Origin of the sequence: Mesorhizobium sp. M0808, assembly GCF_040320025.1 — a bacterium.
Lineage (GTDB): Bacteria > Pseudomonadota > Alphaproteobacteria > Rhizobiales > Rhizobiaceae > Mesorhizobium.
Genome location: NZ_JAMYOX010000036.1, coordinates 1 through 57,234, shown reverse-complemented (window position 1 = coordinate 57,234; position 57,234 = coordinate 1). Strand labels below are relative to the sequence as shown.

Here is a 57,234-nt window from a genome sequence, read left to right as displayed (position 1 = left end):
GTAGAAATTGAGATGGTACGGGACCACTGACCTTTTGAATTCCGCGTCGAGTTTCTCTTGGCTTTCGGGCTTTAGGCTGTCAAACAGCTTCACGAGGTTGTGCGATTTGACAACTTTTGGATCATCGTGGTCGAAAACGAACCACGCTTTGAGTGCCAACTCCATCGATAGAGCTAAAAGCATCGGTTCAACACCGACGTGTTCGCGTTCGCTCGTATCTGCAAGCTCTCTGAATTCTGGGCCTGGAAAGCTCTGTGTTTTTCGGAGAATCGCCTTTGCGGCTTCCCCTATCCGAATGGCCGTCGATAGCCGTGCACTCATTTGAGGTCCATTGGATTGATGTAGACTGGCTCAGGAACCTAAGCCGAGACGCTGCAAGAATTTATGGCTTGGAGCCAGGTGGCGCGGATTTACTATATCATTCGGACGAACTCGCTGGGCTATGTCAACTCGTCTGAGCTCGATGCGGGCGTCGGGCTGCTGAGCAGTCCGTCCGCTTTCAGGAATTCCTTTAAAGTGGATGAACGGCTGGAACGGAGGCGTGTTGCCGACTTGCCAACGTTGTAATAGCTATCTGCCAGGCTTAAATGTCGCCAGGGTAGCATCCGGAAACATGGAGCAACTCCCAGACGCTCCACCAAGTGCGGGGCGTGACGGTCGAGGACCTGCATCGGCCCGGCATAAGTTGGGCCGATGCGGCCGGGTTTCGACTGATGCGATGTTGGCCGTCACTAAAGGCAGCTGAAAGAACCGGGGATACGGATGACGACCGTAATCGCATGGGTATCGTACGACCCAAAGTTTGCAGCGGCCTACATGGCCAGCGACAGCAGGATCACTTGGGATAGTTCCTCACACCGGCGGTGGGACGCGGGCCGAAAGATTTTTCCAAGCAAGCTTTTTCCGGACATACTAGGCTATGCCGGTGACGTTATCTTTCCGGCACTGGCGTTGAGCCAAATAATTGAGGCGGTCGATCCTGGTCTAATGTTTGCACTTACTTCGACGCCATGGGAGCGGCACAACGCCATTGTAAAATGCCTACGCGCCTCCTTCACTCATCGACATCAGGCAGACGACAAAGACTTCTCCATTTTGCATCTCAGTGGCTTTGATTCATCGGCTTCTCGTACAGTGCACGCTTGGTCAATTGAATATTGCGCAGGCAGCAAGAACTGGACAGATCGTTCATTGGCGATACCACCCACGACCGGTGTAATTGAGCGACTAGGTACAGGACGCGGTGCAGCAAAAGACCATCTAGAGCGGTGGAATAAGAGTAAGCGCTATTTTCGCTGCACGTTGACGCGAGCGCTTTCGACGGATGGCCTTCGAATCGGGAACGGTATCTGGTCTGATCAGGCTGCTGTTGCTTTGGCGAAGTTGAAGGGCAGCAGATCCTCGATGGCTGCGTTCTCGGGGCGCTGAGGTAGTTCAGTGAGGACGTGGCGCAGCCACGCTAACGGCTCGACGCCACAGGCGCGGCAGGTCAACATCAGGCTGTAGATGACGGCGCTGGCCCTGGCTCCGTCGACGGTATCGCTGAACAGCCAACTTTTCCGGCCAGTGGCAAAGATTCTGATGTCACGCTCGAGAAGATTGTTGTCGATCGGCATGCTGCCGTCCTCGGTGTAACGAGTCAGATATCCCCATTGGTTCAGGGTGTAGGAGACGGCGTCGCCGAGCTTGCTGTCCGGCAAGACTTTTGGGGCGATGTCGTCGAGCCATGCCTTGAGAGCATGGAGGATCGGGACACTATGTTGCTGGCGGAAGTGGCGAATGCAGTGATCTCGCGTTTCGCCGTCATCGGGGATTTCGTTCCGCGCCTGCCTTTCAACCCGATAGAGCTGTTCAAAGAACCGGAGCGCCTGTTCCGGCGGGCCGCCGCCTTTCTTCCTCGCCTTTAGGGCATCGACGAAGCGCCGCCTGGAATGGGCCATGCAGCCAAGATGCGTTGCCCCTTCCAGCGTGCGCCAGGCGGAATAACCGTCACTCATCACGATGCCGCGGTAATCGCCCAAGAAGGTCTGCGGGTGTATCTGGCCGCGACCCGGCTGATAATCGAGCAGCACGATCGGCTCGTCACTGTCGTGGCCGCTCCGGTATGCCCACATGTACGAGGTGCTGGTGGCCTCTCTGTCCATTTCCTTCAGCACCTGGACCGTGGTCTCGTCGCCATGGATGAGGGGCTGCGATCTGAGCCGCAGCTTCAGCACGTCATAGATGCGGGCGAGATGCTTTTCGCTCGAGCCGATCACCCAGTGACCCAGAGCGCCACGGCTGACAGGAACGCCCGCGCGCTCGAAGGCCTGCGCCAGGCGGTAGAGCGGTGTGCCGTCGACGTATTTGTGAACGAGCGCGAAGGCCAGCGTCGAAGCCGTGGCGATGCTGCCAGGCAAGGGTTGCGCGGGCATCGGCGCGGTCACGACCGGCGTGTTGATGCCGGTACGGTCGCAATGACGGCAAGCATATTTGAACCGCACATTCTGCAGGACCTTCGCCTTCACCTCGATATGAAGTTGCTCGGTAACGGCCTCGCCCATGCGATGCATCTGGTGACGGCAGCAAGGACAAGCCTTCTGATCGTCGGGAAGGTCATACTCGACGCGCTCGCGCGGCAGGTTTTCCGGCAAGGCCTTGCGGCCGCGCTTCTTTCCCGTCGCCCCTTCGCTCGCCGGCAAGCCCGTGTCCGGCAGGACAACGACGCCGCCATCTTCGTTGTCGGCGGCGTCCTCATCCGCGGCCTGTTCGGCTTCATTGAAGAGGCGGTCAATGTGCTTTTCACTGCGCGGCGCAAAACGATGCAGTCGTGCAAGCGCCAGCTCTTCCTCGAGTTTGACGACGCGTTCGGTGAGTTGACGGTTCTGCGCCTGCAGCGCAGCAATACGCGCCATCAACGCTTCAACAGTCGGTTCGCCGGGTCGATTCATCAGATTCTTGAATCGAAAGCATGCCGCCGCGTCAACCGCTCAATTCGAGAGCCCTCAACCGGCAACCTGATATTGCCGCACCGGATGGCGGACCATCGCATCGATGTCGATGCCGTCGAGGATCCAGTGCAATTGCTCGGTCGTAAGCGTGACCACCGCTGCCTCCCGGCGCGGCCACCGGAACTTGTCCTCGGTCAGCCGCTTCATTACCAGCACAAAGCCCGACCGATCGAAGAACAGGAGCTTCATCCGGTCGCGACGGCGATTGCAGAACGCAAAAACCGCCGGAGCAAACGGATCGAGCGCCATCGTCTCTTGGACCAGAACCGCAAGGCTGTTGATGCCGGCCCGGAAGTCGATCGGCTCGCGGTGCAGGTAGACTTTCAGGTCAGCGCCCAGTCTGAACATGACCCAGTGCTCCGATGGTCGCCGTCAACGCATCCACATCACCGCATTCCAGCGTCAACTTCACGCCGTTCGGCAGCGACGCGCTCACCTTGGCTGGAGAGGAAAAAGGCGCTGTCCTTTTCGATGCCGACCTACGTGCCCCATCGCAAGTCCCCGGCAAATCCACCGCAGCCATGCTGCTCTGTCGCAGCAAGGCCCGATCGGAAGTGCTTTCAATCTGAACCGGGATGAACGCCGATGGTGGGGGCTGTGGGAGGGACTGGGTCTCCGCCCGCTTCTTTATCCACTTCCGAAGAAGGTTCGCATTGACCCCATGTTCGAGCGCAAGCCTCGATACCGACACGCCAGGCTCAAGACAGGCCGAGACAAGACGGTCCTTCGATGCCGGGTCGTATCGGCGTCGCCCGTCCCGACCGACAAGCCTCACCCGCAGTTTCTGCTCATCTTCTTCCATCACAAGGTGTCCACCTATTTTGGTGGACACCTCATGCATCAGAGCACTCAACAGCAAAAGGTGCGGGGAAATTCGCGCTTACGAATAAGATAGCTCCGTACAGCCGTGAAATTTTCTCTAGCTTTTGCGATGCAATTAGCAGCGGGGATGACGGTCTGTCGGGTGGCGCGCCTCAATTAGCCGGTTTCTACCCGAGGGTTCGGCCCGGGCCTTTGGTATCTCAATGGATGGCCAAGCATTCGTCAATGGACTGCCCGTGATGAAGCCCACAGGTAATCCAGATTTTGAGTGGCGCGATAAGCTCTTCCAGAGGATCGATATCGAGACCCATACTCTCGTCGAAGGGGCGCAGGTCCACGTCAGACCTAAAGGTGCCTGATCGCAGTGCACTTTAATGGCGGATTGCGGGGCTATCTGACCTCCACCGCGAATGGCTGGCATGGCGGTGCTAAGCAGACTTCCAAAGTCCGCTTCCGGGTAAATGCGAACTGCACCTGAGAGTCCGAGATGAGGCGCAGAGCCGGCATTGATTCGGGGCAGATCAGCTCGTCTATTGTGCCCTATGTTTCGGCTTGCCGCCGGCAAATTGCTTCAATGCATTTGCCCGCCTAGAAAGGTGCCCCCCTTGGACTCACTGGTCGCTGTCACTTATTCGGACCCTGAAATTGGCTGCCGCCGCGATTTCTCTGACTTGTCGACGACAGGGAGCCCTTCCTTTCTGGCCTTGGCAAACGCTCGATCGCTCTCCAGGAACTCCGCCAGCATGAACGGGATCAGTTCCGCTACCGATTCGGACTCGCCATAGGTCTGACGATAAAGCGCCGCATAGTCCTTCAGTGCTTGGTTCAGGTCTGCACTTAGGCTTAAGGTGATCTTCGAAGGTGTCCGATCCGGAAGTTTGCCGAGTTTCAGATTGGTCATGATGACTCCAGTCAATTCGGGTACGGCCGCAGCACAAGATCCTTGTGCACGATGACGCGCAGTGGCCAACCGGGCCGGACAGTGATGGTGGGTTGGATATTGAGGTTCTTCTCGGTGATGCGCTGGCCAGCTCGACTGACGTTCTGCTGAGCGGATTCGCGGATTGCTTTGACCAGGTCGCTTTCGTCTTGCCCGAGGCTCAGCTCGGTGCCGACCCCTACCAACGTGGCCAGCGCAACGCCTTTGATCAGCTGCCAGGTGTGGAAATCCACCTTGTCCTCAAGCCCGGCATAGCCGGCGGTATCCGTCGCCGGCAGATTGTCGATTTCGATCGAAGAGCCGTCGGGCAGCAGTATCCGTTGCCAGACCAGCAGCGCGCGCCTTTGTCCAAAGGCAACGACGCTGTCATAGGTGCCAATCAGGCGAGAGCCTTGCGGAATGAGCAAGGTGCTGCCGGTGACTGTGTCGTGCACATTCTCGGTGACCTGTGCGACGACGAGGCCGGGCAAGTCGGAATTGATGCCAGTGATCAGGCTCGCTGCGATGACGCTGCCGGCCATCAGCTGATACGGCGAAGCCGGCGTCTGCAGTGCATGCAGATTGTAGATTCCACTTGTGTTCCGCTGGCTGACAAAATCGAGCTTGCGCTGTTGGTTGTTTTGGTCGCCCTCGGCCGGTGCTACGGAAGCTGAATCGCGTGCGGCATCGGATTGTGGAGCCGTTCCATCAAAGGGTGGACGCCCGCCCTGCCCGTTGCCGGCGGCATCCGCTTGCCGGGGTCGATTTTCGATCCGGAAGAAGACTTGCGATTCGCGCGCCTCGATCGCCTGCTGTGCAAGGCGCTGCTCCTCCGCCGAAACCTCCTGGCCCGGCGCGATGCCCAGCTGGCGTTGGTGCTCAAGGATGGGGCGGCCGAGGTCGCCGGGCAGCGGTGGTCCAAGCACCGGAGGCTTGGGCTTGATCCCGGAATAGTCCTTAGGCAGCCTTTCAATTGCCTCCGCGGTTGGCTTCCGCTCAGTGTTGTAAAGCTCTTCAGCCTGCCCTTTGATGCGCAGCGCCGGTCCCTGCAGCGCCATCATGGTGACGCCTAGAACGGTGCCGGAACCAACAGCTGCAATGGCGACAATAATGCCGCGCTTGAAGCGCACAGCGCGGCGAGGCGAGGCCCGCAGCTGCAGCTGTTCAGGATCGAGTTTCGGTGGAGCATCGGAGCGGGAAGTATCCGTCATGGGCCGTCCCTCACCTGCTGGAACGCGAAAAGAGCAATATCCCCCGCGGCGCTTGCCTGCCGTCGGTCCTCGTAATGCGCACCACCTGCTGCTGCTTGGCGCCGAGGCGCAGTTCGGCCGCGGCGAAGAGGCGATCGACGATGTAATAGTTGCCCCGTACGCGGTAGTTGACGAGCTGGTTCTCCCCGTCAGCACCGACGATGAAGAGCGGCGGGGCCTCGCCCTGATCGATGCGGCGCGGGAACTCGATGTAGACCTTGCTGCCATCATCGAACGCGCGCGTCGGCCTCCAGGGCGGCATGTCTCCAGTAATCGAATAGCGGAAGCGAATATTTTCGAGAGCCACATTCGACGCCACTGGCATAGCAGCCTCGGCCTGCGCATTGCGCCGGCGTAGCGCGATGATCTGGTCCTCGCTGTAGGTCCAGGAGATTGCCGCCATGGCGGTCTTATCCGTGCTTTGAAGCTGCAGGTGATAGCTTCGCCGGTCCGTGGTGATCACCAGATTGGTGGCAAGTCCTGGCGCGAAGGGCTTCACCAGCACATGGGTGCGCTGATCATCGCCGGAGCCACTGACGGTGTCGCCAATTACCCAGCGCACTGTATCGCCGGCCGACACGGATTGGAGTTTCTCGCCTGACTGCAGAGCGATATCGCTGACGCGCTCCGGTGCTGCATAGAGCTGGTAGAGCGCGCCTTCGGCAAAGGGGTAAACCTGCACCGCATTCACATAGCCATATTTGGAGGGTTGCTGCGTCGCCGCCTTGTTGGCATCGGCGACACGTTCTTCAGGCGAGCGCCTGTCTTCAGCAGCCTTGCCCGGCTCGGGCTGCAACTGGCCGGGCAGCGGCAGCGGTTTCGGCACTTCCACGACCTTGACGGGCTTCTCCGGCGCCTTCTCGATTGCCGCTGGTTGGAACTTGGCAGCATCATAGGAAATCTGCGGCGGCGGCACCGGCTTCGAGGCACAGGCGGAGATGACCGCAGCCAACGCCGAGAGGATTAGCGCAGTGCGGAGCGACGAGAGTCTATTTATCATTGGCGGGCTCCTTTGGGGGAACGGAAGTCTGCGCGGCACTGTCGAGCTCGCGCGACCAGTCGATGGCATTGATGAAGACGCCGAGCGGGTTTTTGCGCAGCTGATCGGTATTGTTCGGCGGCCGGATCACAATGGTGAGGATCCCGGTCCAACGCGTTGTGCTGGCGAGGCTGCCGCGCTCAAAGACCTGCTCGGTCCATTTGACTTGAAAGGAGCTGTCGGACGCTCGAACCACGCTCGTCACCTGCACCGAGACGCTGCGCGTGCCGATCTTGCCGAACGGGTCGTTGGCCTTAGCGTACTCGTTGAGAAAGAGGGCTCCACGGTCGGTGGCAAAGTCGTAGGCCGAGAGCCAATTCTGCCGCACCAGGACCGCATCGGTGGAAACAGAGCGGACATTCTGGATGAAGCGGCCGAGATGCCAGGCGATCTGGGCATCGGTGGGCTCGTAGTCCCGGATTGCTGGGGCGACGGCGCGCGCCTCGCCGAAACGATCTACCTCGACGACATAGGGCACGACGCGGCCCTGCATCGACTGCCACAAGAGTCCACCAGAGAGCCCGGTGGCCAGAGCGAGGCAGCCGAAGGCCATCAGGCGCCAGTTCCTTGCCTGCACGCGCGCTGTGCCGATGCGCTCGTCCCAAAGTTGGGCGGCCTTCTGGTATGGTGTGACGGGGTGGGGCGTCTTCCCGTAGCGTTGAACAGGTCGCTTGAAGAGCATCTAGTCTTCCTTGTCATTGAGAGAGGGGTTGGCGCCGCTTCCACCCCGATCGCCATCACGGACGGCGTGCGTGGCGGCGTGGCGATGGGCGCGCGCGGTCTGTTCGGAACGCAAGCGCCTCGCCCACGCCGGCGCGGCATTGGCACCTGACGCGGCAGGGTTTCCGGTCATTGATGCGGTCGGCTTGCCGCCCGCCGCGGTCCAGGCGGCATCGCGGCCGGCATCGGCGCTGCGCCGGAATGGTTCTGTTGCAGATCGCATTCCCCGCATCGCGGCGCCGCCAGCTGCGTCGGCAACGCCTTGCAGTCCAGCAGCTACGCCGGAGAGGCCGGACTCGGGCGATGTTGCACGCCCCATCTGCCAAGCTGTGGAAGCAGCCGATCCCATGGCCGTGCCGGCTCGAACGGCGGCGAGACCGCCGCCGGTTGCCATGCGCGCGCCGGCAAGCGCCGCACCTCCGGCAACGAGCGTTGATCCGGCTGCCGCCGCGGTGGTTCCGAGTGCGGCTCCCGCGCCAAGCTGCGGCGCGCCCGAGACAAGACCCGAGGCAATTCCCGGCCCGAAAATGCCGAGCCCAAGCAGCGCCAACGCGCCCAGTACCTGTGACATGGCCGCGGCCAAGTCCGGCTCCTTGCCTTGCAGCGCGGAAGCGAACTCGCCGAAGAGCGTGGAGCCGATGCGGACGATGACAGCAAGCACCATCACCTTAATGCCCGACGAGATCACATTGCCGAGCACGCGCTCGGCCAGAAACGCCGAACGGTTCCAGAGCGCGAAAGGCACCAGAACAAAACCGGCCAATGTGGTGAGTTTGAACTCCAGGATGGTGATGAAGAGCTGAATTGAAAGAATGAAGAAGGCGATGAGGACCAGGAACCAGGCGAGAAGCAGCACGAAGATGGTCAGCGCGTTGCCAAAGATCTCGGGGAAGCCGACTAGCTGGCTCGCTTGATTGAGCAGCGGCCAGGCGCCCTCGAAGCCGGCCGCGGCAATGCGGCCTGGCCGCAGGAGACTGTCGGCGGACAGATTGCCGGCCGATGCGTTGATGCCGAGCCCGGCAAAGGAATGGTAGATGATGTCGGCGAGGTTCTTAAAATTGTTCAGGATGAAGGCGAAGGCGCCGACATAGAGCACTTTTCGGACAAGCCGGCCAAGAACATTGGGCTCGCCGCCGAACGCCCAGACCAGGCCTGCCAGCGTGATGTCGATGCCGATCAGGATGGTGGTGAGAAAGGCGACGTCGCCCGAAAGCAGACCGAACCCGCTATCAATATAGCGGGTAAAAGTCTCCATGAAGCGATCAATGACGCCGAGGTCGTTCATGTCGCCGCCTTCCTCGTTGTCTTGAAGAACTGCTGATCAGTTGCCGGGATAGGCCGTTCCGGTGCCCAGGAAACGCTTCGTCGTCTCGCGGGCGGCTTCCTCGGACTGCGCCTTGCGGGCAGCATCTTCGGCTTCAGCCCGGAACTGGGTCGCGAGCAGCGTCTGGATCTGAATCTGCTGCTTGGTCGAAAGCGCGATCAGCTGATTGGTGGCCTGGCTTGCCTCAAGGGCACCTGCCGCGCCCTGACTGCGGTTGACGAGATCGGTAAGCAGGTCGCCGTCGGCCCGCACGTTCTCCACGATCTGCGACTGCGCGCTCATGGTTTGGCGGAACGCCTGCATGGCGTTTTGCCAGCGCTCGCGCGCGGCGCTCGCCACATCGCTGACCTTGATTGTGGCGTCGTAGCTTTCCGGATATTGCTCACGCCACTGGTTCTGAAGCTTGTCGAGATCGAAGCTCAGGCCGCTGGCCTGGGTCATCAGGCCGTCGATCCGTTGGAGCGAACCTGTGAGCTGCCCGACGGAAGAAAAATCCAGGCGCTGAAGGTTGCGCGCCATGTTCTGCAGCATCGTCGCCTGGTTCTGAAGCGACTGGATCTGGTTGTTTATCTGCTCCAGGGAACGTGCCGCTGTCAGCACGTTCTGCGCATAATTCGACGGATCGAACACGATTAGGGCGTGGGCCGGCTGGACGTAGTCGGCCATCGGTTTTGCGATTAGGGAAACGGTGATCAGGCTGGTGAGAAGGCGGCGCCGCATCATGACGATTGCTCCTTGTCTGGTTGAGGGAATTGCTGGAGAAGCTCGGCAGCCCAATCGAGGCCGCGCGCACCCAGGAACCGGGAGGCAAAGCTGTCCTGTCCGTGCTCCGACAGGACCCTGTCAATCAGGGTCTGCGTGGCCGGGTCGGAGGCTCCGCAAAGCGCAAGCGTGATCGGGCCGAGCCCGAGCTCGAAGAGCCGGTTGCCGCGGCGCGACTGCAGATAGTATTGCCTCTTCGGCGTCGCCCGGGCGACCAGTTCTATCTGCCGCTCGTTCAGACCAAATCGCTCATAGGCCACCCGCGCCTGCGGTTCCACGGCACGGTCATTGGGAAGAAAAATGCGCTGTGGGCAACTCTCGATGATCGCCGGCGCGATGGAAGAGCCAGCGATGTCGGCAAGCGACTGCGTGGCGAAGATCACCGACACGTTCCTCTTTCGCAGCACCTTCAGCCATTCGCGGATGCGGGCGGAAAAGAGCGGGTTGTCGAGATAAACCCAAGCCTCGTCGAGCATAAGCAGAGTCGGCCGCCCGTCGAACCGCTCCTCGAGACGATGGAAGAGATAGGTGAGCACCGGCAGCACAGCGCCTTGGCTGTGCATCAGCTCTTCGGTCTCGAAACACTGCACATCCGACAAAGCCAGCCGATCTTCATCGGCATCGAGCAGCCGGCCGAAGGGACCGTCGAGCGTGTAGGGCATCAACGCGGCCTTGAGCCCATTGGACTGAAGCAGAACCGACAGGCCCGTCAGCGTGCGTTCCTGCGCCGGCGCGGTGGCAAGGCTGGTGAGTGCCGACCAGATTGCCTCCTTCACCTCCGGCGTGACGGTGACATTCTCATGGGCGATGAGGCCGGCGATCCATTCGGCTGCCCAGGTGCGGACAGCCCGGTCGTTGACATTGCGCAGCGGTTGGAAGGCAAGCGCACCGTCCGCACCAAGCCCATGGTGCTCTCCACCCATGGCGAGTGTCGCCGCGCGAGCCGAGTTGCCCTTGTCGAAGACATAAACCTGTGCGCCGGCATAGCGGCGGAACTGCAGAGCGACGAGGGCAAGCAGAACCGACTTGCCGGCACCAGTTGGACCAACGATCAGCATGTGACCGACATCGTCGACATGGGTTGAAAGCCGAAACGGGGTCGACCCGCTGGTCTCGGCAACAAGAAGCGACGGTGCTTCGATCCGGGTGACTTTCGCGAGATGCTCGTTTGTCGCCGGACCGGCCCAAACCGACGATAGCGGCATGAGATGGGCAAGGTTCAATGTATGAATGAGCGGCTGGCGAACGTTGGCATAGACATGGCCGGGCAACGAGCCGAGCCACGCCTCGACCGCATTGACGCTTTCACGGATTGTGGTGAAGCCGAGTCCGTTGACGATGCGCTCGACCGCGCGAAGTTTCTCCGCGGCGGCTTGGCGATCCTCGTCCCACACCGTCACGGTAGTGGTGAGATAGCCGAAGCCGACATGATCGCCGCCCAACGCCTGAAGTGCTTCGTCGGCATCAAGCGCCTTGTTGTCGGCATCGCTGTCGACGAGCGGGACCGGTTCGTTGGTCACAACTTCGCGGAGGATCGCGACGATCGATTTGCGCTTGGCAAACCACTGCCGCCGCGACCGGGTCAGTGTCTTTGTGGCTTCCGTCTTGTCGAGCGGGATGAAGCGCGTCATCCAGCGATAGGCGAAATCCTGGTGATTGAGCGCATCAAGGATTCCTGGCCGGGTGACGTTCGGGAAACCAAGGATGGTGAGGGTGCACAGATGCTGCTCACCCAGCATCGGCTCCAGGCCGCCGGTAAGCGGCGCGTCAACCAGAACACCGTCGAGATACATTGGCGTTTCCGGCATGGCGACCGGATGGCGGTAGGTCGAGATTGTGCCGTGCAGATAGGTTAGCGTCTCGGCATCATCGAGGGCGCGCACTTCCGGCATGAAGCCGGACAGCAAATCCAGGACGCGGTCGGTCCCGTCGCGAAACCACGCCACCTCCTGGCGCCAGTCTCTAGCCCCTCCCGAGCGGTGCGAGTCGACCAGTGCGCTTTCCGCCCGCGCCTGGCCATCTGGCGCCGGCATGAAGACCAAGGTCAGATGATAGACGCTCTCGAAATGCGCGACCTTGCCCTCGAAGGCGGCGCGCCGCTCCTCATCGACCAGCCATGAGGCGGCGTCGGGAAACCTCGAACTCGGATAGCCAAGCGCTTCGATCCGCTCAGCCTCGAAGAACAATGCCCAACCGGAGCCGAGGCGTCTGAGCGCATTGTTTGCTCGCGCGCAAATGCCGATGAGCTCAGCTTCCGTCGCACTTTCAAGGTCGGGGCCACGAAACCGCAACGTCCGCTGGAAGCTGCCGTCCTTGTTGAGCACGATGCCAGGCGCAACGAGTGCTGCCCAAGGCAGATGGTCGGCAAGCCGGTCGGCTTTGCCGCGATACTCCGAAAGCCTCAGCATGCAAGCCAGCCCTTCTGCCGTAGATGGCGGACAAGCACGCTGGCAAAGTCCGGGTCGCGTCTTGCCGCAAAGACCGCGAGCGTGTGGCCGGCGATCCAGAGCGCCAGTCCGGCGATCCACTGCTGCAGGCCAAGGCCTATTGCCGCGGCCACCGTGCCGTTGAGGATCGCCACCGCTCGCGGCGCGCCGCCCAGCAGGATCGGCTCAGTCAATGCCCTGTGAACGGGGACTTCGAAACCCTCGATATGCTGATCTCCGGTGGCCATCAGACGAGTGCCCCGCCGCCGAAGGAGAAGAACGAGAGAAAGAAGCTCGATGCCGCGAAGGCGATCGACAGGCCGAAGACAATCTGGATCAGCCGGCGAAAACCGCCTGCCGTGTCACCGAAAGCAAGGGTCAGGCCGGTGGTGATGATGATGATCACCGCGACGATCTTGGCGACCGGCCCCTGCACCGACTCCAGGATCTGTTGCAGCGGCTGTTCCCAGGGCATGCCGGAGCCGGCCGCATACGCCGGTGCGGTGAGAACAAACGCGAGCGCGGCGGACGAAAGAAAGCGAATCTTCTTGCGCATGAAGTGACCTCTCAAAACTGCTGGAGTTGCGGAAGCGTGAGTTGGGTGAGGGCGTAGTCGCCGCCGCCATCGAGACCAGTGACCTCGGCGATCGCGTCGATGCGACGCGAGGATCCGCGTCCGGCGATAAAGACGATCAGATCTATCGCCTCGGCGATGAGGCGGCGAGGCACGGTGACGACGGCCTCTTGGGCGAGCTGCTCGATGCGATAGAGGGCCGAGCGCGCTGAGTTGGCGTGTACCGTGGCGATGCCGCCAGGATGCCCGGTGTTCCATGCCTTCAGCATGTCGAGGGCTTCAGCACCTCTCACTTCGCCGACGATGATACGGTCGGGTCTAAGTCGCAATGTCGAGCGCACGAGGTCGGCAAGCGTGACCGAGCCCCGCCTCGTCCTCAAGGCAACGCAGTCCTTCGCCGCGCATTGCAGCTCGCGCGTGTCCTCGATCAGGATCACCCGCTCGTCGCACTCAGCGACTTCCGCCAGCAGCGCATTGGCAAGCGTGGTCTTGCCCGACGATGTGCCGCCGGCGACCAGGATGTTGCGCCGCTCGCGGACTGCCTTCTTCAGAGCGTCGGCCTGAAGTGGCAGCATGATGCGGTCGGCGACATAGTTGGCCAGCGTGTAGAGTTTTGCTGCCGGCTTGCGAATGGCGAAACACGGGGCCAGAACGACAGGCGGCAGCAATCCCTCGAAGCGCTCGCCTGACGGCAGTTCGGCACTGACGATCGGATTGCCGGCATGGGCCTCGGCGCGCACGTGGGAGGCAACCAGCCGGATGATGCGCTCGGCCTCGGAAGGGTGCATGTGCACGCCGGTTTCGACCCGGCCTTCGCCCAACCGGTCGAGCCTCAGCGCGCCATCGGGATTGACCATCACCTCGATGACGGTCGGATCGGCGAGCGCCTCGGTGATCGCCGGCCCCATGGCGGTGCGCAGCATGGCGCGGCGGCGGTGGTCGGCCTCTGGATGAAAACTCATCCTTCCCCTCCCCCGTCGTTCTTGTTGCCAAGCGCACCCTTCCCGGAAGCAATCTGGCGCCCGACCTGCTCGACGAACTTGTCGAAGCGCTCCTGGGCAATCGCCTGGGTTGCCTTGTCGGGAATTGGCGTGTGCGCATGAAGCGTGATCGAAAAGCGGATAAAGAGCGCCAGGCTCTCCAGGATCATCTCGACATCGCGCCTGACATGGCCGAGGTCGCGGGAAAGACGGTCGAGCCTCACACCGTAGCGCTGATCGAGCTCGTTCTCACCGCGCCGCTCGATGAAGGCCTCGACCGCCTTTGCCACGATCGCGGATTTGGTGGTCGAGGGATCACGACTGAGTTTATCCAGCCTCTTGCTCAACTCGAGTTCGAGCAGAAACTGGTGGCGAATGCGGTGGGGCTTCATGAAGCTCGTTCCAACTGACCGACGCTGATGCGCCAGCGGCAGGAACAAGCATCGGCCAGACACCCCAAATTGCTTATGGCCGTTATCTACGCTGAGATGCGCTCTGCCTTTGAGCGCCGTTCAGAAGCCGGGAATGATGTCCTTGTCGTCGCCCATTCCCTCGTTGAGGCCGTACGCACGTGCTGCGATGGAAATCCGGTCCATCACGCGTTGGTCGGCAGCCGCCTCGCTATCATCGTCAGCAGGCTTGAGCAAATCCTCCTGATCAGGCTCTTGGGCAAGGAGGGGATGGTCTTCGGGCAGACCTGGATGACGCTGCTGCTGGAGACCGCCGTCCTCTTCGATTGCTGCGCCGGTACTGTCGCCCTCGGCAGCAAGACGGCGGTCAACGCCGCGCACCTGTCCGACCCAATCGTCCGGGCGTGACGCAGGGGAGTCCGCGTAGGGACCCTCGCGTAGCGCCGGCGAAGGCAGCACCCGTTCGGTGAAATTCTGATCCTGGTAATAGCGCAGTTTCTTCGCGCGGATCGGCGGCAACCCCGAAACCAGTATCAATTCGTCTTCCTGCGGCAGCTGCATCACCTCGCCCGGCGTCAGCAACGGCCGTGCGGTTTCCTGGCGGCTCACCATGACGTGCGAAAGCCAGGGCGCCAGCCGATGGCCGGCATAGTTGCGCATGGATCTGAGCTCCGTCGCCGTACCGAGCGCGTCCGAGATACGCTTGGCCGTGCGCTCGTCATTGGAGGAAAAGGCAATCCGCACATGGCAATTGTCGAGAATGGCGTTGTTCTCGCCATAGGCCTTGGAGATTTGGTTCAACGATTGCGCGATCAGATAAGCGCGGATGCCGTAGCCTGCCATGAAGGCGAGCGCAGTCTCGAAGAAGTCGAGCCGACCGAGCGCCGGGAATTCATCCAGCATCATCAGGAGCTGATGCTTGCGGCTCTTCTTTGCATCGCCCTCCAGCCGCTCGGTCAGCCGCCGGCCGATTTGATTGAGCACCAATCGCACCAGTGGCTTGGTGCGCGAGATATCCGACGGCGGCACGACCAGATAGAGCGACATCGGTCGCTCGGCATCCACAAGGTCGGCAATGCGCCAGTCGCAGGCCGATGTTGCCGCGGCCACGGTTGGATCACGATAGAGCCCGAGAAACGACATGGCGGTCGAGAGAACGCCTGAACGCTCGTTCTCTGATTTGTTCAGCACCTCACGGGCCGCCGACGCCACAACGGGATGGGCCTCAGGCTTGTCCGCCGCGCCGAGGTGGTTGGTCATCATCATCTGCTGCAGTGTCGCGACAAATGAGCGTTGTGGGTTCGACAGGAAGGTGGCGACGCGGGCAAGCGTCTTTTCCTCTTCGGCGTAGAGCACGTGCAAGATGGCGCCAACTAGGAGTGAATGACTGGTCTTCTCCCAATGGTTCCGCCGCTCCAGCGCGCCTTCCGGATCGACGAGAATGTCTGCGATGTTCTGAACGTCGCGGACCTCATCTGGACCTTTGCGCACTTCCAGCAGCGGGTTGTACCGCGCCGATCTCGGATCGGTGGGATTGAACAAAAGGGAGTACGAGAACTTCGACCGCCAGCCGGAGGTCAGCTGCCAGTTCTCGCCTTTGATGTCGTGAATGACGGCCGAGCCGGTCCAGGAAAGAAGGGTTGGAACAACGAGTCCGACGCCCTTGCCCGAACGTGTCGGCGCAAAGGCCATGACGTGTTCCGGTCCGTCATGGCGCAGATAGCGATCCTTCAGTTCGCCAAGCAAAACGCCGGCCGGCTGAAACAGCCCTGCCTTCTCGATCTCCCGAGTCGCGGCCCACCGTGAGGAACCATAGGTGGTGACCAATCCGCGCTGCCGCGCGCGCCAGAGGGAGCCAGCTATCGCGGCGGCACAGCCTAGGAACCCACTGGCTCCAGCAAGCATGCCGGCCTTGTCGAAAACCTCAGGCGCATAGGCGTCGAATTGAAACCACCATTCGAACAGTTTCCACGGCTTGTAGACCGGCCAGGCCGCCGCGACAAACCATGGCGCGCCGAGTGGCGGCTGATAGGAGAGCATGTGGGCGCACCACTGGGTTGCAGTCCACACGCCAAGAATGACAATTGCGAATACGACAGCGATCTGCCCAATCAGCAACTTCGTGGGTGTCAATGGCTTGCTCCGCTCTTCTGGGCGTACGGACCAAACATCGCGCCGAGCGATGAGAATTCGAACGGCCTCTACGTGCGACTAGGTGCGATGACAAGGTTGATAGGTATTGTTCAGCTGCGAACAGCGAAAATCCGCCGCAGCAACCTATCGGCGTGCCAGGTACGCGGTTTGGTTGCAGAAATGTTGGCATCTGCGCGGGGCACATTGAAGAAGGCTGTGTGTGGTGAGGAAGGCGCATCCGGGCCACGATGATGCCAAGCGTCAGGGGACTGGCACCCGGTGCTTGATGCCGTCCGGCGTCGGGGACAGGCCATCTGGCAGGCCTTGCCGCTAGCCGAGCAACGCCGCGTGGTGCGTCATCTTCGTGCGCTGTGGGATGTGCATCGCTTCCGCATCGCGCCACAGATCGCGGCCGTGCTCGATCGCCGCGTTGCCGAGGGCAGGCTTGCCTATCGCGCCGCATCGATTGTCGGCGCCGAACAGGCACACGGATGCATTCGCGTGCGGCAGCGGCTGCGTGGCCAACGCAGCCTCGTTGTCGATGCTTTCGACAGTGTGATCGTGACGACCGGACCGGCGCACGCCGATGTCTTGCGGACCAACACAGCGATTGCGGCGCTCGAGCGGATGGGATTGGTCCGGCTCGACCCGATTGGTCTTGGTTTGGAGACCGACAGTCAAGGCCGTGCGGTCGGCACATCCGGGCGCCCGACCGACAGCATTTTCGTCAGCGGGCCACTGGCGCGCGGCAGCGTTGGCGAATTGATGGGAATTCCCGAAGTCACCGCGCATGCCGAGCGCATCGCCGCTGAAATCGACGAATGGCTTGGATATCAAACGGCGTTGCGCCACAAGGTGTCATGAAGCTGCAAACACGATAAGGCTATCCAGATGACACTGACCGAACGCGTTCCCCCAGTGGAAACCCGGATTCCCCTGAAATTTGCGATGCGACACTTGGCCGGAGCTGTCTCCGTGGTGACCGCAGGTGTTGGCGACGAACGGACGGGCGCAACCGTTACCACCGCCCATTCCCTATCGGTCGAACCAGAGGTGATGGTTGTGAGCATCAACCTGAACTCGTCTACCTGGGCAGCCATCAGCCGGCATGGGCATTTCTGCGTGAATGTGCTGCGTGCCGACCAGATGGCGATTGCCGACCGTTTCGCCGGACGCGGTGACCTGAGGGGGGCCGCGCGTTACGAGGGAGCCCGCTGGTCTAGCCTTACAAGCGGCGCATTGGCACTCGACAGCGCGCTCGCCGCGGTCGACTGTACGGTCGAGGACACGATTATTCGCCACAGCCACGCGCTGATCCTCGGCAGCGTCCGGGAGGTGGTGAGCGGAGAGCCAGGCCCGGCGCTGATCTATCATCACGGCGCATACGGATCATCGTGAGCTTGTTGGGTTCGGCTCCTTTCCAAACAGCTTGATTAAGCTAAACCGCGCGAAGCGATGTAAAGCGCCATCAGCCTGGCACTGGGCCACGGCGCCCCATCGCGCGAAGGGCAAGGTCGAAACCTTCGTCCACCGAGTTCACGATCCGGCCACTCAGTTCGTATCCAGGCAGACATCGGGATGGCGGGACAGGAGGCAGGGCAATGCCGTCGTGCATGACCTCGAGGCGACCATCGGGGTAGTCGCAGACGACGACCTTTTTGCGGGCAAGTCGCCTCGCGGTATCGGTCGGATCGAGAATGAGCAGCACCTTGTCGTAGCGCAGTGTCAGGGCCTGAGACAGCGTGCGGACCTCCTTGCGGCACATGGCGCCGACCAGATTCTCGTGATCGGGGCGGCGCATGTCCTTCGGGTTGCGTGGTTCTTTGCGAAAACGTGCGTTAAAGTCCGCCATGAATGCCGGCGCAAAGGCGTTGGCCGCCTCGATGGTGTTGATGCCGCGAAGGCGCAGTTCCTTCATAAGCCGGTCCTGCAGCGTCTGATGGGCGCTTAACACGACCTTTTGCCTGTGGGGAGTTGGCGCAGATGATGTGGATGTTGAGCTCGTAGAGAGCCCGGCCGAACTGCGTCAGGCCACTGCTTCTATCCTTCTCCGAACATGTGTCGTCCGGAAGACGCCATGCTTGTCCCTGTAGAAAGAAAGCGGCTTGCCCCAGCGCCTTGCGGCATGAAAATAGTCGAACGTGTTCTCCGACCCCGCAAAGCGCAGATGCAGCAGCTTGCCGGTCGCGTCGTCTATGAAGACGAGCATGGCGCATTTGGGGCCACGATTCTCGAACCACCAGTGATGCGAGCCGTCGATCTGCACCATCTCGCCGAGACAGTCGCGCCGTCCGCGCGGCTGGTGCACGCGGCGCTTGCGTTCACGGCCCGATGTCCAGATCCCGGCCTCCGTCATCCATTTGCGCAGCGTCTCTGCTGACGGCGATTTGATGCCGCTCGATCACTCTTCGTGGGCAAGCGTCGGACCGAAGTCGACATAGTGTTCGCGGATCAGCTCCAAAGCGAAGTCGCGAATGCCATTGATGATGCGATTGTTGGAGCGTCGCCCCCGCGCCTTTTGTCGAGAGCCGCCGCGCCGTCGCCCAGGAATGTCTTCATCAATCGTTGGACTTGCCGAGCAGTAATTCCCAACACGCTTGCGGCGGCAACGCTCGTCATCCGCCGCTCTATAACATCGACAAGACCTCAATGCGATTTCAGTCCCAAGATGCAATCTCCCCGCTCTCGAAGGCGAGAGAGTGGCAAGGCACAAGCAGGAGCGACATTCCTATTTTGCCAGATCAGGACATCTTAAAAAGTTGCAACGCATATTATGGAACTCGGTGGCGGTTTTCTAGCTGTTGCTTTTTCTCTCCTGCCGCAGCTTACGAAGTTGTGGAATCTCTCAGTAAACTGCGGGGGTTTGACCATGGTGTCAGAGTCGGAAACGACAGCACATCGCGATGCCGTTGGGGGGGCGTCCACCGCATCGAGTAGGGCTGAGCATGAGGGGGAAGGCGGATAGCCGAAGCGTGACAGTGCGATGACCCGAAAGCCCTCGCCAACAGGGCGGCCGCAGGAGCACCGGCATACCGTCAGGCGCGATGCGGACCGACAGCCCCCCGGCGAAGGGCGCTGATTGATCGATCGAATTTGAATTCGGGTCGTTTTATCAGCTGACATAATCCAAATCGAATTCCTCACGATATTTCAGCACGCGCCTGGATTTTTCTGCATTTGGCTCCGGCGAAGACCCCGGTGGTGCGGTGTAAGCGCACCTCCGGCATCTTGGACTTGTTTTCATTAGCCATCCAGGACTGCTGCATTGCCGCAGCGATGGTTCCAACCTGCTAGGCGTCGCCAAACCGCGCATCGTTGGGTTGGATGCCGGATCCCCGTGGGCGACGTTGCCGGATCCATACCAACCATGGCCGCGACCAGAGTTGCCACGTCGGAATGGCCAAGCACCTTGCCGTCGCCGGACTTGATGGTTTCGCCGACATTGCCCGGCCCGGCGAACAGTCATTGATCAGCCCTTGTCGGTGGTGCCCAGTACGCTGGCTGAAACCGATCACGATCAGGAAAAGTCGATACTTGAACAACAGGATCGAGCAGGACCATCGGCGCATTCAATCGCCGTGTGCGGCCGATGCTGGCCTTCAAGTCGCCGGCCACCGCCAGCATCATCCTGTCCGGGATCGAAATGCTTCACATGATGCGCAAGCGACAGGCAAGTACGCATTCAATCCAAATCCCTCCCTGGCCGAGCAGTTCGCCATGCTGGCGGCATGACAGCGGCCGGTCTCGACCACCTTCATGACGCAGAAAAAACTTTGGGACCGAGCAGGGAGATTTTGCAGAAAGACAGGAAGCAGAGAGCGGTTGCTCATGGCATACTCATGCAATCGGTCAATCCCATTCCGGCGTCCACGGCACCTTGTTCTTGTCCACGCACCTGAAGTTCGTGCATGTGAGAGCGTCGATCCGCTTCATGTCGACGCTAGATAGAACGAAATCCATGACGTCGAAGTTCGACCGCATGTTTTCCGGCTTGGTTGACATTGTATTGACGCCGACGCCTTTCTGCAGAATCCATCTCAACACCACCTGCGCAGCCGACTTTCCGTAGGCTATGCCGATCTGGCCAAATTGCGGATATTTGAAAACCTCCCCCCTCGCGACCGAAGAGAACGAAGCCAGCGGAACGCCCGTCTGAAAGGACATGTCGAGCAGAATTGACTGATCGAGAAGCGGGTGGAATTCAACCTGGTTGATCGCGATTTCGCCATTGGTGAATGATTGCGCGTCCCGCATCATTGAGGCCGTGAAATTAGAGACGCCGATCTCGGTCGCGAGTCCCTTACGCTTCGCGTCCCGAAGTAGGGCGAGAGACTTGCGATTGTCCCCGGACGGATCCGGCCAATGAAGGAGCAGAAGGGCGACCTTCGACACGCCAAGAGCGTTCAGACTCGCCTCCACCGATTTCAGGAACTGTTCCTCGGTGTAGTTCTCGGGATGCACTTTCGTGGTGATGAGAAGGTCGTCTGTCGAGACGTTAGCCTGGCGGATGGCCGCGCCCAAGTCGGCCTCGTTTCCGTACAGTTGAGCTGTGTCGAATGATCGATAGCCGACCTCGTACGCAGCGGCAAATGCCTTCTCCAAATCCTCGCCCTTGAGCGGATATGTTCCAAACGAACGTTCATGTCCCGGCCGAAAGCAGATCGACATTTTCCTTTCCTTTCCCAGGCGCCGTAGCGAACCGTGTGCACATTGAGCTGCTATAGATGGATGCTGTCCCAAACCACGGCGCGATCGATCGACTGGATCACCTTCCTCTCTGCCACGGCCATTCTCCGACTGACGCCCTTTCATAATGCAGTGGTCAACCTCCGTTGTGGATGGAGCCGACGTCAATCATGCGATCCAGCGAACGGATGAAGCTCCAAAGCTAGCCACATGCAATCCGTATCCGCGTAATACTGATGCCATGGGTAGAGAAACCCGCCAATACTATCGCTTGTGCAATCGAAGAATGGCTGGGCGAAGCCCGGAGCCATCAGGATTTCTTCGGTCAGTGTTTCCCGCTGCTGCGTCTGAAACCTCTGCATCCGTCCCACTCCCATGATCTGCACATGGGTCTCGATGAATGGATGCAGATTGTGGATCAGGCAGTCCGTCGCTTCCGGAGCAAACCAAAGATTGGCTTTCGCGGCAAAAGTCATGCCGTCGGTCTCCGGGTTCCCGGCAAGCATTGCCGCTGCACCGCTCAGACGAATTTCAATAAGGTCGTCCTGCGATGAGCGGTAGAGCGGCAGTCCGAGAATTTCCGCGGTCGGGTCGGTGATCGTCTCCGCATATCGCGGCCACCCTAGAGTGCTCGCCCTGGCGCCTACTGTCTCGAGAACACGGATCACAATCATTGCCTGTGCGTTCTCGATGACCGCGTCGATGAGCGTGGTCGATGAAAATGGCTGGATTGTTTGCCGAGGCTTACCAGCGATCTCAACGACGGTATCACCGATGTTGAAGACGATATTGCGCCCGTGAAGTGCGAATGACGAAGCGCCCTCAATCAGTTCGGCGTCAACCACAGCGTTGGAGAAATTGAGATCTCGCCGGTTGTTAGGCCTAGCCATGAGCTTCCTCTCTTGCCATCGTCGCCCGGTCCGGTCCGTCCGACAGGGACATGGTGGTGTTCGTGGGAGGGCGTGGATCGCAGCGAAATCCAAAGATCGGTGCGCGCCACGCCGCTGACATCTGGGCCCATCAGCTGGCCAGCCGCGCCTCGCGTGCCGTCTGTGCAGCGAAATATCTCGCGATTGCATCGATAACCCGAGTTGTCGCCTTTCCATCGCCGTAGGCGTCCACGGGCCGGGCCATTCGTGAATATTCGTCCGGATCGCGCAGCAGTCGGGTCGCTTCACTCACGATCCGGGCGGTGCTGCGGCCCACAAGGCGCGCTGTGCCAGCTTCGACAGCCTCCGGCCGCTCGGTGATGTCCCTTAAAACAAGCGTCGGTTTGCCGAGTGAAGGGCCTTCTTCCTCTGCGCCGCTGCTGTCCGAGATGATGATGTCCGAGCGCAGCATAAGGCTGCAGAAATTCCGGTACGGTAGCGGATCCACCACCGTAATATTCGCCTGGTTGCTCAGATAGGGCAACATGACTTCGCGCACTGCCAGGTTCTTGTGCAATGGGATGATGACACGCACGTTCTCCTGGGATGATAGCTGCACCAGAGCTCTTGCGATCTCGTGCATCGGTGCACCCCACGACTCGCGTCGATGTGCTGAGGCGACCACGATTCGCCGCGTATCGTTCTTGAGGTCGGCAAGTGCGGGCTCGGCGAAGGCGGGAGCATTTTCGGCCGCCCAATGAAGTGCATCGACGACCGTGTTGCCGGTGACCGTGATACGATCCTCACGGGCACCTTCGCGGATAAGGTTCTCGCTGCTCCGGATGGTCGGCGCCAGGTGGAGATCCGTTATCTGGGCAACGAGGCGCCGATTGGCCTCCTCTGGATATGGTGATGCAATGTTGCCGCTGCGTAAGCCCGCCTCGAGATGGATGATGGGGATACGGTGCTGGAAGGCGGCCAGGGCGCCTGCCAGGGTGCTCGCGGTATCGCCATGAACGATCACCGCGTCCATTCCCCATTGTTCCATTTGCACGGAGAGCATTTCCAGTATTCGATGTGTGACCTGCGACAAGGTCTGGCGAGGTTGCATGACGTTTAGTTCGATGTCCGGTCGAATACCGAATTCCGGTAAAGTGATATCAAGCATCTCGCGATGCTGCCCCGTGGAAACAACGAGTGGCTCGAACCTGCGGTCGAGCTTCATTGCGTTGATGACTGGGGCGCATTTAATCGCCTCAGGACGAGTACCGAAAATGAATGCCACTTTGGACATGATCGTCTCTCCAGAAGAATCTGAGGGGTCGCCGGCGACCGCAGTTGCCAAGGACTTGCATAGGGGGGCCATCCATCAGGGCCTAAGCGAACCACGTGTTGGCCAATCACAGCGGACAACGAGAATCCTCTAGCCGAGGTCGACTGGAATGCGAGCGTCGCTTTCTGGTGGACGGCGATGCGCCCTTCCCACAGAATGCCGTCTGACGCAGATCTCCTTCTTGTTTCATCCATCGCGGCTAACCGCGCCATCAATGCTGGTCGGCAGTTGCTGCCGCCACTCCTCAACGAAGAGACACAAAACTCGTGCCAATTTGGCTGATCGAGCTGAAGAAAAAACTTTGTGTTGCTTTACAGCTATTTAGCCAAAGACAAAGGATCGGCTAAACAAGACTGTGTGTGACGGATCCGACAAAGAGACTGTGTGTCACGGACCCGACAAGGCCGACAGAAGGCGCGGATCTGGTGCAACGAAGAAAAAATTGGCCGCGTTGGTCCACGTTGGCGTTGGACCGCCCCTCAAAGCGTCGCTGACTCTTCACTCTTTCCCTGATCGCCCACCACAGTCCCGGCAGTGATTGGCGGAGAATGGCTGTGGGGTTCTGGATTGGCTTTTCGGTCGAAAAGCGAAGGGGATTTCGGGCTGACAGAATGGGAACTCTCGGAACGAGGTAACCCGATGATGGTCTATCGCAACAGAGGACTAACCATCTTTCCGTGCTGGTCGCCGGTGGCGACACCGATCACCGCGCCCTCGTCGTTGTAGAGCACTTCGGTTGCGGCAAAGCCGGGATAGATCTCGACGCCGAGCTCTTCCGCCTTGGTCGCCAGTCAGCGACAGACATTGCCGAGCGATACGATGTAGTTGCCATGATTGTTCATCAAGGGCGGCATGGCGAAGTTCGGCAGGCGGATCGAGCCGGCCGGGCCGAGCAGCAAGAAATGGTCGTCCGTCACCGTGGTCTTGAACGGATGGCTATCGTCCACGCACCAGTCAGGCAGCAGGCGGTCGATGCCGATGGGATCGACAACGGCGCCCGACAGGATATGGGCGCCGACTTCCGAGCCCTTTTCCAGCACGAGGACGGTGAGATTAGGATTGACCTGCTTCAACCGGATCGCGGCCGACAGGCCCGCAGGCCCCGCGCCGACGATCACGACGTCGAATTCCATGCTCTCGCGTTCGGAGAGTTCGATCGTCATCGAAGCAGCTAAGTCCTCAAAGCGCCTTTTCGAGTTCCGGCAGGGCCTCGAAGAGATCCGCAACGAGACCGTAGTCGGCAACTTGGAAAATAGGCGCCTCCTCGTCCTTATTGATCGCGACGATGACCTTCGAATCCTTCATGCCGGCCAGATGCTGGATGGCCCCGGAGATGCCGCAGGCGATGTAAAGGTCCGGGGCGACCACCTTGCCGGTCTGGCCGACCTGCCAGTCGTTGGGTGCATAGCCAGCATCGACGGCCGCACGCGACGCACCGACGGCGGCGCCAAGCTTGTCCGCAACGGGAAGGATGACTTCTTTGAATTTCTCCGACGAGCCGAGCGCCCGACCGCCGGAGATGATGATCTTCGCCGAGGTCAGCTCCGGTCGGTCCGAGGTCGAAAGTGCGTTCGACACAAAGGTCGAAAGCTCTGAAGAAAAGGCTGCCGTCGAGATTTCCTCGACGACAGCAGATGGGCCTTGGGAGGCGTGGGAAAAGGACGCCGAGCGTACGGTGATCACCTTCTTGGCGTCAGTCGACTGCACCACCTGGATGGCATTGCCGGCATAGATCGGCCGTTTGAACGTGTCGGCAGAGACGACCTCGACGATTTCCGAGATCTGCGCGACATCGAGCAGCGCAGCAACGCGCGGCAGGATGTTTTTGCCGACCGAGGTCGCGGCCGAGACGACCGCATCGTAATTGCCGGCGATCGACACGATGAGCGCCGCCAGCGGTTCTGCGAGATTGTTGGCAAGACTGGCGTCGTCGGCAAGCAGCACCTTGGAAACGCCGGAGAGTTTTGCAGCCGCATCGGCCGCAGCCTTGACGCCGGAGCCGGCGACGAGCACATGCACGTCGGAACCGATCTTCGACGCGGCCGTCAGCGCCTTTGCGGTCTGGTCGGAAAGGGTTTCATTGTCGTGATCTGCCAGAAGAAGAATGGCCATGGTTTAGTCTCCCTTTCCCACCTTAGAGCACGCCGGCTTCGGTCTTGAGCTTTTCAACCAGTTCGGCGACCGACTTAACCTTGACGCCTGCCTTGCGGCCGAACGGTTCCTGGGTCTTCAGCACCTTGAGGCGCGGGGCGGTGTCGACGCCGAAGTCGACCGGTGTCTTCTTGTCGAGCGGCTTTTTTTTGGCCTTCATGATGTTCGGCAGCGACGCATAACGCGGCTCGTTGAGGCGAAGGTCGGTCGTAACGACGGCCGGAAGCTTCACGTCGATCGTCTGGAGACCACCGTCGACTTCGCGCGTCACCCTGGCTGTGCCCTCTGGTGCCTTGCCGTCGTCGATCTCGACCTTGGAAGCAAACGTCGCCTGCGCCCAACCAAGAAGGGCCGAGAGCATCTGGCCGGTCTGGCTGCTGTCGTCGTCGATCGCCTGCTTGCCGACGATGACGAGGCCGGGCTGTTCGGCCTCGGTGACACCCTTGAGGATCTTGGCGACGGCGAGCGGCTCGACGGCGTCGTCCGTCTCGACCAGCAAGGCGCGATCGGCGCCCATGGCAAGCGCGGTGCGCAGCGTCTCTTCGGCTTTCGCAGGACCGATCGACACCACAACCACTTCCTCAGCCTTGCCGGCTTCCCTGAGGCGTAGCGCTTCCTCAACCGAAATCTCGTCAAACGGGTTCATCGACATCTTGACATTCGTAAGCTCGACACCGGAGCCATCCGCCTTCACGCGGATCTTTACGTTGTAATCAACAACGCGCTTGACTGGGACCAAGATCTTCATGGCTCGACTCCAAAATTCGTCAGCAGAGGGCGTGGAAACGTTCGACCATGACGTCAAGCACCTCGCCGGGATCACGCTTCCACCAATTGTTAGCGGAGAAAATCTCGACCTCGCAGGGACCGGTGTAGCCGGTGCCTTCGACACTCGCGCGGATCGTCTTCAGATCGGCAACACCGTCGCCCATCATACCGCGGTCCAGCAGCACGTCGCGCGTGTCGGCAAGCCAATCGCAAAGGTGATAGCCCAAAATCCTGTCCTTGCCGGCGCGCTGCAACTGGGTGTCAAGATCGCAGTCCCACCAGACATGGTAGACGTCAACGGCAATGCCAAGGTTCGGCGCATCAACCGCCTCGCAGATATCGACAGCGTCACGCACGGTCGTCAGGCAGGAGCGGTTCCCGGCGTAGACGGGATTGAGAGGTTCCAGCGCCAGCTTGACATTGCGGTCCGCCGCATAGAGTGCGAGGTCGGCAACACGTTCAGCGACAATCTTCAAGCTCTCGGCAGTGCCCTTGGTGCCGGGATGTACGCCGCCCACCACAATCGTCAGCACAGTGGCACCCAGACCGGCAGCCATATCGATGGACGCCCTCGCCTCATCGAGAACCGCTGTCCTGTCGATCGCTTCGCTACCGACAAGGAACGGTGTGCGGCAAAGTCCGGCGACGGAAAGGCCTGCCGAGCGCACCCGCTCGCCAATCTCGTTCGCCCGCGCACCGACTTCGCGGCGCCAGAAGACGATCGAGCCGAAACGACGGGCAGCACACGCATCAATCACCCGCTCCGGTGACCAGCCTGCACCGTGGCCATCCAAGTTGTGTCCGAGGCTGGCGGTGTTGAGCGCGAGCGCCAAATGGTCCGTCGAGAAATCGCGCATAGCCTACGCCCCGTAAACAGCGAGCAACTTCTTCATGCGCTCGACGGCGCGGTTGGGATCGCGCAGCAGGCCGCACTGGTCCGCCTGACGGAACACCTCGACGAAATACGGCAGCGGCCGCATCGCCTGGGCGCCGTTCAGCATCACGAAGTGATCCTGGAAGCCGTTCAGCCAGGCGAGGAAGACGACGCCGGTCTTGTAGTATTGGGTGGGCGCGCGGAAGATCAGGCGAGCGAGCGGCACGGTCGGGTCGAGCGTTGCACGGAAGCCCGCCTTGTCGCCGTCGCCCAGCCGCTCCACCGCATAGGCGGCGGCCGGCGCGAGCGGGTCGAAGATGCCGAGAAGGGCGTGCGAAAAGCCCTCGCTGTCACCTTCGATGAGTTCCGGATAGTTGAAGTCGTCGCCCGTATACATTTTCACGCCGGCGGGCAGACGACGGCGCATGACGGCCTCCTTTTCCTTGTCGAGAAGGGAGATCTTGATGCCGTCAACCTTGGCCGTGTTCGCTTCGATGACGGCGAGCGCCGTCTGCATGGCGGGGTCAAACGCCGCGTCGCCCCAATAGACGGCAAGCTGCGGATCAAACATATCGCCGAGCCAATGCAGGATCACCGGCTGGTCGCAGGCGGCGAGCACATCGGAATAGATCTTGACGTAGTCTTCCGGCTTTTTTGCGACGCGCACCAGAGCACGGGAGGCCATGAGGATGAGGCGGCCGCCGAGCTTCTGAATGGCTTCCGCCTGTTCCAGATAGGCCCGGCGCACATCGTCCAGACTCGCCACTGCCGCGGGGTCGAGATGATCCGTGCCGCAGCCATTGGCGACCACCGCATCCGGGAGTTCCTCGCGGGTGCGGCGGATCAGCTCCAGTGCGCCCGGCCAGTCGAGACCCATGCCGCGCTGCGCCGTATCCATCGCCTCGGCAATGCCGAGGCCGAGGCCGGCGAGATAGCGGCGAAACTCCATCGTCTTGGCCCAGTCGACCGTAGCGCGACCCGACGGATCGTTCGCAGTGAAGGGATCGGCGACGACGTGGGCGGCCGAGTAGACTGTTCGCGCCGGGTTCCTGCCAAGCGTGGCGGCGGCGATTGGCTTTCCGGTCAGGGCATAGTGCGCAAGGCGGCCAGCGGTATCGGGAAGGGCGATTTTCATGAAAAACCTCAGAAGCGCGGGACGAGCATGCCGGCATCGGCTGGGATCGACAGTCCGGTTGTGTACGGAAGCCTGCCAGTCGCAAGCGAGGCAATCAGCGCACCGACCTCCTCCGGCTCGCCGACACGCGGGAAAAGCGTGAGGCCCTGCGCGGCCCGTTCGCGATAGGCCTCGATAACCGGCGCGGTCATCTCGGTGGCAATCAGGCCCGGCTGGACGTCATAGACGGCAATGTTCTCGCGCCCGAGACGGACGGCGAGAGTCTTGGAGACCATGGCGGCGGCGGCCTTCGAGGCGCAGTATTCCGAGCGCTGCTCCGCCACCGCGACCGCATTCGAAGACGTGACATTGACGATCGAACGGAAGAGTGGCGGCCGCGCGCGTGCAAGCAGACGACGCGCGAATGCCTGGCTCAGGAAGAACATAGCCTTCGTGTTGACGGCAAAACACCGGTCCCAGCTCTCCTCGGAGACCTCCATCATGTCTCCGCGCTTGAGCACGCCGACACCGGCATTGTTGACGAGCGTGGTAAGCGGCCCGAGCTTTTCCTCGACCGCATCGATCGCCGCACCGTGACCGCCGATCGCAGCGACATCGAACGCGGCGGCGACGACGGGGACGCCATGGGCGGCGACGCGCTCGACCGCGGCGGCAAGTTCGGCGTCCTCAGCCGGCCCGTTGACGGCGACCGCAAATCCTTCCTTCGCCAGAGCTTCAGCAACGGCAAGGCCGATGCCGCGCGAGGAGCCGGTGACGAGCGCGACCGGCCGGGCGGACGCGGCGCTCATGCCCTAGCGCCTTTCTTCAGGAGTTCGCGCGCGATGATCATGCGCTGGATCTGGTTCGTGCCTTCATAGATCTGCGTGATCTTTGCATCGCGGTAGAGCCGCTCCACCTCGAAGCCGCGGATATAGCCGGAGCCGCCAAAGACCTGCACGGCATCGGCGGTACGCTGTACAGCCATGTCGCCGGCAAAGCACTTGGCGATGGAGCAGGCTTTGGTCGCATCCGCGCCGCTGTCGATTTTCGAAGCGGCAGAATGGACGAGCAGGCGTGCGGCCTCGATGTCCTTCGCCATGTCGGCCAGAAGCCATTGCACGCCCTGGAAGTCGGCGATCGCCTTGCCGAACTGTTTGCGCGTCCCGGCATAGTCGAGGGCGGCCTCCAGGCCGGCCTGTGCGATACCGACGGCGAGTGACGCAATGCCGACGCGCCCCTTGTCGAGGACCGCCATCATCATGTGGAAACCGCGCCCCTCGGTGCCGAGCAGGGCATCTGCCCGAAGGCGCACATCGGTGAAGTTCAGCGCGCCGACCTGGCTGGCGCGCTGGCCCATCTTGTGCTCCTTCGGCCCCTTCTCGACGCCGGCCGCATGCAGGTCGACGATGAAGATCGACATGCCGCGATTGCCGGCTTGCTTGTCGGTTCGCGCCAGCACGAAACCGTAGTCGGCCACCGGCGCATTGTGGATCCAGATCTTGCCGCCGTTCAAACGCCAGCCGTCGCCGTCGCGCTCGGCCGTCGTGCGGATGCCCGAAACATCAGTGCCCGCCTCCGGCTCGGTGATGCAGTAGGCGACCTTCGAGCGCATGCCGAGTATTTCCGGCAGCAGGGCCTGCTGGCTTTCAGTGCCGTGGCGCACCAACAGGCTTGAAATCAGTTCGACCAGGCCGCACTGGTCGGCGACGGAAGCATATCCGCGGCTCAACTCCTCCATCACAAGGGCATAGGTCAGCGTGTCGAAGCCCGGCCCGCCGAGGGCTTCCGGCACGCCTATGCCGAATAGGCCGAGCTTTGCCATTTCGTCGTAAAGAGCCGCCGGGAAGCGTTCCTCGCGGTCCAATTCCTCGGCCACGGGCCGGATCATTTCGTCGGCAAAGGCGCGCGCCATCTCTCGCACCTGCTCCTGCGTTTCAGTGAGATACATGGCCCTCGACTCCAACTTAGTAACTATCCGGTTATATACATTCCCCAGTCTCAAGACGTCAAGTCGGAAAAATCTGAGACCGGGAAGAAAGCTGCTTGCACAGGCGTTTGGTCCGTGCTTATTTATTCACCAACTGGTTACTTATGGAGGAGAGGCATGCACCCTGGCGAAAAGAGGAAATTCGGCCGAACAGAACTTGACGTCACGACGTTCGGCTTTGGGACCGCGCCCCTCGGCAACATTTTCCGCGAGATCGACGAAGCCACAGCCGGGGATATGTTCGAACGCGCATGGGCCGCCGGCGTACGGTTCTTCGACACCGCGCCGATGTATGGCCACGGGCTTGCCGAACTGCGCACGAGCCACGCCCTGCGCTGGAAGGAGCGAGACGATTTCGTCCTCTCCTCCAAGGTCGGGCGCCTGCTGCGACCGGCACGGCGCGACACCATCGATTTTGCGCCGTGGACGAATGCTGCGCCCTTCACCATGCATTTCGACTACAGTTACGACGGCACGATGCGCGCCTTCGAGGACAGCCTGCAGCGGCTGGGGTTGGAGCGGATGGACATGTGTTTCATCCATGACATCGACGTTTTCACACGCGGGAGCGAGCAGCCGGAAGTGTTCGAGCAGGCGATGGACGGCGCCTGGCGCGCGCTGGAGCGGCTGCGCTCGGAAAAGGTCGTGAAGGCGATCGGGGTCGGCGTCAACGAATGGCAGGTCTGCCATGAGGCCCTCCGCCGTCACGATTTCGACTGCTTCCTGCTGGCCGGCCGCTACACCCTCCTCGAACAGGACGCGCTCGACGCGTTCCTTCCGCTGTGCGAGGCACGTGGCGCGGCGGTCGTCGTGGGCGGCGGCTTCAATTCGGGAATCCTTGCCACCGGCGCGAAGGAAGGGGCGAAGTACAATTACGCGCCGGCGCCGCGCGACATCCTGGAAAAGGTCGCGAAGATCGAGGTGGTCTGTGCGGCGCATGGCGTGCCGCTGGCCGCCGCCGCACTGCAATTCGTGCTCGCCCATCCTGCCGTACCCTCTTTCATGGCGGGCACGCGCACGGTCGAACAGCTTGACCAGAACCTTGCCTGGTTCTCCCATCCGATCCCGGCAGAGTTCTGGGCGGATCTCAAGAGGCAGGGCCTATTGCGCGAGGACGCACCCGTTCCGGGCTGAGCTCGCATCAGCCCGCGCTGCAACAAGCGGCGCGGGCAACCTCTAACGGATCAGGATTGCCCTGAAGTCATTGACATTGGTTCCTGTCGGGCCGGGCACGAACAGGTCGCCCAAACGATGAAACGCCGTCCAGGCGTCGTTGCCGGCAAGCAGTGCGGCAGGATCCGCCCCCAGTTCCCGCAGGCGCCCCATGCTGGCGCCGTCGGCAAAGGCCCCCGCATTGTCCTCTGAGCCATCGATACCATCCGTATCGGCGGCAAGTGCTGCAAACGGCACACCTTCGCCTGCGAGCGCGAGCGACAACAAAAACTCCGTGTTGCGTCCACCCTTGCCACGTCCTTTGATCGTCACCGTCGTTTCTCCGCCGGAGAGGATGACGACGGGACGCAAGAACGGGCGGTCACGGCTGGCGACCTCGCGAGCGATAGCGGCGTGAACACCCGCGACGTCGCGTGCCTCCCCCTCTATGCAGTCCGATAGAATGACGGCGGGCACGCCGAGCGCCTCCGACCGTTGCGCGGCAGCCTCCAGTGAGAGGCGTGCAGAAGCGATGATGTGGACCTCATGACTGGCAAAGGCTGAGTCATGAGGCGATGGCGGCTGGCCCACGTCTTCATCAAGCCAAGCCAGGATCCGCTCGGGCAGCTTGACACCCCATGTCTTGACCAGTGCGCGCGCCTCTTTGCGATTGCTTGCATCCGGCACGGTCGGTCCACTGGCGACCTGCGCCGGGTCGTCGCCAGGCACATCGGAGACAACGAGCGTCACAACCCTTGCAGGATGACATGCGGCGGCGAGCCGCCCACCCTTAATGCCGGAGACCTGCTTGCGAATAGCGTTCATGACGGAAATCGGCGCACCGCCCGCCAGCAGCGCGCTGTTTAGAGCGGCTTCATCCTTCAGCGTGAGATCGCCGGGCGGGGCTGGGAGCAGGGCGGACCCGCCGCCACAGATCAGCGCCACGACGAGATCATTCTCACCAAGCCCCTTTACAGCGTCGAAAAGCGATTGAGACGCTTCAAGCCCCGCAACGTCCGGAACGGGATGGGCAGCCTCCAGCACACGGATCCTCTGGCAGGCCGCCGAATAGCCATAACGCGTCACCACAACCCCTTCCAGTGGGCCATCCCACAGCCTTTCGAAAGCCGCGGCAAGCTGCGCGGCGCCTTTGCCCGCGCCGATGACGACGGTCTTTCCTTTGGGTCGGGTCGGTAGATAGGTGCTTAAGGCCTTTTCGGGAGCCGCGGCTTCGATCGCTGCGCGAAAGAGTTGTGCGAGAAAATCTTTGTCTTCAGGCTTCATGAGACCGCCAAACGGATCAGGAGTATGGGATGACCGAAAGCTATCTGTCGAAACGCGCCGGCCGCTTCTGCCTGTGGGCCGCCAGCCCTTCCGTGAGATCTTCGGATGCAGCCGCCACCGCGCCGGCCAAGGCCTCTACGACCCGTTCGCTCTCCTCGTGCTCGGCGGCATTGATCAGCATCTTCGTCAATTCTGTCGCCCTTGGAGATCGCTTCAGCACGCGGGCCGCGGCGGCCTGTGCGGCGGCGCCACCCTCGCCCGTGGGCACGACCTGATCAACGAGCCCGAGCGCGATGGCCTCATCAGCTGAGTAGACTTCGCCAAAAAGCGCCATGCGGCGGACAAGCTGCGTGCCGAAGCGGCGCGAGGCGCGCTGCGTGCCGGACCAGCCGGGAATGATGCCGAGGCCGGCCTCCGGCTGGCCGATCTTCACATGCACTTCGGCGATACGCAGGTCCGCGCAGGCAGCAAGCTCCAGCCCGCCGCCGAGCGCGTGGCCGTTCAGCACCGCGATCAGTGGAACCGTGAGGCGGGCCAGCGCATCGAAGGCGCCGTGTCCGTCGCGCAGCCAGCGGCGCGAGAACGTGTCGGCGTCGAGGCTGCTCCACGCCTCGATATCGCCCCCCGCGCAAAAGGACCTGCCGCCCTCTCCCGACAGGATCGCAACTCGGGCATCCGAGCGCTCGATGGTACGGCAGGCCCGCAACAGCGCATCGACCATGTCCTCGTCGATCGCGTTCAGCTTTTCCGGCCGTCGCAGGGTGAGCCGCGCAAGGTGTCCCTCGATTCGGAGTTCGATGCGCGGATCGCTCACAGCGCCAGCCCCATGGTGCCAGCGCGGAATAGCGCATCGTCCATCACCCTGAGCGTCTGCGAGACGCGTAACGGCGTCGCCGCCTGGTCGAGGACGTCACGCTGAAGGTCGAGGCCGGGGGCGATCTCTGTTATCACAAGTCCGTCCGTATCAAGCTCTATTACGCAGCGCTCCGTGACACATGTGATCTCCTGCCCCTGCGCGCGGGCGCGCTTGCCAGAAAAACTGACCTGATCAACTTTTGGCACGAACTTGGCGATGCGGCCCTCCATGTCGATCACCAACCGGCCGTCCTCGATGTGCATCTTGGCGCCTGCATTGAAATTGCCGGAGAAGACGATTTTTTTCGCACGCGACGTGATATCGACAAAACCGCCGGCGCCAGCGGTGCGGTGTGGCGTTGCCGCCAGGCGGCTGACATTGACCGAGCCCTCGGCGTCGATTTCCAGGAAGGACAGGAGCGAGCAGTCGAAGCCGCCCGCCTGGAAGTAACAGAACTGATGGGGCGAGGCGACGAAGGCCTCGGCGTTGGAGGCACAGCCGAACTTGAAATCGAGAAGCGGCACGCCGCCGACGGCGCCCTGCTCGATCACCCAGGTGATTTTGCCGTGCAGCCCCTCCTCGATGAGGATGCGCGGCACGTTGGCCGAAATGCCGAAGCCGATATTGACGGCCCAGCCATCCTGCAGTTCCCGCGCCACGCGGCGGGCGATGACCTTGCCAACATCGAGGGCCGGCAGGCGGAAGGTTTCGAGCGGCCGGAAGAGCTCGCCGGAAATCGCCGGGTCATAGGGCGTCGCCGTCGTCTGCAATTGATCGGGCGCCTCGACGATGACGTCGACGAGGATGCCGGGGACGCGCACGTCATGGGGCCGCAGGGTGCCGCTGGCCGCCACCCGCTTGACCTGCGCTATGACCAGACCGCCGGAATTGCGGGCGGCCAGCGCCATTTCCATAGCGCCGAGAGTCGCACCCTCCTGTTCGAAGGTGAGGTTGCCCTTCTCGTCGGAGGTCGTCGCACGGATGATCGCAACATCGGGGCGAAGCGCCGGGAAATGCAGCCAGTCCTCTCCCGCGAACGAAACCCGCTGAACGATCGGCTCGGCGCGCGCACTCGCATTCATCGCGCAGCCTTCCTGATCGGGATCGACGAAGGTCTCCATGCCGACCTTGGTGAGCACGCCCGGACGCTTGGCGGCGCCCTCCCGGAGCATGTCGAAGACGATGCCGGAGGGCACGTTCCAGGCGGCGAGCTCCTCCTTGAGGATCATCTGCCAGACCAGCGGCGGCTCGGCATTGCTTGGCCCCGAGGGATAGGAGCCGCCGATGATCTTCTTCAGCATGCCCGGCTTGGCGATGTGGTCAACACCACGGGTGCCAAAGAAGTCGCCGGCCGCGATCGGGTGAATGGAGGTGAGACCGCGCGGATGGCCTTCGCGATCAAAGCGTTCGCCTAGCGCCTTGAGAACGGCCTCAGGGCAACACAGGCCCGACGAAGAGTTGACTGCAACGACCGCACCATCCCTGACGAGTTGGGCCGCCTCCTCCGCCGTCTTTACCTTCTTCATCGACTTCACCTCCGTTCCGCATTGCATTAAGTAACTAACTAGTTATAGATTAAACACGGCCTGGGCAATCAGGCAAGCAGGTTTTTCGCGTCGACGCGCATGGCGCCATCGATGCTCCCAGACAGCCAAGGAGGAGGCATGAACATCTATTTCCAGAAGAGCTTTCAGCGCGGCTTCGGCACCTTTCCGCTGAAGGGAAACGACCTCAGACACGCGATCGCTGCCGCCATCGGCGCCGGTTACCGAGCGTTCGATACGGCGCAGATGTACGGCAATGAGGCCGATACGGGTGCGGCACTCGCAGTCTGCAGCGTCGCGCGGGAAGAGCTCTGCATTACCACGAAGGTGCATCCGGACAACTATTCAGAAGAAAAATTCCTGCCCTCGGTCGAGGCCAGCCTGAAGTCATTGCAGATCGATCGCCTCGATGCGCTTGTCCTGCACTGGCCGCCGGCAGACGGTGACGTCGCGCCATCCCTGCGCCTCCTGCAATCCGCCCGGGACAGGGGTCTTACGGATACCATCGGCGTCTCGAACTATACCGCACGCATGATGCATGTGGCGCGCGCCGTGGTCGAAGGACCGCTCGTCACCAACCAAGTGGAGTTTCACCCGCTGGTCAACCAGCAGAAGCTCCTCGCCGCCGCATCGGAGACGGGCATCCCGCTTTCCTCCTACGCGTCCATCGCCCGCGGCGAAGTGTTCAAGCACCGTCTTTTCGCCGAGATCGGCAAAACCTACGGAAAATCTGCTGCACAGGTCGTGCTGCGCTGGACTCTCCAGAAGGGTGTGCCGCTCAACACGATGTCGACGAAGCCGGAAAACATCCGGGGGAATTTCGACATCATGGATTTCACGCTGTCGTCCATCGACATGGACAGGATCGACGCCCTGAACGCGACCGGTTACCGCATTGTCAAGCCGGGGCAACTGCCCTGGGTCCCCCAATGGGACTGACGCAAAAGGGCGGCCGCAAGGCCGCCCTTTTGCTTGAGACGCCTCGATCGATCAGGCATTGCCGCGGATCATGTCCGATGCCTTTTCGCCGATCATGATAGTCACCGCATTGGTATTGGAGCCGACGAGGCTCGGCATGATGGAACTGTCGCAGATGCGGATGCCATCGAGGCCGTGGACGCGCAGTTGCGGGTCGACCACCGACATCTCGTCCCGCCCCATCTTGCAGGTGCAGGTGGGGTGATAGGAGGTACGCCCGTATTGGCGCGCATAGGCGACATAGTCTTCCTGCGTGCGCACGTTTCTATCGGGAAAATGCAACGTTTTGATGCATTTCTGCAGGGAAGGCTGGCCAAAGATTTCCTGACTGATCTTCACGCCTTCAGCGGAAATCCTTACATCGTCGGGGTCGCCGAGGAAGTTCGGATCGATAACGGGCAAGGCGCGCGGATCGGCCGAGCGCAAGGTCACGGTTCCGCGCGACTTCGGCCGAAGCGTATAGGAGTTGAGCGTGATGCCGGACGCGCCCTTCGGCACGCTCGGTACGCCTGCCTCCGCCCCCGCGCCCGCAAGGAAGTGGAACTGCAGGTCCGGGGTCGGGCTCGCCTCGTCGCCATACCAGAACGCCCCACCCTGCACGACGTTGGAGGTGATGCGGCTCGCCTTGTCGCCATACCAGAACGCCCCACCCTCCACGAGGTTGGAGGTGATGGGGCCGGACTTGAAGAGTGTGTACTGAATGCCTGCCCAGATCGACCAGTGCAACTTGTTGTATTTGTCGAGGCTATCGTGGTTCTTCAGTTCCGCGACGATGTCGACGCCAAAATGGTCCTGGAGGTTCTGCCCTACGCCGGCCATGTCCTGCACCACCTCGATGCCGTGGCTGTTGAGCGCATCGGCCGGCCCGACGCCGGAGAGCATCATCAGCTTCGGCGTGCCGATGGCGCCAGAGGTAAGAATCACTTCGCTTTCCGCCCGCGCCGTCGTGCGGTAGCCGCCGGCCTCATAGTCGACGCCCACCGCACGGAGTCCCTCGAAGACAATGCGCAGGACAAGCGCACCGGTGACGACCGTCAGGTTCGGACGCTTCAGGGCCGGACGCAGATAGCCGACGGCCGCCGAGCAGCGCCGGTTGTCGCGCGTCGTCGTCTGGTAGACGCCCGCCCCCTCCTGCACCGGGCCATTGAAATCCGGATTGTAGGGAATGCCGAACTCCTGGCAGCTCTGCACGAAGGCGCGCGTCATGCGTTGCGGCTCGGGGATGTTGGAGACGCCGAGCGGGCCATCCGTTCCATGCCAGGCACCGGAGAGGATCGAATTGCCCTCCGATCGCAGGAAATATTTCTGGATGTCCTTGAAGCCCCACCCTTCCGCGCCTTCCTCGACCCAGCGATCATAATCGGCGGGCACACCACGCGTGAAAACCTCGGCATTGATCGACGACCCGCCCCCGAGCACCTTGGCCTGCGCGTAAAGGATCTCACGGTTGTTGGCGTGCTTCTGGGGCGCGGTCTTCAGGCCCCAAGTGAGCGGCCCCGTCGTCATCTTAGCGAAGCCAACGGGCATGTGGATGAGCGGATTGGTATCGCGCCCGCCCGCCTCGATGAGGCACACTCGCGCGGACGGGTTTTCCGAAAGCCGCGCCGCCAGCACGCACCCGGAGGTACCGCCGCCGACGATCACATAGTCATAGCCAGCGGCCATCATGCGATCCAATGCGTGCGCTTGCCGATCTGGACATGAACGGACTTCACCTGCGTATATTCCTCTACCCCATACATCCCGGCCTCTCGGCCCCAGCCGGACTGCTTGAAGCCGCCGAGCGGCATTTCGGGACCGCCGGCCATGATCGTGTTGACCCAGAAGCGCCCGGCGCGAACCCGGCGGCTCACCATCAGTGCCTTGTCGATATTCTTCGTCCAGACGCTCGCCGCAAGACCGTAAACCGTGTCATTGGCAAGCTTGATCGCTTCTTCCAACGTATCGAAATGCATGGAGCACAGCACGGGGCCGAAAATCTCGTCGCGGGCGATGACCATGTCGCATGAAACGCCGGAGAAGAGCGTCGGCGCGATATACTGGCCGCGACCAAGATTGATCGGCCCGCCGCCGGTGAGAAGTTTTGCGCCCTCGGCCTTGCCCTTCGCGATGTAGTCGAGGATCGTGGCGTTCTGCGCCTCTGTCGTAATGGCCCCGACCTGAGTCGCCTCGTCCAGCGGATCGCCGACGCGGATCTTCTTCATTTTTTCGACGAGCAGCTTTTCGAATTCGGCGGCGATGGAGCGCTCGACGATCAGGCGCGAGGAGGAGACGCAGCATTGCCCGGTGTTAAAGCTGATGCCGAAGGCCGCGCCGTCGGCGGCGTCTTCCAGATCGGCATCGGCGAAGACGATGATGGGGTTCTTGCCGCCAAGCTCCAGGCCGAGCTTCTTGAAGTTGCTGTCGGCTGCCGCGTGGACGCAGGAGCGGCCGACGGCTGTCGAGCCGGTGAAGGACAGCATGTCGACGTCAGGATGCTCGGACAGCGCCTGGCCAATCCTGCGGCCGGCACCGGTGATGACGTTGTAGACACCGGCCGGAAGGCCCGCTTCCGCCAGCACTTCGGCGAGCAGCAGCGTCGTTGCAGCGGTGACTTCCGACGGCTTCACGATCATCGTGCAGCCAGAGGCGAGGATGAAGGGCACGCGCTCGCAGAGGATCAGGAACGGGAAGTTCCAGGGCGTGATGAGGCCGACGACGCCGATCGGCTCGCGCAGCACCATGCCGAAGAGATCGTCGCCGAGCGAGTTGAAGCTGTCTCCGTGCAGCATGCGCGCCGCACCGGCGCCCGTTTGGAAGCAGGCGATGCAGTGATCGATTTCACCTCGCGCTTGGGAGATCGGCTTGCCGTTTTCCAGCGCCTCCCAATAGGCGATTTCGTCGCGACGGCGGCGCAAGATTTCAGCAACGCGCAACAGGACGCTTCCGCGGGCCGCACCCGAAAGGCCAGCCCAGCGGCGATCTTCGAAGGCGCGGCGCGCCGCGGCGACGGCGGCGTTCAGATCATCGACCGTGCAACGAACCGTGCGCGTGACAGGCGTGCCGTGGCCGGGCGACGTGCGTTCGAAGTATTGCGCGCCGTCTTTCCACTCGCCATCGACGAAAAAGCCGAAGGTGCGCGCTGCGGCCGGGGCAGAAAGGAACGGGTTTTTCTGGTCCACGGGATACCTCCACTTCGATAGGTCTTACGCCGCAATGGCGATTTGCGTCTTCAGGTCGTGCGGCCGTTCCCCGAGGGTATCGAAAGCCGCCTGGATATTCTCCAGGGAGTAGCTCGCCTTGGTGAAATCATCCGTGCGGAACCGGCCATGCGATAGAAGGGTCAATGCGTCATGCATATCCTCCCCCATGCCCGCGACGGAGCCCTTGAGGCTCGTCTCCTCCAGAACCGTGCGGAGGATATCGAGGGGGACCGTCTCGCCCCGCGACGTGATGCCGAAGAAGGCGATGTGCCCGCCGCGGCGCGTCAGGTCGAAAGCCTGTTCATAGAGCTTTCTGTTGCCGACGCTTTCGACCACCAGATCCGCGCCGCGTCCGCCGGTCATCCGCAGCACGGTTTTCTTGAGCTCGGCCGGATCGGACACCGCCGCATCCGCGCCGGCTTCGAGAGCCATCCGGGAGCGCTCGGCGGACAGATCGGCGACGATAATGGGGGCCGCGCCGACGAGCCGCATCATCTGCACATGAAGATTGCCGATCGGCCCTGCGCCGAAGATTACGACCGACCGGCCGAAGGTCGCCCTCGCCTTGCGCGCGGCGCGGACGACGCAGGCGACCGGCTCGGTGAGGACGAGAACTTCGTCAGCGATGTTAGCCTCAACGGGGATCGCGAGGCGCGCGGGCACGGCGACGAATTCGGCGAAAGCCCCATCCCTGCCGATGCCGACCTGGGTGACCTCGGCGCAGTTCAACACCTCATTACGCCGGCACCAGAAGCATGTGCCGCAGCCGATATTAATGTCGACGACCACGCGCGTACCAGGCGCCAGATGGCGCACATTGGTGCCCATCTCAGCAATCGTGCCGCAGAACTCATGGCCGGGGATCAGCGGCAATTGGTCAGCGGCGTAGTGGCCGTTGAAGATATGGATATCCGTGCCGCAAATGCCTGTGCGCGTTACCCGCACCAGTACATCATCCGGCCCGACGGACGGCACCGGAACGTCGCGGAGTTCGAAGCGCTTCGGCGCAGTGAGGACAGCGGCGCGCATGGTGCTCATGGCCAGATCCTCACTTCACGGTGCGCAGCTTTGCGCGGTCGATGGTCAGCGCGATGGCGACGATCAGCACGACGCCGAAAACCATCTGCTGGCGCGTCGCGTCGATCTCGAAATAGAGCATCGAGGCGCGGATGACGGCAACAATGAGCGTACCGACCACGGTGTTGACGACACCGCCGACGCCACCTGTCAGCGGCGTACCACCGACGAGCACCGCAACGATGGCCGGCAGCAGGAAGCCGTTGGCGATCGTCGGCGCACCGCCCGAAAGCTTTACAGCAAAGAGGAGGCCGGCAATGGCGGCGAGTGCGCCCGAGATCGCGAAAGCAAGAATCTTGTAGCGGGCGACATTGAGGCCTGAGGCTGCGGCCGCGAGTTCGCCGGCACCGACGGCCTTCAGGGCACGGCCAAGCGTCGTGCGTCGCTCGATGAAGAGGCAGATCGCGACGAGCGCCGCGGCAATCAGCAGCTCATGCGGCACGCCCCAGGTGCGGCCGATCATCCAGCCGAAGGTCTCGTTGCGCTGTGTGGCATCCATGTTGAGTGCGCGCTGGCCGGAGAGCCATTGCGCAATAGAAAAGGCGACACCGCCGACAGCGAGCGTGGAGATGAAGGACGGCACGAAAAGCCGCGTCGTCACATAACCGGAGAGCATGCCGAGCAGGAAGCCGGCAAGCACGCACAGCACGGCGACCCACGCCCCCATGGAGGCGAGATATACCGAGGCGACGACCGTCACCATGTTCGCCATGGACTGGGCCGAAAGATCGATGCCCCCGATATAGATAGCAAAGGTGAGCCCGAGCGCCATGATGAAGAGCGGCACGATATCCCCGGCGATGCCGAGTAGGTTCGAAGGGCGCAGGAAGCCGGGATCGTTGACGCCGACGATCGCGACGAGCACGACCAGCGTGATCCAGGGTAGGTGCGGTTTGAGGCGCTGAATATCCATCTCTTCCCTCAGATCATATGGTGCAGCAGGTCGAAGGGCGTGGGCTTGGCGCCCGGCTTACAGGCGAATTGCTTCTGGATGCGCCCGTCCTTGACGACGATGATGGTGTGCGACAGGCCGATCCCTTCTTCCAGCGTATCGGCGACGAGCACGATGCCGACGCCTGCCTCGCCCATCGCGCGGATCATGTCGTAGACGTCTTCCTTCGCGCCGATGTCGAGGCCGCGCGTCGGGTGGTCGAGCAACATGATGTCGGAGCCGGCGGAACGCCATTTGGCCAGCACGACCTTCTGCTGATTGCCGCCCGAGAGATTGCCGCAATCGGCAAATTCCGAATGTGCCTTGATCGAGAGTTTCTTGATCCAGTCGCGCGCCAGCGCCCGCTCCTCGTTAACGCGCAGTACCCCCCCGCTCGAATGGTTCCGCATCTGCGAGAGCGTCATGTTCTCGTAGACGTTCATGCCGGCGACGATGCCTTCGATCTTGCGTTCGCGCGGCACATAGCCGACCCCATGGGCGACCGACTGGCGCGGCGAATAGCCTGTGGCGTCAGCGCCCTTGATCTTGAGACGGCCGGTCGCCGGCGTCAGCATGCCGTAGATCGTGCGCAGGATCGCCTCGCGCCCGGAACCTTCCGTGCCGACGAGACACAGGACTTCACCGGCATGCACTTTGAACGAGATATCCTGGATGCTGCCCGGCAGTCCGACGGCCGCCATCTCGACCAGCACCTTCGAGCCATCGAACGGCTTCTGCAGGTGTTCTCGGTAATATTGCTTGTCGACGTTGCGGCCGACCATCTTGTGCTGGATGGCCTCCGCCGTCGCGCCGCCCCGCTCTACCACGTCGACCACCTCGCCGTCCTTCATGACATAGATGCGGTCGGAGAGCTCCATCACCTCTTCCATGCGATGCGAAACGAAGATGAAGGAGGCGCGCGTCGTCAGCTCCCGCACAAGCTTGAAGAGCAGCTCGACCTCTTCCTTCGATAGAACCGAGGTCGGCTCGTCGAGCAGGATGACGAGGTCGCCCTTCACCCGCTCCTCCAGTGTCAGAACCTTGGCGAGTTCGACAAGCTGGCGCTGGGCGAAGGAGAGTTTCGAGGTCACCGTCACCGGGTCGATGTCGAGCTTCACCTTGGCGAGCTGCGCCTTGGCCGCGCTCGCCATCGCCTTCCAGTCGACCACGCCGAAGCGGACGAACTGGCGCTCGTAGCCGAGAAAGATGTTCTCCATGACAGAGAGGTTCGGGATCAGGGACTGTTCCTGGAACACCATCCCGATGCCCTTTTCCATCGCCTGGCGCGGATTGGCGAAGCGAACGGACGCGCCGTTGATAAGGACCTGGCCGCCATCCGGCTGGTAGGCGCCGTAGATGACCTTCATCAGCGTGGATTTGCCGGCGCCGTTCTCACCGACGAGACCGACGATCTCACCGCGCTTGATGTGGAAATTGATAGACTTCAGCGCGTGGACGCCGGGGAATTTCTTGTCGACGGCTTTCAGCTCGTACATGGCGCTCCTCACTTAACGAAGGAAACCATCTTGCGGTCGGTGGAAAGCACCACCGCAAGAATGACGAGGAGGCCCAGCACTCCGTCCTGGAGGAAATCGGGCAGACCGATGACGACCATGCCGTTGTCGATGACGTTGACGATAAGAACGCCGACGAGCGCGTTCCACACGCCGCCGATGCCGCCCCAGAGCGCCACGCCGCCGACGACCACAGAGGTGATGGAGACGAACATGAAGTTTGCGCCCGTCACAGATTCCGCCTGCCCGATGCGGGCGACGACGAGGATCGCGGCGATGGCGTAGAAGACGCCGGCGAGCGCAAAGCCGGTGACGCGGACGCGGGTGACGTTGAGGCCCGAGGCGTGAGCGAGGTCCTCGCCGCCGCCGACAGCGTAGAAATTGCGGCCGAGCGTCGTGTGGGTTTGGATGAACCAGCCGACGAACAGGAAGAGGGCCGCGACATAGACCATCAGCGGGAAGCCGAGCCAGCGCACCGTGAGCAGGCCGCGGAAGGTGGCATCGCTGACCTTCACGATATCACCGCCGGTCAGCAGGATCGCGGCACCGGTGCCGACAAAGCCCATGGCGAGGCTTGCCATGAAGGACGGGATCTTCAGTTTCACATGCACCAGCCCGTTCAAGAGCCCGATCATGCCGCCGAGCACGAGCACAAGCGGAATGGCTATCCAGCCGAAGCCGGCGAGCGAGCCGCCAAGCTGGGCGAAGATGAAGGCGAAGGAGACCGCCGTGAGCGAGACCGTTCCCTCCATGGAAAGGTCGATCGAACCCATGACGATGATGAAGGTGACGCCGACGGCGACCATGAGCGCCGGGGCCGCCGCGATCGCGATACGGGCAAAGTTCCGCAAGGAAAAGAAGGTCGGGTTGAGTGCGGTGAAAAAGATCAGCAGCGCGATCAGCACCAGTAGCGGCGCCCACTTGATCAAGGTTTCGCGCGAAAGGCGACGTGTCACGTCAGACACCCCTCTAATGGTTTCGCAGGAGATGTGGCGGCAGCGTACGGCTGCCGCCCTGCCTATGGTCAGGACTTGTACTGGATCTGACCGTTCGACGGGCCCCAGAAGTCCTTCCAGTCGTAGGTCGGCACGGAATCCAGGTACTTCGCCTTGAATTCCGCCGCGTCCTTGGCCGTAACGAGAATCGTCGGGCCATAGAATTCGCGATGCTCCTTCGGCTCCTCGGAAGGTTTGAAGGTGCCGATGGCGGCATGGTAGGCGAGTGCAGCGCTGATGCCGCCGCCCCAATGCGGATTGGTGAAGACGGTGGCGAGTAGCTGACCATCCATGACCATCTGCACGGCTTCCGGATTGCCGTCATAGGCGACGATCGGCATGTTCTCGATGCCCTCGGCACGCAGCGCCTCGATGACGCCGTAGGCTATGTTGTCATTGGCGCAATGCACGCCCTTGATCTTGTCACCGTAGCGCGTCAGGAACGAGGCCATCAGTGCCGCGCCCTTCTGTGTGTCCCAGTCGGCCGGCTCGGCATCGAGCAGCTCGACCTTCGGGAAGTCCTTCAGTGCGTTCTTGAGGCCGTTGAGGCGCTCGACGGCCGGATTGTTGGCTGCGATGCCGCCGAGATGGACCACGCCACCCTCACCGCCCATGGCTTTGAAGAGGATGCGGGCGGTTTCTTCCGCCGGCTTTTCGTCCGACCAGGTCATATGCGAGACGTAGTTGTCGCCAAAATCCCAAGGGTGCAGGTCGTCGGTCTTGTTCCAGATCGTCGACACATAGGCGCCGGCAGCTTGAACGGCCTCGACGACCGGACGGGCATTCGGGCTGTCATTGGCATCGCAGGCAATGGCGCAATTGCCATTGTTCTTGGCAAGGAAGGCCTTGATGTCAGCGAGCGACTTTTCCGTCGAGCCCTCGTTGATAAGGCTGATGAGTGTGCTCTTCGGCTTGCCGAGCGACTCCACGAAGGCCTCGCCGCCGGAGACGACAGAGTTCCAGTATGCCGAGGCGCGGTCGCGGTAGCTCCAGGCAATCGCCGGGTCTGTCAGCGCGGCGCGTGCGATGCCGCCACCGAATAGTCCCGGCACGGCAGCCGCGCCCATGCCGGCCGCAGCTGCGAACAGAAAATTGCGACGGCTGACCGTTTCGCGCTCGATGAAATCCTTGATAAAGGTCGACATTGGTTCCTCCCAATCTTCGATTGAAACGCTTCGCGCGTCACGACTGGCGCTGCTGTCGACAGGAGAGCCTTGCCTTCGGGCGAGGCGCTCCGGCGTGACCTACGCCATTTAACGCACTAACCAGTTACTTCTTTTAGTTTGCCCAAGTCAAGCGGTTTCAGTATGATCAAGACAAGCAATCGCGTCGAACGGCTGTGACGGACGGCGACGCGCGTGTATGAGTTGCAGGGAAGAAATCCCGACCGCGGCAGAGGGCAGGCGCAAAACATGACGGGCGAACAAAACGAAAAACCGGGACGAAAACCGCGCATCCGCGACGCGGAAGCCACCAAAGCGCGCATCCTCGAGGCGGCAAAAAAAGAATTTGCAAAGAAAGGCTTGGGTGGGGCGCGCGTCGACGACATCGCAGAGAAAGCGAAGGCCAACAAGCGCATGATCTACCACTATTTCGAGAGCAAGGAGGGCCTATTCCAGACCATTCTCGAAGAGGCCTATCTCGATATTCGCAACGCCGAGCAGAAGCTGCACCTGGAAAATCTTGACCCGAAGGCAGCGCTCGAAAAACTGGTGCGCTTCACCTGGGAATACTACCTGAAGAACCCGGAATTTCTGACGCTCGTCAACAGCGAAAATCTGCATCGAGCCAAGCACCTGAAAAAGTCGGAGATTGTCAAGGTCTCCAGCAGGAAGCTCGTGAACTTGGTCTCGAGCATCCTTGAGCGCGGGGTGAAGGCGGGCGTCCTCCGCGACGGCATCGATCCCGTGCAGCTCAACATCACCATCGCGGCCGTCGGCTACTACTACCTGACAAACCGCTTCACCGGTTCGATCATCTACGAGCGGGACCTGATGGCTAAGGACGCCCTGGAGCAGCGCATCCAGTTCAATATCGATACGATCATGCGGCTCGTTGCCGCTTGACGTTACCGGCCGGCGGCACATTCCCTGAAACGGTCCGGAATCAAGGAAGTCGCGGCGGTGGCAGGCGTCGGTCGCAACGGCATCTTACGTGCTTTCGGGAACCGGCCGACCCTCCGAAGCGACACGCAAGCAGGTGCTGGCGCGATGCTTCGGCGGCGCGCCTGCGCACCGGAAAATCCAACCTCGTCGGCGTCATCCTCAACAACATCGTCAATCCGTTCTTCAGCGAACTCAAGTGGATGCGGCATGGGAGTTTCCAGGGCTTAGTTTAGATTAGCTTAGGCCGTGAACCCATAAACGCGAACGGCTGAGATGAGGTGGAAAGCGGAACGGCCGCTTTCGTGGCTGGTTTGTCTAGCTTCAAAGCTCCACCTGACGTTCGCCGGGGTAGAAGCGCCGGATGGATGTTAGGATCACACCACCTCACCTTCGAGATCAAGGAGCGTGGCAGTCCACGGCTCGTCTGTTAGGGTTGCAACCATTCCACCCCTGTAGACGAACTGTTTTCTGATGCCAGCTTCGGTGAAGGTTGTCTGATTTAACATTGAGACATAGCCTGAGGACAAAGTGTTTGTGCTCAAGGCAAAGAGGACGAAAAAGCTAACTCGCCGTTGGCGCAGCAATAAATGAGCTTGCGCTATCAATGCGCGAGCAACGCCCCTACGCCTGACGCTGGGAGCGACGGCAACGCCGCCCAGCAGTCCGATTTCAGTTGGTGCACCATCAACCAGCACCGAGCGGACGTAAACCGCCAGGTGTGCGACGACCGCAACGCCTTCTATACCCAACACCAGCTTCCACGGCTTAGTTGAACCATAGAAATTTTCCTGCATGTCGGGGAAAGCTTGCCGTAGAAGGACCGCGATCTGGTTCTGACGACCGATCCCTTCTTCGAATGTCATCGAAAGCAGTTCCATCTTCCATTTTTGCCCCGCAATGACAGCTCTCGCGATCTTAAACGATTTGACTCGATGATTGGAATGGGGTCGTTTGCCGACTTGCTGCTTTCGCATCGCGTCGGATTCCGATTCAGGGCTCAGGAGCGCACGCCGAATTATCGCGAAGCCAATCTCACAGTCGTTCCGCCCCATAAAAGGGACAACAACAGGAACGCCGAAACATGCGTGGCGGCCCTGCACGCCTATCTCAGTGGCGGCGCAGGGCAGCATGCTCGGCAGGCCGGCTCGTTTCAGAAGCTTCCGGTTGACCCAGGCTCTCAGGGGCGGGATGAGCGGCGACAATCAACGGTGGGACTCTCATCCTGATCGGGTTCTTCCGCATACTCATTGTCGGATCCTCGACGATGTAGGACATGAGACACAGCGCTCTATGAGTGATCGTATTGTTTTGAGACGATATCCTCGTTCGGCACGATGCATGCAGGGCTATCCGCAAACGCGCTGAGGCACGGACCGAGGAGACATCAACCATGACCAGGCCGCCCAACATGCGGTCTACCCGCGAAAAGTGAGCTTTCCGAGCCGACGGAAGATTTTGCGCATTACAGCGGCACATCCGGCATCTCTCAACTAGCAGGTGTTTTCAGGCCCCGGCTTTGATTTGTCGTTTTGCCGGATTGAGCCGCGCGGAGAGACAGCCACACCGTGTGGGCGCAGCTCTCGGCGGGAAGGCGGTGACGGCGATAGCACGGCTCGCGGGCAATCGGATACATGCACGCCGCATGCACAAATCCGTCTGCGCAACGAACTCCAACAATGGATTGCCAAATCGAATTGGGAGAAAGACATGCTGATCAACCAAGGAGAACTTGCCAACCTCACGGCTGAATTCTGGTGGGGCCACGCAGCGATTTCGCACGTTCTGTCGAAGTTCGAAGCCGAGACAGGAACCCGCCCTAAATTTCCCTGTATTTTCGGGCAGAACGCGGTCAAACGAGGCAATTTACGCTTCCTCCTCATTCCATACAAATTCGAGACTTCACAATATGACCTTAATGTTTTGGCTTCTGGGCTACGCACCTACATCGCACACACTAATATTCGCTCCATCGACCTAAACCACCATTGCCCACTACTTGTGCTTTTTGAGCCAATAATCACTCTTACAGCCACAGATCATTTCAAGACGGTATTCATAGAAGCGATGCAGTTTCTAGTGGATGAGGATCACGGAACTTGGCCTGCGCACGTATCCAAGGATCCTGCGCATCATACTTGGACGATGTGCTTTGACGGCTGTGAACTTTTCGTGAATGTAAGTCATCCAGGGCATGTTCTTCGTAAAAGTAGAAACCTAGGCCCCGGGCTGGCATTCGTTATAAATCCGCGCAAGATCTTCGACATAGCTGCTCCCGCTGATCGGAAAGGCAGAGCCATAACAGCAACGATCAGGCGCAACATCGACATCTACGACGATGTCGCACACAGCCCGTTGCTGGGGTCTTACCTTCTCGGCGAAGCGCAGTGGCCGCAATACATGATCCCCGACAACAATGAGGAGGCCCCACTCGAGTGCCCTCTGCACTTCAAATGATTGACAGTACACCAGCGGATTCGCCATCCGCTCCGCCTATATTGCGGCTGTCATCTTTAGTTCCGAGTTATACTTGAAGCTGTGCCGCGTCGTGTCTGGACGGTGAGCAGAACCAACAGCTTGAAAGTGAGAGTCCGGCGGCGATACCCCGTACTACATACTCGTGAATGAGATCACTCGTCTCGGTAGGTGGGGGATGCACGTATCTGTGTGACTACTACAGCGAGCCAGGTTACCTTTGCGAGGGTATTATGAAAGATATTATCGATAACGAACTCACGGGACATTTGGGACTCGCCTCAGGGAGTTTGCTTATAGTTACAGTGATCCTTGGATCCGGCATTCTTGTGCTCCCAGGACTAGTGTTCGCAAAAATTGGCGGGGACGGCATCTATGTATGGGTGGCTTGCTCGCTGCTCTCTGCGCCGATCCTCGCCACGATGGTTATCTTAGGCAGTGCATATCCGAGTGCCGGCGGTGTTGCGTACTACGCTAAACTTGCTTTTGGCCAATACCTTGAACTGCTCGTGTCAATGCTCTTTCTTGGAGCAGTAATTTTGGGCTTGCCATCTATCGCGATTGTGGGTTCGGCCTACCTACAAAAGCTAACTTGGCCCGGTGTTGATGTTCATCTGATTGCGGCGCTACTTATTTTGCTTGCTGGCTTTTTCGCCCTGTCCGCCGGTGAGACATTCCGCAGTGGCGTGAAGCTGGTGGGCGGTTGGTCCTTATCGCTTTTGGTAGGCGCTCTCTTTGTGCTAATCGTGCTGGCAATACGGGCCAACGGTGTCCGCTTCGGTCGACCCTCAGATTTCCCGTCGATTGCGAGCCAGATTCCGCTGATCTTCTTCTCCTTCACCGGTTGGGAGATCGCGTCCCATTTGTCCGCGGATTTTAGGAATCCTAAGAGGGATTTTGGCCGAGCAATGGTCTTTGCCTTCATTCTGATCTGCGCCGTCTACGTCGGCAGCGCGGCGCTCGTGCATATCGCTGATATTAAGTCGAACTTCAATGTGCCAATATTCCAGGCTGCGGCGCAAATCGCACCTTCCGCTCCACATTGGCTGGTTCCCGTGCTTGGCGTATCGCTGGTCGCTGCCAATCTCTTCGGGTCAGTTGTGGCCGTCTCACGGCTGGTATTCTACCTCTCCAGACGACACTTCCTTCCCGCCAGTCTCGGTTGCTTGCACAATGGTGCCCCTCGCAACAGTGTCTATTGCGTGGCTGCAGCCCTGATCATAGTCGTCGCCTGTGACCAGATTGGGCTGCTCAATATCGAATTAATGTTCAGCTTGGCCGGAATGAACTTTCTTGCCATTTACGTCGTTTCGGCGATTGCACTGGTCCGACTCAGGCAAGGATTGGTTTCGAGGCTACTCGCTGCTGTGATTGTCATTCCCGCTGTGCTGATCATACTCGGCGCCGGAGTCTCTCTCCCTTATATTGCATTTATCGCCCTCATTGCCATTTTTTTGAACCGCAACAATCGGGCGGAACTAACATGAACCAGTCCTCTATTAATGAGGCGTTCAAGACCATCTCTATCAAGCAGGGACTGCTGCCCGTGAAGGTCACGCCATTCTATGAAATGAAAATCAGGGAAGAAGTTGAGGCGCTAGGCAATCATCTGGGGCCGCTTCATCGAGCGTCCTTTCCAACGCAGGACAAAATCTCATTGAGGGCTCCCAATGAGGTGAACGACTTCGTCGATGACCGATCAAATGCGCTCGGCGATACGAACAAAACGTCCATTATCAGAAAATACGCCGACCGCATCCTGTTCCTACCCACCTCGAAGTGCTTTGGGCATTGCCAGTATTGTTTCCGAACAGACGTGCTTACAGAGAACAATGCCGTTGACCCGCGAAATGGACAGAATGCAGATCTGCGCCAGCTGCTTGAATATCTACGCACCCACCCAGAGGTCACGGAGGTGATCCTATCAGGCGGAGATCCGTTGATCCTGCCAACATCCCGGCTGGAGGTAATCGTAGAGGGGATTCGCTCGGTTCCATCGGTAAAGTCAATCCGTATTCATACAAGAGCTATTGTGTATCAACCGGATGCTTTCACACCAGAGAAAATTGAAATCTTTGCCATGCACAATATCCGCGTTGTTTTTCACATTGTGCATCCGTATGAAATCTGCGCAGATGTATCTGAAAAAATCGAAGAGCTTCGACGGCGCAGAATCAGGCTCTACAATCAATTTCCGTTGTTGCGCAACACAAATGATCATCATTTAGTTCTCAGTCGGCTCCTGGAGAGGCTTGACGAGATTGGCGTACGCAATCTCTCAATCTTCATCCCAGATCCCATCAACTTCTCTGCAGCATTCCGCGTGCGTTTGGGTCGCGTCTGGCAGATCGCTGATCATCTTAACTTCATTTCACCATCATGGATCAATTCGACACGATTTGTGTTCGACTCCAAAGGCGGAAAAATGAGGCGAGAAAACTATGTTGCGACGAATGGCAGCAATGATGTCGCCATCTTCGTCCGCGACGGCAAGCCCATTTCCTTTCCCGATTTTCCGGAGCATCTTGATGTCCCCGGCAAGATCGAATTCATGCTGTGGAAACAGTGGTTGTAGGGCTGAAGGGTACGACATGGCCTGCTGCCGCTTTGGTAGACGCTGAGGCGAAGGTGTTTGACGGAGCTGGAGTATGGGAACGCGAGAGAGAAAGTCAGCCGCGCGCTTAAGCTCAAGTCCGCTGACGGGCTTCGGCGAGATGCCGCGCGATGCGACGTCGATCGCATCATTCGGCCAACTGATGCTTCGATAGTCGCGACGAAAAAGCGGGCAGTTGGCCAGCCTTCCTTGTCGGCCTGTTCGGCGAACCGCGGCAACATGAGCGGCTCTGTCGCAAACCTTTCGGTAAGCGGAGCATGGCATGGAACGCTCGTCAGCTATGGAGGAGCACGTGATATTCAAGGGCCGTCATTTCGACCAGTCGGTGATCCTCCTGTGCGTGCGCTGGTACTTGGCCTACAAATCTGAGCCTGCGCGATCTGGAAGAGATGATGACCGAACGCGGCTTGAAGGTCGACCGCTCCACCGTGCATCGCTTGGTCGTCCACTTCTCGCCGCAGCTGCTGGAGCGCTTCAACCGGCGCAAGCGTACTGTCGGCAGCAAGTGACATATGGACGAGACGTACATCAAGGTCCGCGGCCAATGGATGTATCTCTACCGGGCCATCGACAGCCTTGGCGACACGGTCGAGTTCTTCTTCAGCCAAAACCGCGACCTGGTGGCGACCAAACGCTTCCTCCGCAAGGCGCTGGCGCGCCATGGCCGGCCGGAGCGCGTCGTCATCGACGGCAGCCAGACCAATCACGAGGCTATCCTTTCCTGCAACGCTGAAGCCGCCTGCGGCAGCGATTGCGGCGACCACTGAAGCCGATCATCATCCGCAAAAGCCGGTATCTCAACAATCGGATCGAACAGGATCACCGGCGTATCAAGCGACGCATTCGATCCATGCTCGGCTTCAAGGCACAGGCGAGCGCCGTGGTTATCCTCTCCGGCATCGAGATGATCCATATGATGCGCAAGCGACAGGCGAGGTATGCCTACAATCCCCGTCCGTCGATCGTCGAGCAGTTCGATATCCTCGCAGCCTGACGGACAGGCCGAAATGGCCGTTCACTATCCCATTTCCAAGTTTGCGACAGAACCACGACGCGCTCTGGCTTCAAACCCAACTGCTCGTCCCATGCCGCGGTCTGATGGGTGATATCCGACGGCTGTATCAGGCAGCGAGAGGCCGAAGAGATGACCCTGTGCCAGAGTTCGGTTTAATCGCCGCGCAGTATCTTTGCTTCGAGTGCGGCCGCGACGAAAGCGCGTCGAGCAACTGGCGACCGAGCCTTCCCTTGCAGCACTTGCAGACATACGTCCATTGCTATCCTACTCTTCTCGGTCTGACGACTAATATCCCGCAGCAAGATAGCTGCGGCGTCATTGACGTCGAGCACGATACGCTCGGAGCCATGGCGGCCAACCTGCACAATGACTGGCCTTTCGAACCTGCTCAAGCCGGCCATCTCCCGCCTTGACAGCCAGTCTCCGGCGACAGGCCGCATGCTAAACCGAATGTTACTGCCGCGCGTCACCCTAGTCGCATCGGCGAATAGGATTTAGACTTTTGCGGTGCCTGCTTTGCAGGCTGCAATCCACTGCATCGCAGAGGTCGCATCTTCCAATATGCCAACCTGCTTTGCAAAGTCGTAAAGCGCGTTGCGCGGCGCACCTACAGGCTTGTGCCCATCGTAGGCCTCATGGCACGTCCGAAGGGCAGTTTCGTGGGCACGATCTCTGCGATCTTGCGGCCATTCATCGAGAAGATCGATGGCCTCGGCAAGACTTGCAATCTCTTGCACGATGTAGGTGGAGCGCTTGACGAAAATGGGGCTGCTGAAAGCCTCGGCCTTCATTTTTTCCTCCCGACCTGCTGAACCGCCAGTTCACGTGAGACGGGGCCGCATCGACCCCGCCGATCGTCGCACAATGTGTTGTCGGCGCGATGACGCTTCAAGAGGAAAATGCGGGCGTGATGCCATCGGCCATTGGCCGAAGCATCTCAAGGCGCTCTCAATGGTCAAGCGGCGGCCGGTTCTCTCCGCTTCGTTCGGCATGCTCTCCAATTCGAACGGCAAGTTGACACCCCAGGCGAGGGAAGCTCGAAACCTCGCCTACGTCATTGACGAGCTCAACCCGGTCAGTGATGCAGATTGCATAGAAGAAACTCCGCCCAGTTCGCCGACACAAAACGCCTGCGGTATGCGCACGGTGCCCGCGCCTGGGAATGGATTGAACGAGCCCTGGAATGCTACCAGGCACCCTCGCCCTGTGATCGAAATCACGCATGGAGAGGCGGATGCGGGAAACGAGCACGTCGGGTTCGCAGCGGAGATGAAGAGACCTGGGTGTGAGGCAAGGCGCTTTATCCGTACTCAAGCCAGGCTAAGCGCCGGAGCTGCGGCAGCGGTTGCGTTTGGGATGCGTGCCTGAAGGGGTGAAGACGACCGCAGGCCGGCTTCAGCGAAGCCCGCAGCCCGGCCCCCAGGGAGACGCCCACCTGATCTTTTCCGGCGCCGATCGGCGAGGCGACGACAAGCCAGGCGCGGCATGCGCCCTTCTCATCCGTCGAGAACCACTGCGGTCGCGTCGACGCAGATCCCACTGCCGCAGGTCTTGCTCGGAATTGCGATAGCGATGCCAAGAATGGAGAGTGCCGAAGAATACGATTGTTTGCTCTTTACCAAAACTTCTGCGTGCCATTTTAATTGCATTAATGGAGATTGAAGAACGAAAATACCCAGGAGAGCTAGCCTCCCCGCTGCAGATCCACGAGCTTGCGGAAGAGTACCGCAAGGCGGCAACCCTGCTGCTTCGGCTCGGCCGGCCAGGCAAACCGCTCACTCGAGCGCGTTCAGATTGTCGGCGATCCATGCGATCGAACTCTATCTGACCGCGCTTTTGCTCCACCGTGGGCACAGCCCCAATCAGATCCGCAAAATGCAGCACGATCTTTCGGCGCGCACGGAACTCGCCTTGGAAGCGAGGCTGCGCCTTCGCGCGAAAACCGCCCAACATCTTCACTCCCTCAGCCAGAACCGGGAATATCTCGTGACCCGTTACGGCCCGGAGCTGGCTGCAACCGCCTCGCAGATAAACCGGCTTACCGCTACTCTGGACGAGGTGGCGGCAAAGGAACCATATTGATCGGCTTGTCCTCAACTTTGCCGCAGCCGTCGGTCTTACGCCGAAGACCTCGCCTTGATTCGCGCGATGCTGTCGGGATCCGAGACGAAGTCATCGAGGAAGTCGTTCCACTTTTCGGCCGAGCGGCGAGCATGGGCAAGCATCTGTGTTAGCTCGTCAATGCCGTCGTCGGTGAGAGCGGTTATCGCCTTCTCCGTACCGTCATGGACACTGATGATACTGCCATAGCTGAGATTGTCATCGTTGCTGACGATCGCCTGAAGGAGCTCGAGATCCTCCCCGATCATTTGCGAAACGTGGTCGATTGTGAAGACGTGGGTTATTGTCGCCATCAAGCGGCCTCGGCGTAGGTCACGGTGACAGGTATCCAATTCCAGGGAAGAGTTTCGTCAAGGTGGATGCGATGTCAAAGGTGTCCAGCCGTCTTCTGCCAGTGCGCCACGGCTCTCGGGCCTCTATATAACGTCACCAAACGTCGCTCTATCGGTGCCGCTGGAGACCCCCCATACCGTCCAACCGGGGAAGTTTCCAAAAAGGCACCAAAGTCGTCGCAGACTTTTGCAGGGGGCGCGGCGGCCCGGCGAACCAGTCATCGATCGGCCCTTGTCGGTGGTGCCCAGTAGGAGAAGACGAGGTATTGCCCTGTTGGCAACCACAGCTCGTTGGCGTCGATGCCCGTCCGTGTCCGATCAGTCCTTTATGCGCTCCAACTTCGAGTGCGTGTTTAGTGCGTTCTCCGGCCCTCGCTCGTCGACGACTCGGGTTCTATATACCGACCAATCGAGCGAAGGTAGGCAACGATCTCCGGAGCAGGTGATCACGATCGCCAAACTCTTCTACGATTCTTTTTACCTTGCGCCAGGGTACCTTCCCGCAGCCAGCCTCGATCATCTTGTCAACGAAGGCGGGAATCTCGCTCGCTTTCATTAGTCGAATGTTGTTGGTCATCGCAGAAATCTCCGTTGGTGGTCGGCATGGAAATTGCGCCGACACTCAAACGTGCTTGAATGCGCGCACCTTCGCTACCTGTGCACTTGCACAGGTTGTAGGCAGGCCTGCCGAAAGCGCGGATCGAGTGTTCCTGCGCATTTGTTCATTGTTGGCACCCCGGGCACTCAACCGTGTTGCTAGAACAACCCACCTGCTCCGTTCCAACAGCAGCATTGGCCACCGGAACGCTCCCCTTGCGCGCACTGAAAGGCGATGCCGGCGCTCAGGCAGTCGGAGTCAGTCATGCCGACGGGCCATTACCTTTTCCTCGCAAGTCGCTCGAGCCGCACGCGCTCTTTTCGCCCTGGAGTCCAGTAGGTTGGGTCGCGGTTGGCGCGATCGGGGGTCCGGCGTCTTTCAATTTAGCTATAGGCTAGGAAAAGCTCCTTAGATCCCGCAGTCAGGAGTCCACCAATCGGTCGAGATGGCTGCGAACCGCGTTGCGGGCGGGATTGGGTGCTCCGACGGATCGATACCCAATACCTGCGCCATTTCTTCTTCGATGGCATTGTCGCCCCCCGCGTATAGCTAAGTGGTGTGGACAAACCTGATCCACACGACCGCGCGATTTGGAGCCAACCGGCCTGGGACCTGGCGGCCGGCCTCTCGCTCTACGCCGAAAAAAAACGGGGCCGATTCCGCGCGTCTGCATCGAATAACGGAAGTCAAAGGTGGTCTCGGAACGGGGTGCTCGGCATTTATGATCCGACCGAGCGCCAGCGAGTGATCGTCGGCGGGCTCGACGGCGGCATCATGTCAGGGGACTTCGGCCGCCAGCCGCGCGAGGGAATGCCGAGACCTCGGCGTCGATGTCGACCGGTTCAGTCACCGTGGGTGACATCCTAGCTACTCCCCCGATCATCTCCGATTTAATTCAAATTTGTCTGTAGATATTGACGATTGCGCGACCTTCACCTCGTAGACGGCAATGCGGGCAGTTAGAGAGGGTCCTATGACAAGCGATTTTTCCGCCGCCCGAGTGCATTTAGATCGAGCGTATGACTACCTTTGTGGCGATGACCCGATGAGTCGAAGGGGACGCGAAGCCTTGGACCTGCTAATTGAGGCAGTTGCCGTCGAAGAGTTCAAGCAGCCACGCCAAAACGCGGAGGTGCTAAGGTTTCCGATTGGGCGCCGCTTCTGAGGCAATCTCCACGACCGCCATGTAGCCTCAGGTGAGGCGCTCACCGGACGTATGCGCCGCCACTATGAACCATGGTGAGCAAATCCTCCCAGAACGCCACGCCCCGCATGAGCCGAGGCGGGCAATAGAAAATGGCGGGCCCAAACGCGCGTCCATGAAACAGCGCCGCAGGTAAATTCAGCAGAATGTCCATCCTGGCGCCTTCAGCGGCGATGCGCAGCCAGTTCTTGCGGTGACTATCGGGTGGCCGGAGTCCTGGCGCCCGCGGGCGGCCACACCGTAAAGACCGAGTGGACCGTTAACGCGGGAATCCTGATGGCGCTCACCTCTCATTATATCGGTCGCGCGCAACGTTTGCGGATCATCCGCTGCACCGATCGTGCCAAATGAATAAAGCCTTCAATTACAAATGGTGAGCCGCCTCATCCATGTCCTATCTCCGACGTCGTTCACGTAAAAGGCTCGGTGCTTCCACGCTCGTTTGCTCTTCGCCCGTCCCTCTTCCGTCTTGACTAGCAGGAGCCTACGGCCTATCTCACTGCCGCGTTAGCACTCGCTTCTGGTGAGTGCTAAACACGCTCCGGCAACGGAGAACCGTTCAACATCCGCACCGGAAATCCAAAAATGGCAAAGTCGAATTTCCGGCCGCTGCATGACCGCGTGGTCGTTCGCCGGGTCGAGTCCGAAGCGAAGACCGCCGGCGGGATCATCATCCCCGATACGGCTAAGGAAAAGCCGCAGGAAGGCGAGATCATCGCCATCGGTTCCGGCGCCCGTGACGAGGTCGGCAAGCTCGTCCCGCTGGACGTCAAGGCCGGCGACCGCATCCTGTTCGGCAAGTGGTCGGGCACCGAAGTCAAGCTCAACGGCGAAGACCTTCTGATCATGAAGGAAGCGGACATCATGGGCGTCATCGGCTGACACGCCGCCGCCTTTCATTCCGCACCATCCAATCTGAATTTCGGGCGAAATGCCCAGGAGCTAAAAATGGCTGCCAAAGACGTAAAATTCTCCCGTGACGCTCGTGAGCGCATGCTGCGCGGCGTCAACATCCTCGCCGACGCGGTGAAGGTCACGCTCGGCCCCAAGGGCCGCAACGTCGTCATCGACAAGTCGTTCGGCGCACCGCGCATCACCAAGGACGGCGTCACCGTCGCCAAGGAAATCG

General features: G+C 60.7%; 51 protein-coding genes and 4 pseudogenes (1 of these 55 only partly in view). 14 read left to right on the top strand and 41 right to left on the bottom strand.

Going from position 1 to position 57,234, the window contains the following annotated elements; all coding sequences use genetic code 11:
- The 16 genes from NKI25_RS28570 to NKI25_RS28495 form a co-directional block, all read right to left on the bottom strand.
- A protein-coding gene (locus NKI25_RS28570; RefSeq protein WP_352787245.1) for a hypothetical protein crosses the window boundary here: on the bottom strand, positions 1-321 show its 5' portion. 180 nt of this gene lie to the left of the window's left edge; the window shows 321 of its 501 coding nt (coding positions 1-321); the start codon lies at positions 319-321; the stop codon falls past the left edge of the window.
- Between the two features lie 1,037 nt (positions 322-1,358).
- Positions 1,359-2,930: an IS66 family transposase gene (gene tnpC, locus NKI25_RS28565; RefSeq protein WP_352493672.1), complete on the bottom strand. Its 1,572-nt coding sequence runs from the start codon at positions 2,928-2,930 to the stop codon at positions 1,359-1,361.
- A gap of 54 nt (positions 2,931-2,984) precedes the next feature.
- On the bottom strand, positions 2,985-3,338 hold the full coding sequence (tnpB, locus tag NKI25_RS28560; RefSeq protein WP_352469379.1) for an IS66 family insertion sequence element accessory protein TnpB: 354 nt from the start codon (positions 3,336-3,338) through the stop codon (positions 2,985-2,987).
- Entirely contained in the window at positions 3,319-3,792 is a 474-nt protein-coding gene (gene tnpA / locus NKI25_RS28555) for an IS66-like element accessory protein TnpA (protein WP_352453912.1), read from the bottom strand. The genes tnpB and tnpA overlap by 20 nt, the downstream gene beginning before the upstream one ends.
- Before the next feature lie 648 nt (positions 3,793-4,440).
- Complete coding sequence (locus NKI25_RS28550; protein WP_352787249.1) at positions 4,441-4,713, bottom strand: DUF2274 domain-containing protein; 273 nt, start codon at positions 4,711-4,713, stop codon at positions 4,441-4,443.
- Between the two features lie 11 nt (positions 4,714-4,724).
- Complete coding sequence (locus NKI25_RS28545) at positions 4,725-5,942, bottom strand: TraB/TrbI/VirB10 family type IV secretion system protein (protein ID WP_352824657.1); 1,218 nt, start codon at positions 5,940-5,942, stop codon at positions 4,725-4,727.
- A gap of 10 nt (positions 5,943-5,952) precedes the next feature.
- Positions 5,953-6,981: a P-type conjugative transfer protein TrbG gene (gene trbG / locus NKI25_RS28540; protein WP_352824654.1), complete on the bottom strand. Its 1,029-nt coding sequence runs from the start codon at positions 6,979-6,981 to the stop codon at positions 5,953-5,955.
- Positions 6,971-7,702 carry a conjugal transfer protein TrbF gene (trbF, locus tag NKI25_RS28535; RefSeq protein WP_031212913.1) on the bottom strand — a complete coding sequence of 244 codons (732 nt, stop codon included), beginning with the start codon at positions 7,700-7,702 and terminating at the stop codon, positions 6,971-6,973. Before trbF ends, trbG begins: the two co-directional genes overlap by 11 nt.
- Positions 7,703-9,025, bottom strand: coding sequence for a P-type conjugative transfer protein TrbL (trbL, locus tag NKI25_RS28530; protein ID WP_353000029.1), 1,323 nt, complete (start codon positions 9,023-9,025; stop codon positions 7,703-7,705). It lies immediately after the preceding gene.
- A 36-nt stretch (positions 9,026-9,061) separates the two neighbouring features.
- Positions 9,062-9,787 carry a P-type conjugative transfer protein TrbJ gene (gene trbJ / locus NKI25_RS28525; RefSeq protein ID WP_352824648.1) on the bottom strand — a complete coding sequence of 242 codons (726 nt, stop codon included), beginning with the start codon at positions 9,785-9,787 and terminating at the stop codon, positions 9,062-9,064.
- A complete protein-coding gene (gene trbE, locus NKI25_RS28520; RefSeq protein ID WP_353000027.1) occupies positions 9,784-12,234 on the bottom strand; it encodes a conjugal transfer protein TrbE in 2,451 nt (816 codons plus the stop codon). Before trbE ends, trbJ begins: the two co-directional genes overlap by 4 nt.
- Entirely contained in the window at positions 12,228-12,500 is a 273-nt protein-coding gene (locus tag NKI25_RS28515; RefSeq protein WP_353000025.1) for a VirB3 family type IV secretion system protein, read from the bottom strand. The genes trbE and NKI25_RS28515 overlap by 7 nt, the downstream gene beginning before the upstream one ends.
- On the bottom strand, positions 12,500-12,808 hold the full coding sequence (locus NKI25_RS28510; protein ID WP_352824639.1) for a TrbC/VirB2 family type IV secretion system protein: 309 nt from the start codon (positions 12,806-12,808) through the stop codon (positions 12,500-12,502). Before NKI25_RS28510 ends, NKI25_RS28515 begins: the two co-directional genes overlap by 1 nt.
- A gap of 11 nt (positions 12,809-12,819) precedes the next feature.
- On the bottom strand, positions 12,820-13,788 hold the full coding sequence (gene trbB, locus NKI25_RS28505; RefSeq protein WP_352824636.1) for a P-type conjugative transfer ATPase TrbB: 969 nt from the start codon (positions 13,786-13,788) through the stop codon (positions 12,820-12,822).
- Positions 13,785-14,198, bottom strand: coding sequence for a CopG family transcriptional regulator (locus tag NKI25_RS28500; RefSeq protein ID WP_352824635.1), 414 nt, complete (start codon positions 14,196-14,198; stop codon positions 13,785-13,787). Before NKI25_RS28500 ends, trbB begins: the two co-directional genes overlap by 4 nt.
- A gap of 120 nt (positions 14,199-14,318) precedes the next feature.
- On the bottom strand, positions 14,319-16,349 hold the full coding sequence (locus NKI25_RS28495) for a conjugal transfer protein TraG (protein ID WP_352824633.1): 2,031 nt from the start codon (positions 16,347-16,349) through the stop codon (positions 14,319-14,321).
- A gap of 279 nt (positions 16,350-16,628) precedes the next feature.
- On the opposite strand from NKI25_RS28495, the gene NKI25_RS28490 reads away from it, so the two are divergent.
- The gene (locus NKI25_RS28490; RefSeq protein WP_352787262.1) at positions 16,629-17,213 is read left to right on the top strand and encodes an FAD/NAD(P)-binding protein; all 585 of its coding nucleotides are present in this window, start codon (positions 16,629-16,631) and stop codon (positions 17,211-17,213) included.
- Between the two features lie 27 nt (positions 17,214-17,240).
- Positions 17,241-17,747, top strand: coding sequence for a flavin reductase family protein (locus NKI25_RS28485; RefSeq protein ID WP_352787264.1), 507 nt, complete (start codon positions 17,241-17,243; stop codon positions 17,745-17,747).
- A 193-nt stretch (positions 17,748-17,940) separates the two neighbouring features.
- On the opposite strand, the pseudogene NKI25_RS28480 reads toward NKI25_RS28485, so the two are convergent.
- Positions 17,941-18,980 (bottom strand): annotated as a pseudogene (locus NKI25_RS28480) (ISNCY family transposase); the annotation flags it as partial.
- 873 nt (positions 18,981-19,853) lie between these two features.
- Between NKI25_RS28480 and NKI25_RS28475 the strand changes: the two are divergent.
- Positions 19,854-20,081: pseudogene (locus NKI25_RS28475) on the top strand (DDE-type integrase/transposase/recombinase); the annotation flags it as partial.
- 117 nt (positions 20,082-20,198) lie between these two features.
- On the opposite strand, the gene NKI25_RS28470 reads toward NKI25_RS28475, so the two are convergent.
- The 10 genes and pseudogenes from NKI25_RS28470 to NKI25_RS28425 form a co-directional block, all read right to left on the bottom strand.
- Complete coding sequence (locus NKI25_RS28470; protein WP_352787266.1) at positions 20,199-21,017, bottom strand: aldo/keto reductase; 819 nt, start codon at positions 21,015-21,017, stop codon at positions 20,199-20,201.
- A 182-nt stretch (positions 21,018-21,199) separates the two neighbouring features.
- Complete coding sequence (locus NKI25_RS28465) at positions 21,200-21,925, bottom strand: hypothetical protein (protein ID WP_352787268.1); 726 nt, start codon at positions 21,923-21,925, stop codon at positions 21,200-21,202.
- A gap of 130 nt (positions 21,926-22,055) precedes the next feature.
- A complete protein-coding gene (gene wecB, locus NKI25_RS28460) occupies positions 22,056-23,198 on the bottom strand; it encodes a non-hydrolyzing UDP-N-acetylglucosamine 2-epimerase (RefSeq protein WP_352642338.1) in 1,143 nt (380 codons plus the stop codon).
- A gap of 722 nt (positions 23,199-23,920) precedes the next feature.
- Positions 23,921-24,400: pseudogene (locus NKI25_RS28455) on the bottom strand (NAD(P)/FAD-dependent oxidoreductase); the annotation flags it as partial.
- Between the two features lie 16 nt (positions 24,401-24,416).
- Complete coding sequence (locus NKI25_RS28450) at positions 24,417-25,349, bottom strand: electron transfer flavoprotein subunit alpha/FixB family protein (protein ID WP_352747470.1); 933 nt, start codon at positions 25,347-25,349, stop codon at positions 24,417-24,419.
- 22 nt (positions 25,350-25,371) lie between these two features.
- Positions 25,372-26,136 (bottom strand): electron transfer flavoprotein subunit beta/FixA family protein, encoded by a 765-nt coding sequence (locus NKI25_RS28445; protein ID WP_352496365.1) that lies wholly within the window; start codon positions 26,134-26,136, stop codon positions 25,372-25,374.
- Between the two features lie 19 nt (positions 26,137-26,155).
- Positions 26,156-27,013, bottom strand: coding sequence for a sugar phosphate isomerase/epimerase family protein (locus NKI25_RS28440; RefSeq protein WP_352690713.1), 858 nt, complete (start codon positions 27,011-27,013; stop codon positions 26,156-26,158).
- 3 nt (positions 27,014-27,016) lie between these two features.
- Positions 27,017-28,165, bottom strand: coding sequence for a dihydrodipicolinate synthase family protein (locus NKI25_RS28435; protein ID WP_352783821.1), 1,149 nt, complete (start codon positions 28,163-28,165; stop codon positions 27,017-27,019).
- Positions 28,166-28,173: 8 nt separating this feature from the next.
- Positions 28,174-28,953, bottom strand: coding sequence for a 3-ketoacyl-ACP reductase (locus NKI25_RS28430; RefSeq protein ID WP_352787271.1), 780 nt, complete (start codon positions 28,951-28,953; stop codon positions 28,174-28,176).
- Positions 28,950-30,092 (bottom strand): acyl-CoA dehydrogenase family protein, encoded by a 1,143-nt coding sequence (locus NKI25_RS28425; protein ID WP_352824622.1) that lies wholly within the window; start codon positions 30,090-30,092, stop codon positions 28,950-28,952. Before NKI25_RS28425 ends, NKI25_RS28430 begins: the two co-directional genes overlap by 4 nt.
- A 156-nt stretch (positions 30,093-30,248) precedes the next feature.
- On the opposite strand from NKI25_RS28425, the gene NKI25_RS28420 reads away from it, so the two are divergent.
- A complete protein-coding gene (locus NKI25_RS28420) occupies positions 30,249-31,265 on the top strand; it encodes an aldo/keto reductase (protein ID WP_352578185.1) in 1,017 nt (338 codons plus the stop codon).
- Positions 31,266-31,307: 42 nt separating this feature from the next.
- Here the strand turns inward: NKI25_RS28420 and NKI25_RS28415 are convergent, their stop codons facing one another.
- From NKI25_RS28415 to NKI25_RS28405, 3 genes are read right to left on the bottom strand one after another with little or no spacing between them, the layout of a single operon-like run.
- Positions 31,308-32,567 (bottom strand): glycerate kinase type-2 family protein, encoded by a 1,260-nt coding sequence (locus tag NKI25_RS28415; protein ID WP_352642352.1) that lies wholly within the window; start codon positions 32,565-32,567, stop codon positions 31,308-31,310.
- A gap of 40 nt (positions 32,568-32,607) precedes the next feature.
- Positions 32,608-33,381 carry an enoyl-CoA hydratase/isomerase family protein gene (locus NKI25_RS28410; RefSeq protein ID WP_352690709.1) on the bottom strand — a complete coding sequence of 258 codons (774 nt, stop codon included), beginning with the start codon at positions 33,379-33,381 and terminating at the stop codon, positions 32,608-32,610.
- Positions 33,378-34,949 carry an acyl CoA:acetate/3-ketoacid CoA transferase gene (locus NKI25_RS28405; RefSeq protein WP_352578182.1) on the bottom strand — a complete coding sequence of 524 codons (1,572 nt, stop codon included), beginning with the start codon at positions 34,947-34,949 and terminating at the stop codon, positions 33,378-33,380. The genes NKI25_RS28410 and NKI25_RS28405 overlap by 4 nt, the downstream gene beginning before the upstream one ends.
- 138 nt (positions 34,950-35,087) lie before the next feature.
- Here NKI25_RS28405 and NKI25_RS28400 point away from each other — a divergent pair, with 138 nt between their 5' ends.
- Positions 35,088-35,906, top strand: a complete 819-nt coding sequence (locus NKI25_RS28400) for an aldo/keto reductase (RefSeq protein WP_352787277.1) — start codon at positions 35,088-35,090, stop codon at positions 35,904-35,906.
- 51 nt (positions 35,907-35,957) lie between these two features.
- Here NKI25_RS28400 and NKI25_RS28395 read toward each other — a convergent pair whose 3' ends face one another.
- The 7 genes from NKI25_RS28395 to NKI25_RS28365 all read right to left on the bottom strand — a co-directional run bounded on the left by NKI25_RS28395 (position 35,958) and on the right by NKI25_RS28365 (position 44,789).
- A complete protein-coding gene (locus NKI25_RS28395; RefSeq protein WP_352642356.1) occupies positions 35,958-37,610 on the bottom strand; it encodes a GMC family oxidoreductase in 1,653 nt (550 codons plus the stop codon).
- Positions 37,610-39,106 carry an aldehyde dehydrogenase family protein gene (locus NKI25_RS28390; RefSeq protein ID WP_352787279.1) on the bottom strand — a complete coding sequence of 499 codons (1,497 nt, stop codon included), beginning with the start codon at positions 39,104-39,106 and terminating at the stop codon, positions 37,610-37,612. Before NKI25_RS28390 ends, NKI25_RS28395 begins: the two co-directional genes overlap by 1 nt.
- A 24-nt stretch (positions 39,107-39,130) precedes the next feature.
- The gene (locus NKI25_RS28385) at positions 39,131-40,102 is read right to left on the bottom strand and encodes a zinc-dependent alcohol dehydrogenase (protein WP_352787281.1); all 972 of its coding nucleotides are present in this window, start codon (positions 40,100-40,102) and stop codon (positions 39,131-39,133) included.
- A 73-nt stretch (positions 40,103-40,175) separates the two neighbouring features.
- Positions 40,176-41,117, bottom strand: coding sequence for an ABC transporter permease (locus tag NKI25_RS28380; RefSeq protein ID WP_352496352.1), 942 nt, complete (start codon positions 41,115-41,117; stop codon positions 40,176-40,178).
- A gap of 8 nt (positions 41,118-41,125) precedes the next feature.
- Positions 41,126-42,631, bottom strand: coding sequence for a sugar ABC transporter ATP-binding protein (locus NKI25_RS28375; protein ID WP_352578180.1), 1,506 nt, complete (start codon positions 42,629-42,631; stop codon positions 41,126-41,128).
- A gap of 8 nt (positions 42,632-42,639) precedes the next feature.
- Positions 42,640-43,605 carry an ABC transporter permease gene (locus NKI25_RS28370; RefSeq protein WP_352787284.1) on the bottom strand — a complete coding sequence of 322 codons (966 nt, stop codon included), beginning with the start codon at positions 43,603-43,605 and terminating at the stop codon, positions 42,640-42,642.
- A 68-nt stretch (positions 43,606-43,673) separates the two neighbouring features.
- Positions 43,674-44,789 (bottom strand): sugar ABC transporter substrate-binding protein, encoded by a 1,116-nt coding sequence (locus tag NKI25_RS28365; RefSeq protein WP_352517368.1) that lies wholly within the window; start codon positions 44,787-44,789, stop codon positions 43,674-43,676.
- A 267-nt stretch (positions 44,790-45,056) separates the two neighbouring features.
- On the opposite strand from NKI25_RS28365, the gene NKI25_RS28360 reads away from it, so the two are divergent.
- Entirely contained in the window at positions 45,057-45,710 is a 654-nt protein-coding gene (locus NKI25_RS28360) for a TetR/AcrR family transcriptional regulator (protein WP_352787286.1), read from the top strand.
- 413 nt (positions 45,711-46,123) lie between these two features.
- On the opposite strand, the gene NKI25_RS28355 is transcribed toward NKI25_RS28360, so the two are convergent.
- Entirely contained in the window at positions 46,124-46,951 is an 828-nt protein-coding gene (locus NKI25_RS28355) for a GNAT family N-acetyltransferase (RefSeq protein ID WP_352787288.1), read from the bottom strand.
- 505 nt (positions 46,952-47,456) lie between these two features.
- On the opposite strand from NKI25_RS28355, the gene NKI25_RS28350 reads away from it, so the two are divergent.
- The 4 genes and pseudogenes from NKI25_RS28350 (at position 47,457) to NKI25_RS28335 (ending at position 51,829) form a co-directional block, all read left to right on the top strand.
- Positions 47,457-48,203 carry a YqcI/YcgG family protein gene (locus NKI25_RS28350; protein ID WP_352787290.1) on the top strand — a complete coding sequence of 249 codons (747 nt, stop codon included), beginning with the start codon at positions 47,457-47,459 and terminating at the stop codon, positions 48,201-48,203.
- Between the two features lie 251 nt (positions 48,204-48,454).
- Positions 48,455-49,708: an APC family permease gene (locus tag NKI25_RS28345; RefSeq protein ID WP_352787291.1), complete on the top strand. Its 1,254-nt coding sequence runs from the start codon at positions 48,455-48,457 to the stop codon at positions 49,706-49,708.
- A complete protein-coding gene (locus tag NKI25_RS28340) occupies positions 49,705-50,796 on the top strand; it encodes a radical SAM protein (protein ID WP_352827933.1) in 1,092 nt (363 codons plus the stop codon). Before NKI25_RS28345 ends, NKI25_RS28340 begins: the two co-directional genes overlap by 4 nt.
- A gap of 334 nt (positions 50,797-51,130) precedes the next feature.
- Positions 51,131-51,829, top strand: a pseudogene (locus NKI25_RS28335) (IS6 family transposase).
- Between the two features lie 173 nt (positions 51,830-52,002).
- Here NKI25_RS28335 and NKI25_RS28330 read toward each other — a convergent pair.
- Both NKI25_RS28330 and NKI25_RS28325 read right to left on the bottom strand, forming a co-directional pair.
- Positions 52,003-52,251 carry a DUF982 domain-containing protein gene (locus tag NKI25_RS28330; protein WP_352787295.1) on the bottom strand — a complete coding sequence of 83 codons (249 nt, stop codon included), beginning with the start codon at positions 52,249-52,251 and terminating at the stop codon, positions 52,003-52,005.
- 93 nt (positions 52,252-52,344) lie between these two features.
- Entirely contained in the window at positions 52,345-52,641 is a 297-nt protein-coding gene (locus NKI25_RS28325) for a DUF982 domain-containing protein (protein ID WP_352787298.1), read from the bottom strand.
- Positions 52,642-53,644: 1,003 nt separating this feature from the next.
- Here NKI25_RS28325 and NKI25_RS28320 point away from each other — a divergent pair.
- Complete coding sequence (locus NKI25_RS28320; RefSeq protein ID WP_352787301.1) at positions 53,645-53,932, top strand: hypothetical protein; 288 nt, start codon at positions 53,645-53,647, stop codon at positions 53,930-53,932.
- Between the two features lie 35 nt (positions 53,933-53,967).
- On the opposite strand, the gene NKI25_RS28315 is transcribed toward NKI25_RS28320, so the two are convergent.
- Positions 53,968-54,264, bottom strand: coding sequence for a hypothetical protein (locus tag NKI25_RS28315; protein WP_352787304.1), 297 nt, complete (start codon positions 54,262-54,264; stop codon positions 53,968-53,970).
- Positions 54,265-55,874: 1,610 nt separating this feature from the next.
- Here NKI25_RS28315 and NKI25_RS28310 point away from each other — a divergent pair.
- From NKI25_RS28310 to NKI25_RS28300, 3 genes are all read left to right on the top strand, one after another.
- Positions 55,875-56,066, top strand: a complete 192-nt coding sequence (locus NKI25_RS28310; RefSeq protein WP_352594214.1) for a hypothetical protein — start codon at positions 55,875-55,877, stop codon at positions 56,064-56,066.
- A gap of 624 nt (positions 56,067-56,690) precedes the next feature.
- A complete protein-coding gene (groES, locus tag NKI25_RS28305; protein ID WP_352453535.1) occupies positions 56,691-56,987 on the top strand; it encodes a co-chaperone GroES in 297 nt (98 codons plus the stop codon).
- A gap of 66 nt (positions 56,988-57,053) precedes the next feature.
- Positions 57,054-57,234: TCP-1/cpn60 chaperonin family protein (locus tag NKI25_RS28300; protein WP_287249809.1), on the top strand; the 181-nt coding region annotated here is incomplete at its 3' end.

Coding starts and splice junctions, on each gene's coding strand:
- tnpC (WP_352493672.1), bottom strand. CDS start 2,930: ATGAATCGACCCGGCGAACCGACTGTTGAAGCGTTGATGGCGCGTATT.
- tnpB (WP_352469379.1), bottom strand. CDS start 3,338: ATGTTCAGACTGGGCGCTGACCTGAAAGTCTACCTGCACCGCGAGCCG.
- tnpA (WP_352453912.1), bottom strand. CDS start 3,792: ATGGAAGAAGATGAGCAGAAACTGCGGGTGAGGCTTGTCGGTCGGGAC.
- NKI25_RS28550 (WP_352787249.1), bottom strand. CDS start 4,713: ATGACCAATCTGAAACTCGGCAAACTTCCGGATCGGACACCTTCGAAG.
- NKI25_RS28545 (WP_352824657.1), bottom strand. CDS start 5,942: ATGACGGATACTTCCCGCTCCGATGCTCCACCGAAACTCGATCCTGAA.
- trbG (WP_352824654.1), bottom strand. CDS start 6,981: ATGATAAATAGACTCTCGTCGCTCCGCACTGCGCTAATCCTCTCGGCG.
- trbF (WP_031212913.1), bottom strand. CDS start 7,702: ATGCTCTTCAAGCGACCTGTTCAACGCTACGGGAAGACGCCCCACCCC.
- trbL (WP_353000029.1), bottom strand. CDS start 9,025: ATGAACGACCTCGGCGTCATTGATCGCTTCATGGAGACTTTTACCCGC.
- trbJ (WP_352824648.1), bottom strand. CDS start 9,787: ATGATGCGGCGCCGCCTTCTCACCAGCCTGATCACCGTTTCCCTAATC.
- trbE (WP_353000027.1), bottom strand. CDS start 12,234: ATGCTGAGGCTTTCGGAGTATCGCGGCAAAGCCGACCGGCTTGCCGAC.
- NKI25_RS28515 (WP_353000025.1), bottom strand. CDS start 12,500: ATGGCCACCGGAGATCAGCATATCGAGGGTTTCGAAGTCCCCGTTCAC.
- NKI25_RS28510 (WP_352824639.1), bottom strand. CDS start 12,808: ATGCGCAAGAAGATTCGCTTTCTTTCGTCCGCCGCGCTCGCGTTTGTT.
- trbB (WP_352824636.1), bottom strand. CDS start 13,788: ATGAGTTTTCATCCAGAGGCCGACCACCGCCGCCGCGCCATGCTGCGC.
- NKI25_RS28500 (WP_352824635.1), bottom strand. CDS start 14,198: ATGAAGCCCCACCGCATTCGCCACCAGTTTCTGCTCGAACTCGAGTTG.
- NKI25_RS28485 (WP_352787264.1), top strand. CDS start 17,241: ATGACACTGACCGAACGCGTTCCCCCAGTGGAAACCCGGATTCCCCTG.
- NKI25_RS28470 (WP_352787266.1), bottom strand. CDS start 21,017: ATGTCGATCTGCTTTCGGCCGGGACATGAACGTTCGTTTGGAACATAT.
- NKI25_RS28465 (WP_352787268.1), bottom strand. CDS start 21,925: ATGGCTAGGCCTAACAACCGGCGAGATCTCAATTTCTCCAACGCTGTG.
- wecB (WP_352642338.1), bottom strand. CDS start 23,198: ATGTCCAAAGTGGCATTCATTTTCGGTACTCGTCCTGAGGCGATTAAA.
- NKI25_RS28450 (WP_352747470.1), bottom strand. CDS start 25,349: ATGGCCATTCTTCTTCTGGCAGATCACGACAATGAAACCCTTTCCGAC.
- NKI25_RS28445 (WP_352496365.1), bottom strand. CDS start 26,136: ATGAAGATCTTGGTCCCAGTCAAGCGCGTTGTTGATTACAACGTAAAG.
- NKI25_RS28440 (WP_352690713.1), bottom strand. CDS start 27,013: ATGCGCGATTTCTCGACGGACCATTTGGCGCTCGCGCTCAACACCGCC.
- NKI25_RS28435 (WP_352783821.1), bottom strand. CDS start 28,165: ATGAAAATCGCCCTTCCCGATACCGCTGGCCGCCTTGCGCACTATGCC.
- NKI25_RS28430 (WP_352787271.1), bottom strand. CDS start 28,953: ATGAGCGCCGCGTCCGCCCGGCCGGTCGCGCTCGTCACCGGCTCCTCG.
- NKI25_RS28425 (WP_352824622.1), bottom strand. CDS start 30,092: ATGTATCTCACTGAAACGCAGGAGCAGGTGCGAGAGATGGCGCGCGCC.
- NKI25_RS28420 (WP_352578185.1), top strand. CDS start 30,249: ATGCACCCTGGCGAAAAGAGGAAATTCGGCCGAACAGAACTTGACGTC.
- NKI25_RS28415 (WP_352642352.1), bottom strand. CDS start 32,567: ATGAAGCCTGAAGACAAAGATTTTCTCGCACAACTCTTTCGCGCAGCG.
- NKI25_RS28405 (WP_352578182.1), bottom strand. CDS start 34,949: ATGAAGAAGGTAAAGACGGCGGAGGAGGCGGCCCAACTCGTCAGGGAT.
- NKI25_RS28400 (WP_352787277.1), top strand. CDS start 35,088: ATGAACATCTATTTCCAGAAGAGCTTTCAGCGCGGCTTCGGCACCTTT.
- NKI25_RS28395 (WP_352642356.1), bottom strand. CDS start 37,610: ATGGCCGCTGGCTATGACTATGTGATCGTCGGCGGCGGTACCTCCGGG.
- NKI25_RS28380 (WP_352496352.1), bottom strand. CDS start 41,117: ATGGATATTCAGCGCCTCAAACCGCACCTACCCTGGATCACGCTGGTC.
- NKI25_RS28375 (WP_352578180.1), bottom strand. CDS start 42,631: ATGTACGAGCTGAAAGCCGTCGACAAGAAATTCCCCGGCGTCCACGCG.
- NKI25_RS28365 (WP_352517368.1), bottom strand. CDS start 44,789: ATGTCGACCTTTATCAAGGATTTCATCGAGCGCGAAACGGTCAGCCGT.
- NKI25_RS28360 (WP_352787286.1), top strand. CDS start 45,057: ATGACGGGCGAACAAAACGAAAAACCGGGACGAAAACCGCGCATCCGC.
- NKI25_RS28350 (WP_352787290.1), top strand. CDS start 47,457: ATGCTGATCAACCAAGGAGAACTTGCCAACCTCACGGCTGAATTCTGG.
- NKI25_RS28345 (WP_352787291.1), top strand. CDS start 48,455: ATGAAAGATATTATCGATAACGAACTCACGGGACATTTGGGACTCGCC.
- NKI25_RS28340 (WP_352827933.1), top strand. CDS start 49,705: ATGAACCAGTCCTCTATTAATGAGGCGTTCAAGACCATCTCTATCAAG.
- NKI25_RS28330 (WP_352787295.1), bottom strand. CDS start 52,251: ATGGCCGGCTTGAGCAGGTTCGAAAGGCCAGTCATTGTGCAGGTTGGC.
- NKI25_RS28325 (WP_352787298.1), bottom strand. CDS start 52,641: ATGAAGGCCGAGGCTTTCAGCAGCCCCATTTTCGTCAAGCGCTCCACC.
- NKI25_RS28315 (WP_352787304.1), bottom strand. CDS start 54,264: ATGGCGACAATAACCCACGTCTTCACAATCGACCACGTTTCGCAAATG.
- NKI25_RS28310 (WP_352594214.1), top strand. CDS start 55,875: ATGACAAGCGATTTTTCCGCCGCCCGAGTGCATTTAGATCGAGCGTAT.
- groES (WP_352453535.1), top strand. CDS start 56,691: ATGGCAAAGTCGAATTTCCGGCCGCTGCATGACCGCGTGGTCGTTCGC.